Annotated in this window: 44 protein-coding genes and 1 tRNA gene (1 of these 45 only partly in view); 23 read left to right on the forward strand and 22 right to left on the reverse strand. The window is 66.3% G+C overall.

Annotation, left to right across the window (positions count from 1 at the left end):
• Both V7Q48_RS01130 and V7Q48_RS01135 read left to right on the forward strand, forming a co-directional pair.
• Nucleotides 1–617 (forward strand): fumarylacetoacetate hydrolase family protein (locus tag V7Q48_RS01130; RefSeq protein WP_333835754.1); only part of this gene is annotated, 617 nt, incomplete at its 5' end.
• Nucleotides 618–697: 80 nt separating this feature from the next.
• Nucleotides 698–2,938, forward strand: a complete 2,241-nt coding sequence (locus tag V7Q48_RS01135) for a TonB-dependent receptor (RefSeq protein WP_333835755.1) — start codon at nt 698–700, stop codon at nt 2,936–2,938.
• 66 nt (nt 2,939–3,004) lie between these two features.
• Here the strand turns inward: V7Q48_RS01135 and V7Q48_RS01140 are convergent, their stop codons facing one another.
• Together V7Q48_RS01140 and V7Q48_RS01145 are read right to left on the reverse strand one after the other, a co-directional pair.
• Nucleotides 3,005–6,475: a glycosyl hydrolase gene (locus V7Q48_RS01140; RefSeq protein WP_333835756.1), complete on the reverse strand. Its 3,471-nt coding sequence runs from the start codon at nt 6,473–6,475 to the stop codon at nt 3,005–3,007.
• Nucleotides 6,476–6,524: 49 nt separating this feature from the next.
• Entirely contained in the window at nt 6,525–7,379 is an 855-nt protein-coding gene (locus tag V7Q48_RS01145; protein ID WP_333835757.1) for an aldose 1-epimerase, read from the reverse strand.
• 336 nt (nt 7,380–7,715) lie between these two features.
• Between V7Q48_RS01145 and V7Q48_RS01150 the strand changes: the two genes are divergently transcribed.
• Genes V7Q48_RS01150 through dld form a run of 4 tightly spaced genes read left to right on the forward strand, consistent with a single transcriptional unit; the run spans nt 7,716 to nt 11,782 of the window.
• The gene (locus V7Q48_RS01150; protein WP_333835758.1) at nt 7,716–8,570 is read left to right on the forward strand and encodes a fumarylacetoacetate hydrolase family protein; all 855 of its coding nucleotides are present in this window, start codon (nt 7,716–7,718) and stop codon (nt 8,568–8,570) included.
• Complete coding sequence (locus V7Q48_RS01155) at nt 8,567–9,313, forward strand: SDR family oxidoreductase (RefSeq protein WP_333835759.1); 747 nt, start codon at nt 8,567–8,569, stop codon at nt 9,311–9,313. Before V7Q48_RS01150 ends, V7Q48_RS01155 begins: the two co-directional genes overlap by 4 nt.
• A complete protein-coding gene (locus V7Q48_RS01160) occupies nt 9,310–10,074 on the forward strand; it encodes an SDR family NAD(P)-dependent oxidoreductase (RefSeq protein ID WP_333835760.1) in 765 nt (254 codons plus the stop codon). Before V7Q48_RS01155 ends, V7Q48_RS01160 begins: the two co-directional genes overlap by 4 nt.
• Before the next feature lie 13 nt (nt 10,075–10,087).
• Nucleotides 10,088–11,782 carry a D-lactate dehydrogenase gene (gene dld / locus V7Q48_RS01165; RefSeq protein ID WP_333835761.1) on the forward strand — a complete coding sequence of 565 codons (1,695 nt, stop codon included), beginning with the start codon at nt 10,088–10,090 and terminating at the stop codon, nt 11,780–11,782.
• 28 nt (nt 11,783–11,810) lie between these two features.
• Here dld and V7Q48_RS01170 read toward each other — a convergent pair whose 3' ends face one another.
• Nucleotides 11,811–12,572 carry a 3-keto-disaccharide hydrolase gene (locus V7Q48_RS01170; protein WP_333835762.1) on the reverse strand — a complete coding sequence of 254 codons (762 nt, stop codon included), beginning with the start codon at nt 12,570–12,572 and terminating at the stop codon, nt 11,811–11,813.
• Between the two features lie 151 nt (nt 12,573–12,723).
• Nucleotides 12,724–13,332: a TetR/AcrR family transcriptional regulator gene (locus tag V7Q48_RS01175; RefSeq protein ID WP_333835763.1), complete on the reverse strand. Its 609-nt coding sequence runs from the start codon at nt 13,330–13,332 to the stop codon at nt 12,724–12,726.
• 286 nt (nt 13,333–13,618) lie between these two features.
• Here V7Q48_RS01175 and V7Q48_RS01180 point away from each other — a divergent pair, with 286 nt between their 5' ends.
• Nucleotides 13,619–14,467 (forward strand): 3-keto-disaccharide hydrolase, encoded by an 849-nt coding sequence (locus tag V7Q48_RS01180; RefSeq protein ID WP_333835764.1) that lies wholly within the window; start codon nt 13,619–13,621, stop codon nt 14,465–14,467.
• A 79-nt stretch (nt 14,468–14,546) separates the two neighbouring features.
• On the opposite strand, the gene V7Q48_RS01185 is transcribed toward V7Q48_RS01180, so the two are convergent.
• The 3 genes from V7Q48_RS01185 to V7Q48_RS01195 form a co-directional block, all read right to left on the reverse strand.
• Nucleotides 14,547–14,951: a C-glycoside deglycosidase beta subunit domain-containing protein gene (locus V7Q48_RS01185; RefSeq protein ID WP_333835765.1), complete on the reverse strand. Its 405-nt coding sequence runs from the start codon at nt 14,949–14,951 to the stop codon at nt 14,547–14,549.
• A gap of 41 nt (nt 14,952–14,992) precedes the next feature.
• On the reverse strand, nt 14,993–15,910 hold the full coding sequence (locus V7Q48_RS01190; protein ID WP_333835766.1) for a sugar phosphate isomerase/epimerase family protein: 918 nt from the start codon (nt 15,908–15,910) through the stop codon (nt 14,993–14,995).
• A 117-nt stretch (nt 15,911–16,027) separates the two neighbouring features.
• Nucleotides 16,028–16,399, reverse strand: coding sequence for a hypothetical protein (locus V7Q48_RS01195; RefSeq protein ID WP_333835767.1), 372 nt, complete (start codon nt 16,397–16,399; stop codon nt 16,028–16,030).
• 153 nt (nt 16,400–16,552) lie between these two features.
• On the opposite strand from V7Q48_RS01195, the gene V7Q48_RS01200 reads away from it, so the two are divergent.
• From V7Q48_RS01200 to V7Q48_RS01210, 3 genes are read left to right on the forward strand one after another with little or no spacing between them, the layout of a single operon-like run.
• A complete protein-coding gene (locus V7Q48_RS01200) occupies nt 16,553–18,736 on the forward strand; it encodes a TonB-dependent receptor (protein WP_333835768.1) in 2,184 nt (727 codons plus the stop codon).
• Nucleotides 18,737–18,738: 2 nt separating this feature from the next.
• Entirely contained in the window at nt 18,739–20,433 is a 1,695-nt protein-coding gene (locus V7Q48_RS01205; RefSeq protein ID WP_333835769.1) for an alpha/beta hydrolase family protein, read from the forward strand.
• 1 nt (nt 20,434) lies between these two features.
• Nucleotides 20,435–20,956, forward strand: coding sequence for a DUF3237 domain-containing protein (locus V7Q48_RS01210; RefSeq protein WP_333835770.1), 522 nt, complete (start codon nt 20,435–20,437; stop codon nt 20,954–20,956).
• Nucleotides 20,957–20,980: 24 nt separating this feature from the next.
• Here V7Q48_RS01210 and V7Q48_RS01215 read toward each other — a convergent pair whose 3' ends face one another.
• Nucleotides 20,981–22,147 carry a hypothetical protein gene (locus tag V7Q48_RS01215; protein WP_333835771.1) on the reverse strand — a complete coding sequence of 389 codons (1,167 nt, stop codon included), beginning with the start codon at nt 22,145–22,147 and terminating at the stop codon, nt 20,981–20,983.
• 284 nt (nt 22,148–22,431) lie between these two features.
• On the opposite strand from V7Q48_RS01215, the gene V7Q48_RS01220 reads away from it, so the two are divergent.
• The gene (locus V7Q48_RS01220) at nt 22,432–23,130 is read left to right on the forward strand and encodes a fumarylacetoacetate hydrolase family protein (RefSeq protein ID WP_333835772.1); all 699 of its coding nucleotides are present in this window, start codon (nt 22,432–22,434) and stop codon (nt 23,128–23,130) included.
• 67 nt (nt 23,131–23,197) lie between these two features.
• Here the strand turns inward: V7Q48_RS01220 and V7Q48_RS01225 are convergent, their stop codons facing one another.
• The 4 genes from V7Q48_RS01225 to V7Q48_RS01240 are packed head-to-tail and all read right to left on the reverse strand — an operon-like array spanning nt 23,198 to nt 27,497.
• A complete protein-coding gene (locus V7Q48_RS01225) occupies nt 23,198–23,473 on the reverse strand; it encodes a hypothetical protein (RefSeq protein ID WP_333835773.1) in 276 nt (91 codons plus the stop codon).
• Nucleotides 23,470–25,020 carry a PepSY-associated TM helix domain-containing protein gene (locus V7Q48_RS01230; protein ID WP_333835774.1) on the reverse strand — a complete coding sequence of 517 codons (1,551 nt, stop codon included), beginning with the start codon at nt 25,018–25,020 and terminating at the stop codon, nt 23,470–23,472. The genes V7Q48_RS01225 and V7Q48_RS01230 overlap by 4 nt, the downstream gene beginning before the upstream one ends.
• Nucleotides 25,017–25,298, reverse strand: a complete 282-nt coding sequence (locus tag V7Q48_RS01235) for a hypothetical protein (RefSeq protein ID WP_333835775.1) — start codon at nt 25,296–25,298, stop codon at nt 25,017–25,019. Before V7Q48_RS01235 ends, V7Q48_RS01230 begins: the two co-directional genes overlap by 4 nt.
• Nucleotides 25,299–25,331: 33 nt before the next feature.
• Entirely contained in the window at nt 25,332–27,497 is a 2,166-nt protein-coding gene (locus tag V7Q48_RS01240) for a TonB-dependent siderophore receptor (RefSeq protein ID WP_333835776.1), read from the reverse strand.
• Between the two features lie 465 nt (nt 27,498–27,962).
• Between V7Q48_RS01240 and V7Q48_RS01245 the strand changes: the two genes are divergently transcribed.
• The 7 genes from V7Q48_RS01245 (at nt 27,963) to V7Q48_RS01275 (ending at nt 36,513) form a co-directional block, all read left to right on the forward strand.
• Nucleotides 27,963–28,856 carry an SDR family oxidoreductase gene (locus V7Q48_RS01245; protein ID WP_333835777.1) on the forward strand — a complete coding sequence of 298 codons (894 nt, stop codon included), beginning with the start codon at nt 27,963–27,965 and terminating at the stop codon, nt 28,854–28,856.
• Between the two features lie 171 nt (nt 28,857–29,027).
• Entirely contained in the window at nt 29,028–30,527 is a 1,500-nt protein-coding gene (locus V7Q48_RS01250) for an FAD-dependent oxidoreductase (protein WP_333835778.1), read from the forward strand.
• Complete coding sequence (locus tag V7Q48_RS01255; RefSeq protein WP_333835779.1) at nt 30,527–31,843, forward strand: alpha/beta fold hydrolase; 1,317 nt, start codon at nt 30,527–30,529, stop codon at nt 31,841–31,843. The genes V7Q48_RS01250 and V7Q48_RS01255 overlap by 1 nt, the downstream gene beginning before the upstream one ends.
• Nucleotides 31,840–33,384: a GMC family oxidoreductase gene (locus V7Q48_RS01260; RefSeq protein ID WP_333835780.1), complete on the forward strand. Its 1,545-nt coding sequence runs from the start codon at nt 31,840–31,842 to the stop codon at nt 33,382–33,384. The genes V7Q48_RS01255 and V7Q48_RS01260 overlap by 4 nt, the downstream gene beginning before the upstream one ends.
• Before the next feature lie 44 nt (nt 33,385–33,428).
• On the forward strand, nt 33,429–34,226 hold the full coding sequence (locus V7Q48_RS01265; protein ID WP_333835781.1) for an SDR family NAD(P)-dependent oxidoreductase: 798 nt from the start codon (nt 33,429–33,431) through the stop codon (nt 34,224–34,226).
• A 31-nt stretch (nt 34,227–34,257) separates the two neighbouring features.
• Nucleotides 34,258–36,087, forward strand: coding sequence for a glycoside hydrolase family 15 protein (locus V7Q48_RS01270; RefSeq protein ID WP_333835782.1), 1,830 nt, complete (start codon nt 34,258–34,260; stop codon nt 36,085–36,087).
• A 168-nt stretch (nt 36,088–36,255) separates the two neighbouring features.
• Nucleotides 36,256–36,513: a hypothetical protein gene (locus V7Q48_RS01275; protein WP_333835783.1), complete on the forward strand. Its 258-nt coding sequence runs from the start codon at nt 36,256–36,258 to the stop codon at nt 36,511–36,513.
• A 14-nt stretch (nt 36,514–36,527) separates the two neighbouring features.
• On the opposite strand, the gene V7Q48_RS01280 is transcribed toward V7Q48_RS01275, so the two are convergent.
• The 5 genes from V7Q48_RS01280 to aspS all read right to left on the reverse strand — a co-directional run bounded on the left by V7Q48_RS01280 (nt 36,528) and on the right by aspS (nt 41,795).
• Nucleotides 36,528–37,085, reverse strand: a complete 558-nt coding sequence (locus V7Q48_RS01280) for a 2'-5' RNA ligase family protein (protein WP_333835784.1) — start codon at nt 37,083–37,085, stop codon at nt 36,528–36,530.
• Between the two features lie 127 nt (nt 37,086–37,212).
• Nucleotides 37,213–38,196: an endolytic transglycosylase MltG gene (mltG, locus tag V7Q48_RS01285; protein ID WP_333835785.1), complete on the reverse strand. Its 984-nt coding sequence runs from the start codon at nt 38,194–38,196 to the stop codon at nt 37,213–37,215.
• Between the two features lie 62 nt (nt 38,197–38,258).
• Nucleotides 38,259–39,515 (reverse strand): beta-ketoacyl-ACP synthase II, encoded by a 1,257-nt coding sequence (gene fabF, locus V7Q48_RS01290; protein ID WP_333835786.1) that lies wholly within the window; start codon nt 39,513–39,515, stop codon nt 38,259–38,261.
• A gap of 121 nt (nt 39,516–39,636) precedes the next feature.
• Nucleotides 39,637–39,873, reverse strand: a complete 237-nt coding sequence (locus V7Q48_RS01295; protein WP_028657713.1) for an acyl carrier protein — start codon at nt 39,871–39,873, stop codon at nt 39,637–39,639.
• A gap of 140 nt (nt 39,874–40,013) precedes the next feature.
• A complete protein-coding gene (gene aspS / locus V7Q48_RS01300; RefSeq protein WP_333835787.1) occupies nt 40,014–41,795 on the reverse strand; it encodes an aspartate--tRNA ligase in 1,782 nt (593 codons plus the stop codon).
• Between the two features lie 177 nt (nt 41,796–41,972).
• Here aspS and rnd point away from each other — a divergent pair, with 177 nt between their 5' ends.
• Entirely contained in the window at nt 41,973–43,232 is a 1,260-nt protein-coding gene (gene rnd, locus V7Q48_RS01305; protein ID WP_333835788.1) for a ribonuclease D, read from the forward strand.
• Nucleotides 43,229–44,125 carry a hydrogen peroxide-inducible genes activator gene (locus V7Q48_RS01310; protein ID WP_333835789.1) on the forward strand — a complete coding sequence of 299 codons (897 nt, stop codon included), beginning with the start codon at nt 43,229–43,231 and terminating at the stop codon, nt 44,123–44,125. Before rnd ends, V7Q48_RS01310 begins: the two co-directional genes overlap by 4 nt.
• Before the next feature lie 125 nt (nt 44,126–44,250).
• Here V7Q48_RS01310 and pgsA read toward each other — a convergent pair whose 3' ends face one another.
• The gene (gene pgsA, locus V7Q48_RS01315; protein ID WP_333835790.1) at nt 44,251–44,844 is read right to left on the reverse strand and encodes a CDP-diacylglycerol--glycerol-3-phosphate 3-phosphatidyltransferase; all 594 of its coding nucleotides are present in this window, start codon (nt 44,842–44,844) and stop codon (nt 44,251–44,253) included.
• Between the two features lie 241 nt (nt 44,845–45,085).
• On the opposite strand from pgsA, the gene V7Q48_RS01320 reads away from it, so the two are divergent.
• The gene (locus V7Q48_RS01320) at nt 45,086–46,501 is read left to right on the forward strand and encodes an MFS transporter (protein ID WP_333835791.1); all 1,416 of its coding nucleotides are present in this window, start codon (nt 45,086–45,088) and stop codon (nt 46,499–46,501) included.
• Nucleotides 46,502–46,537: 36 nt separating this feature from the next.
• Here V7Q48_RS01320 and V7Q48_RS01325 read toward each other — a convergent pair whose 3' ends face one another.
• The 3 genes from V7Q48_RS01325 to V7Q48_RS01335 all read right to left on the reverse strand — a co-directional run bounded on the left by V7Q48_RS01325 (nt 46,538) and on the right by V7Q48_RS01335 (nt 47,701).
• Entirely contained in the window at nt 46,538–46,786 is a 249-nt protein-coding gene (locus tag V7Q48_RS01325; RefSeq protein WP_333835792.1) for a hypothetical protein, read from the reverse strand.
• Nucleotides 46,787–46,964: 178 nt separating this feature from the next.
• Nucleotides 46,965–47,147: a CsbD family protein gene (locus V7Q48_RS01330; RefSeq protein ID WP_333835793.1), complete on the reverse strand. Its 183-nt coding sequence runs from the start codon at nt 47,145–47,147 to the stop codon at nt 46,965–46,967.
• 119 nt (nt 47,148–47,266) lie between these two features.
• Nucleotides 47,267–47,701, reverse strand: coding sequence for an EVE domain-containing protein (locus tag V7Q48_RS01335; protein ID WP_333835794.1), 435 nt, complete (start codon nt 47,699–47,701; stop codon nt 47,267–47,269).
• Between the two features lie 64 nt (nt 47,702–47,765).
• On the opposite strand from V7Q48_RS01335, the gene V7Q48_RS01340 reads away from it, so the two are divergent.
• Nucleotides 47,766–48,701 carry an isopenicillin N synthase family dioxygenase gene (locus V7Q48_RS01340; RefSeq protein ID WP_333835795.1) on the forward strand — a complete coding sequence of 312 codons (936 nt, stop codon included), beginning with the start codon at nt 47,766–47,768 and terminating at the stop codon, nt 48,699–48,701.
• A 122-nt stretch (nt 48,702–48,823) separates the two neighbouring features.
• Entirely contained in the window at nt 48,824–49,390 is a 567-nt protein-coding gene (locus V7Q48_RS01345) for a carboxymuconolactone decarboxylase family protein (protein ID WP_333835796.1), read from the forward strand.
• Between the two features lie 49 nt (nt 49,391–49,439).
• On the opposite strand, the gene V7Q48_RS01350 is transcribed toward V7Q48_RS01345, so the two are convergent.
• Nucleotides 49,440–49,461: transfer RNA gene (locus tag V7Q48_RS01350), tRNA-Ala, on the reverse strand; it runs 154 nt beyond the window's last position.

Below are 49,461 nucleotides of genomic sequence, written 5' to 3' on the forward strand. Positions count from 1 at the left end.
GCCCTGCCCTGCCCGACCATCCGCCAGCCGGCTTCCACAAGTCGATCGGGGCGATCACCGGCCCATTCGATCCGATCGCGCTCCCCACGGCCGCGCCCGACCAGGTCGACTTCGAAGGGGAAATCTGCGTCGTCTTCGGCAGGCCGTGTCACAATGTCAGCGCCAAGGAGGCCATGGACTACGTCGCGGGATACACGATCCTCAACGACGTTTCGGCACGGGACTGGATTCCTGCCCTGCGCTCGAAAGAAAAGCCGCCGATCCCGCCACACTTTGCGCTTAACACCATGTACAAGAACTTCCCGACGTTCTGCCCGCTGGGGCCCAACGTCACCACCGTCGACGAGATCGCCGACTTCCATGCGCTGCGCATGGTCACCCGCCTCAACGGCGAGATCATGCAGGATGCAACGATCGCGGACCTGATCTGGGACATTCCCGAACTTATCGCGCGCTATTCGGTCGTGAACCGCTTCATGCCGGGCGACGTGATGAGCACCGGCACCCCCGGCGGCGTGGGTGCCGGACGCAATCCGCCTCGATTCCTGCGCGCCGGCGACATCGTCTCGGTCGCGGTCGGCGGCATCGGGGAGATTGCCAACCCCGTCGTCGCCTGAACCCAAACCTTCGCCAGAGACCGGCATTAAAGCCGGCGGCGGAGGCCAATTACAACCAACAATGGGAGGATGCCTTGAGAATGAAACCGATCCATATCGCACTGCTGGCAGGCAGTGCCTTCGTCCTGCCCGCCATGGCCCAGGCCCAGGAGCCGGCACCGCAAGCGGCCGATGCCAGCGGTCCGACCGGCCAGACCGGCATCGCCGACATCGTCGTCACGGCAAACCGCGTGCAGACTTCGGCACAGAAGACCGCGGTGGCCATCAACGTCTATTCGGGTGCGGACCTCGTCTCGCGCGGCATCAGCAACGTCACCGCGCTGACCGCCAATGACCCTAGCATCAACATCACCACCACCACCGATGGGTCCTACCTGGCGATCCGCGGCGTCGCCTCCACCGACACGACGCAGGTCGGCGACCCGTCGGTTCCGATCGCGCGGGACGGCTTCTACACCAACCGCCAGTTCGGCCTGCAGTCCTCGATGTACGACGTCGCGCGGATCGAAGTGCTCAAGGGGCCACAGGGCACGCTCAACGGTCGCAACTCGACCGGCGGCCTGGTCAGCATCATCACCACACGCCCCAAGTTCGAGAACAGCGGCTACATCAACGCCGAACTGGGCACCTACAGCACCTTCAACGGCGAGGCCGGACTCAACTATTCGCCGTCGGACAAGCTGGCCTTCCGCGCCTCGGGCATCTACCGCCGCCACGATGGCTATCGCCGCCTGTCCGGGATCAACGTGATCGGCGACGACGAGGACATGTACTCGGGCCGCTTCCAGATCGCGGCCCGGCCGACCGAGAATCTCAGCCTCAACCTGCTGTACCAGCACGACGATCTCGACAGCGTCGGCTCGATCTCGTGGAAGACGCCGATCGGACAGCGTCCCGACTTCGGGAAGGCGCGGATCTTCCCGGGCTTCTTCAAGCCCTACAACCGCCTCATCGTGAACCGCGTGCAATGGGAGGCACGGCTTGACGACGTCCTTGGCAATCTCTCGGTCATCTATGCCGGCGGGCGCGACAGCACGACATTCCGCCACGCCCTCGATGGCACCAGCGACATCTACCCGGCGGTGCGCACTTACATCAACAACGAGCGCCCGGTCACGTGGAACCACGAACTGCGCATCTCGAACGACCCGGCGCAGCGGTTGTTCGTTCAGGCCGGCTACTTTCACTTCTACGAAAAGAACGCGATCATCAACGGGCTCTACAATGTCTCGATGACCGGCCCGTTCGCACCGGGTGGCCCTTTCGCTGCTCTCAGCACCGCCGGTCGTTACGGCGTCTATTTCGACAACCTTATCGTGACGACGTCGGATGCCGCCTTTGCGCAAGGTGCCTTTGCGGCCACCGACCAGTTGAAACTGACGCTCGGCGCCCGCCTGACCTGGGACAAGAAGACCCGGACCGGCACCAACATCACCGACATCCAGGCCGTGGGCTCGCCGTTCGCGCCGCCAGTGGTCGTGACCGGCCCCGCTGACGGGATCTATCCCATCAACGGCAAGCGCAAGCCTCAGGCCAGCTTCCATGCCGGGATCGACTTTACGCCGAGCGACCAGATCCTGCTCTATGGCAAGTACGATCGCGGCTACAAGGCCGGTGGCTTCAACAGCCCCGACAATGGCCAACCGGTGCCGGGATACCAGCCCGAAACCGTCGATTCGTTCGAAGTCGGCGCCAAGACCAAGCTGATGGGAGGACGCCTCATTTTCAACGTCGACGGATTCTACTTCAACTATTCCAACTACCAGGGATCGCAGTACACCCAGACGGGCAGCGGTTCGGCCGGGACGTTCAACGTCGGCAGCGCGCGCGTCTATGGTGCCGAAGTGCAGGCGTCTGCCCTGTTCGGCGCCGGCGGGCGGTTCGACCTCAATGCCGCGCTGCTGAACACCAAGATGGGCGACAACATCATTATCGCCAACGGCGCCTCGCCGCCCGAGTTGATCAACGTCGGCGGCAACCGCCTGCCCAACGCACCCGCCGCGGTCATTACCGCCACGGTCGAATATGCGATCCCGATGATGGGCGGGCACGTCACGCCGCACGTCGACGCGAAGTACAGCTCGAAGTTCTACTACTCAGTCTTCAATTACGAGGACGAGACCAGCCGGTCCTACGTCATGGCCAATGCCAACGTCACGTTCGAGCCGGATTCCCGCAACTGGCAGATCTCGTTCTTCGTGCGCAACCTGACCGACCACGTCGTGCTGACCAGCGGCAAGCGCAACTACCTTGCCGGCATCAACGAGTACGTGTTCCAGCCGCCCCGGACTTACGGGGTGCGCACCAGCCTGAAGTTCTGATCGCAAGCACCATAGCGAAAGGGCCCGGGTGACCAACGTCGCCCGGGCCTTATTTCGTGCGTCGGGCTATCGACGCGCCGTGGCGCCCGGGATCACCGGGGTCAGCGTGACGGGGCCGATCAGGCCGGAGCGGCGCAGAGGCGCCGTGGCCTTGTACGTGTCGGTATCGGTCCACGTGATCTTCGCGGCGCCGGGCTGCTGGTCGCCGATCAGGCGATTGACCCACAAGTTGGCGACCCGCACCACCAGCCGGTTGGCGCCCGGCCGCACGGCGCCGCCGATGTCGAGCCGATAGGGTGCATGCCAGACCGACCCCACCGCCTTGCCGTTGACGGTGACTTCGGCGATCTCGCGCGCTTCGCCGAGGTCGAGCAGCAGGGGCTGTCCTGTCTTCCAGCCGCGCGGGGCGGTGAAGTTCTTCTGGTATGTAGCGATGCCCGAAAAATAGCGGATGCCGGGTGCCGCATTGGTGTCGAGCGGCGCGAGGGTCGGCAGCACCGCGTTGTCGGGCGCGCCACGTCCCGCTTGGAAGCGGACCGTCCACGGACCATCGAGTGCCGCCGCCGGGGCCAAGCGGGGTGCGGCAATGGTTTGTGCGGACGCGGTGGCCGGTCCGGCAAAGACGACATGCAGCGCCTCACCGCTCGCCAGCGTCAACGGCACGATCGTTTCACCACCGACGATACGATAGCTGACCGCCTCGCGCCCGCCCGTTTCGGCACGCCAGATCTCGGGCTTGAGACCCGATACGCGGAAATGGGCCTCGGCCGTGACGGGCGCGCTGCCCCGATTGACCAGGAACCAGCTGCGTCCGCCGTCGAACGCACGCTCGACGAAGGGCACATCGACCGCGCGCCCGGCCGCGCCCCCGCTCAACAGGAACGATGGCGCGACGCCGATCGTCGCAAGCGTCGCGTCCGCATCGCCCGAGGCGATCACCCGCCCCTTGCCCAGCTTCGTCTCGCGGTCGCCAGCCCACATCCTGTCGGCCAGCGTCACGAAGGCAGCGGCATCGCCCGCCAGCCCGAGCCGGTGCGTCGGGCGGCGGCCGATCAGCGTGGCGCCGCCTTCGACCAGCGTGGCCAGTCGCTGCAGCGTGGCGAGCGACATATGGTCGGACGAGCCGCCGAGGAAGATCGCGCGGTAGCGTGCGCCTCCCGGCGTGACCAACGCATCGCCCTCGTTGGCCAGCGCGTCCGACAGCGAGGCTGCGTCGAGGAAGTCGTAGGCATGCTCACGCGGGGCATCTGGAACCTGGCGGTCGCTGTAGAGCCCCGTCAGCGGGGCTTCCTCACCATAGAAATAGGCGAGATCGGCGACATTGCGGCCCTGCCGCAGCAGCACCGAATTGCGTGCGATGTAATCCATCCACGGACGGGCGAGCGGCGCCCAGCTGTCGTTCCGGTTGAAGTACTGGCCGATCCCGCCGAGGCTCAGCCCGGGCTGGCGATCGTCACGCGGGACGTGGACCGAGGTGTGGATGACCGGGCGCGTGACCCCCAGCACGAATTCGACGTCGACGATATGCTTGAGGTCGGCGGGGCCGAACCCCCAGGGCTTGAGCGCGGCGGTGAAGGATTCCGCAGCCACGTCCGTGCGCCCCTCGATATGCGCGATCGACGCGGCGCCGCGGATGTCCGCCAGCGCCGAATTTTCGGGCTTGGCATCGCGCGGATAGGCCCAGATCGCCGCCATCGGATAGTCGGCATGGGCACGCATCGCCATGTCGTCGCCCAGCGACGGGCGCCGCGATTCCAGCGCCTCGCCATAGACCTTGAGACCGGCGGCCTGGCTTGCATCGGCGACCGTTCCATAGTGCTCGCTGGCCATGAGGTCGGCCAAGGTCCGACGATAATCGAGCAGGAAGGCATCGGAGGCCGCGCGCGAGCCGATGATCTCGCCGGTCAGCGTGGGCAGCCAGGGCAGCGGATCGTAGCCGCGCAGGCGGCGGAACTGCTCGAGGATCGCCGGCGTCCAGTTTGCCGCGCCGACTTCGATCGAGTCCGTCACCAGCGCCCGCACGCCATGCGCGTCCACCATGTTCTCCCCCGCGGCATCACGATACATCGCGAGATAGTGATTCATATAGCGACGCACCGCGCCGCCGTCGAAGACGTCGGCCTCGAGGCCGGTCGCCTCCTCGGTGGCCGGGTGGTTGGTGGTGCCGACCAGCGAGTATCCCATCCGCAGGATCTTCCAGCGGCCAGCCGGTGGCGTCCAGGCCAGCGTTCCGTCGGGGCGCAGCCTGTCGGTCAGGTCGACAACGGCATCCGGCGCCGGCCCATTGGCGGCCTCATCCGGAGACGCGAGGGCCAGGTAATCGGGCACCAGCGCAAAGCCGGCCTTGGCCTCGAAGCGGTCGATACGCGGTGCCGAGGTGGGCGTGAACTGCGCGACGGTGACCGGCGATGACAGGATCTTGCCGATCATCGCTCCGAACGGGTCGTGCATCGCAATGCCGTTGTCAGTCGCAGGCGCTGCCCCGCCCCCGCCACCGGGCAAGGCGAAGCGGACCGCGAGCCGCAGGTATCGTGCAGTGACCTCGGGAAAACTGACCGTGGTGGGCACCGTCGCCAGCGGCACGTCGGCCACCGCAGCCCACGTCTTGCCATCGTTACTGACCTCGAGCGATGCCCCGAACATTCCGCCGACCAGTGGCACCGCAGCGCCGGGCAGGAAGACCGTCGCGGCGCGCAAAGGGACCGGGCGGCGGTAATCGAGCGTGACCATGCTCGGCGCCGCGGGCGATGGCGGCGCGATGCGCAGGGCCGGCGCAGCGCCGCTGCCGTCGATGGCACCCGGCGCGACCGCTTCACCCCTAGGGCCCGAGACTGCAGGAGGCGGCAGCACCGGCTGGTCGCCGAGCGGCACCGCCAGCACGACGGTGTCGCGATACAGCTGCTCGGTGCGCGGGTGCAGTGGCCGGTCGGCCAGCAAGTCCGACAGATCCGGCTGCTGCCCGATCGCCTGGAACGGACCGGTGATCGACGGTGGCATCGCCAGCCGCCCGGTGAACGGCTTGCCGCCGGCAACGACGGTCTCGCTCCAGACCAGCTTCTTCATCGCGTCCTGCGCTGGCACCCAGGGCCCGCCCGTCTCGCTCCAGCCCGGCGACGATGCGATCGCCAGTTCGAGCCCCAGCCGGTCGGCCTCGCTGGCCGCAAACCGGAAGGCGTCCTTCCACTCTGGGCTCATGTAGACCAGGCGCCGGTCGACGATCTGCGGTGTGGTCAGATTGATGTCGAAGGTCTGGGCGCCGCCGATGCCGACCGCCTTCATCCAGGCGAGGTCCTTGGCGATCCCGTCCTTGGAGATATTGCCGTTCATCCAATGCCACCAGACGCGGGGGCGCGCTTCGACCGGCGGCGCGGCGAATTGCCGGGCGAGCGCATCGCGCGCGGCATCGGTCGCCGGAGCTGCGGTCACGGCGGGCCGGTTCGGCGCTGAGCGGGCTGCGGGTGCCGGGTGAGCCCAGCCCTCGCCGTGAACGAGGATCGAGCCGGTCGCCAGCAAGAGCGCGATCAATTTTACCTGCAAGTTCGTCTCCCGGGTATTCTTTTGGCCGCAGCACGCAAAGCGGGCGGCGTCATGCACCGGCGGTGCGGAATGGTTCGAGCGTGAGGTGGACCTCGCGAGTTGCGCCCGGCGCCAGCGGCGCGGTTGCGCCCCGATTGAAGGCGTTGGTCATCAGCGTGGCCGGCTCGACACAGAGGAAGTCCGCGCCCGCGGGGGCGAAGACCGTGGTGAAGCCGAGCGTATCGTCGGGGCACAGCCGCACGCCGAGCGAGCGATCGGGCCAGACCACCGTCAGCGGGCCCTCGCGCCCGGCAAAGATATCGTCGACCGGCTGGGTCTGGACCGGCAGGGCGCGCCACCAGTCGATCGCCTCGTCCGAGACCGTATGGCGATCGGGCAGCCCTTGGGCGTCGGTGGTCCAGCGCTCGCGGTGCAAGCCATGATAGATCGTGCGGTCATTGCAGGGGAAATAGGGATGGAACCCGAGGCCGGCGGGCATGGCCGTGCCGGCACGATTGGTCACCGCCAGCGTCATCATCACGCGACCCGGCGTGATGCGGAAGGTCTGCCGCGCGGCGTAGTCCCACGGCCAGGCATCGCCGCTGCCGTCATAGTGCAGGGTCACGAGGTCGCTGCGCTGCTCCCCCACGGTCCATGGGCCGACCCAGCCGTAGCCGTGCAGCGGCAGCGGAAAGCTGTCGGCTGGCATGTTGGTGGGCAGCGCAATCGCTTCGCCGGCAAAGCGAAAGGCACCATTCGCGATCCGGTTGCAGAACGGCAGCATGGGAAACTGGCTGACGTCGAGGATATCGCCGGCATCGCCGCGCCGGAGCAGGTCTTCCCCCCGCCAGGTCAGCCCGACGATCGCCCCGCCCGTCCGGGGCGCAAGGTCCAGCCGGAAATCGCCGGAGACGAGAGACAGCATGAGGGATGACTTTCCACGGTGTTTCCGGCGAACGGCGGCCTGCACCTTCGGTGGCGCTACGGGTTTGCCGTTCGCCCGCTCCTAATCATTGATCAAACTTGAGGCAACGGCGAATTGCCGCGCCGCAACCTCGGCACGCCATTGCTCCAATGTCTTTACGCGCAGCCGATTGTCCGATAGGCGTATATTTGATCGTTGATCAAATTCTGAGTTTACCTTTGGCTGCCGGGCGCGCTGCCAACCCTTTGCCGCATAGGCCTGGCAAGAGCCCTTGGACGATTGCCCGCCCCGCGCGCCGGCCCTTATAGGTAGCGCTACAAGCGACAGGAGTATGCAATGAAACTGGTACGGTTCGGTCAGGCGGGGCAGGAAAAGCCGGGGCTCGTGGATGCGCAGGGCACGCTGCGCGACCTGTCGGCTCACCTCGCCGACATCGACGCAGCCGCGCTCGATCCGCAGGCCCTCGCGCGCCTGCGTGCGATCGACCCTGCGTCGCTGCCCGCGGTGGCCGAACCCGTCCGTTTCGGCGCCCCCGTCGCCGGAACCCGCCAGTTCATCGCCATCGGCCTCAACTATTCCGACCATGCCATCGAGGCGAACATGCCCATCCCGTCGGAGCCGATCGTCTTCACCAAGGCGGTCTCGTGCATCCAGGGGCCCGACGACGACGTGCGCCGCCCGCGCAACTCGGCCAAGATGGACTGGGAAGTCGAGCTCGGCATCGTCATCGGCTCGCGCACGGCCTATGTCTCGCCCGAGGACTCGCTGGCGCATGTTGCCGGCTACGTCGTCTGCGACGACCTGTCGGAGCGCGAGTTCCAGCTGGAACGGGGTGGATCGTGGGACAAGGGCAAGGGCTGCGACACCTTCGGCCCGATCGGCCCCTGGCTGGTGACCGCCGACGAGGTGGGCGACCCGCAGGCACTCGACATGTGGCTGGACGTCAACGGCCAGCGCATGCAGACCGGCAACACCCGTACGATGATCTTCGACTGCGCCGCGATCGTCAGCTATCTCAGCCAGTTCATGGTGCTCCTGCCCGGTGACGTCATCACCACGGGCACGCCGCCGGGCGTCGGCATGGGCATGAAGCCGCCGGTCTTCCTCAAGGAGGGCGACGTGATCGAACTGGGCATCGAGAAGCTGGGCTCGCAGCGCCACACGGTGATCGCCTGGGACGCCGCCCGGTGAACGCGGGCGCAGGCGGCCGCCTCGCCGGCAAGACGTGCTTCGTCACCGGCGGTGCCCAGGGCATCGGGCGCGCGGTGGCGATCGCCTTTGCGCACGAGAGTGCCCGCGTCATCGCGGCCGACCTGCGCTTTGCCGAACCGTTCGCCGACGGATCCGGAATCACGACCTGCACGCTCGACGTGACCGATGCCGACGCGGTGGCAATCGCCGCCGCAGCCCATCCCGAGGCATCGGTCCTGGTCAACTGCGTCGGCTATGTCGCCAACGGGTCGATCCTCGACGGGTCGATCGAGGATCTCGACCGCAGCATGACGCTCAACGTGCGGTCGATGGCGCTGACGATCCGCGCCTTCCTGCCCGCGATGCTGGTGCGGGGTGACGGCGCGATCATCAACATCGCCTCGGTAGTCTCCTCGGTCATGGCCGCCCCCAACCGCTTCGCCTATGCCACCAGCAAGGCCGCCGTGGTCGGGCTGACCATGTCGGTGGCGCGCGACTTCATCGCCAGCGGCATCCGCTGCAACGCGATCAGCCCCGGCACCGTCGAGTCCCCCTCGCTGCTCGACCGGTTCGCGGCCACCGGCGATGCCGCCGCCGCACGCGAGGCCTTCATCGCCCGCCAGCCGATGGGCCGGCTCGGCCAGCCCGAGGAAATCGCCGCCATCGCCGTGACGCTCGCCTCCGACGAGGCGCGCTTCATGTCGGGCACCAACGTGGTCATCGACGGGGGGATGAGCCTGTGAGCCAGCGCATCGCGGTCGTCACCGGCGGCAGCACGGGGATCGGCCGCCACCTCGTGGGCGCTCTGGCCGAAGCGGGCTACCGCGTGGCGTTCTCCTACCATGCCTCGGCAGAGCCGGCGCAGGCGCTCGTCACACACCTTGCGGCGCAAGGCCACGACGTCCTCGGCCTGGCCTGCGACGTCGGCGTCAAGAGCGAGGTCGAGGCCTTTGCCGCGGCCGTGATCGACTGGGCGGGCACGGCGCCTGATCTGCTCGTCAACAATGCCGGCATCCAGACTTGGGCGCCGCTGCTGGAGCTGTCGGAAGAACGCTGGGATGCGGTGCTGCGCACCAATCTCAAGGGATGCTTCCTCAACACCCAGGTCTTCGGCCGGGCGATGGCCGACCGCGGTGCCGGCGGCGCCATCGTCAACATCGGTTCGGGCTGCAACAAGCACGCCTTCCCCAACCTCGTGGACTACACCGCGTCGAAGGGCGGGATCGAGCAGTTCACCAAGTCCGCGGCCGTCGAACTGGGGGGCCATGGCATCCGCGTGAACTGCGTCGCGCCCGGGGCGATCGCGACCGAGCGCACGGCCGAGGAATCTCCCGACTACGAAGGCGAATGGTCCCCGATCACGCCGCTCGGCCGCGTCGGCACACCGGCGGATATCGCCGGCCCTGTGCTGTTCTTCGCCAGCGAAGCGGCCGCCTACGTCACCGGGCAGACGCTGTGGGTCGACGGCGGCGTCTTCACCCGCGCACCCTGGCCTTACCGGTGACGGGCCGCAGCGCATGAATGCGCCCGCGCCCGCCCTGCTCGACCAGTTGCGCACGATCGTCGGGGCGCGGCATGTCCTGACCGAAGCCGATGCCACGCGCGGCTATGCCACGGGCTATCGCTATGGCGGCGGCCCGGTTCTGGCGGTGGTGCGCCCCGGAACACCGCTCGAGCAGTACCGCGCGTTCTGCGCGTGCATGGCCGCCGACGTGATCGTGATCGCACAGGCCGCCAATACCGGCCTGACCGGCGGCTCCACCCCGGACGGCGACTACGACCGGCCGGTGGTGATCATCAACACCCTGCGGCTCAAGGGCGTGCACACCCTTGCCGGCGGCGCCGAGGTCGTGTGCCTCGCGGGCGCCACGCTATACGATCTCGAACGCGATCTGGCGCCGCTCGGCCGCGAGCCCCATTCGGTGATCGGCTCCTCGTGCATCGGCGCCTCGGTGATCGGCGGGGTCTGCAACAATTCGGGCGGCGCGCTGATCCGGCGCGGGCCGGCCTATACCGAGATGGCGTTGTTCGCCCGGGTGAACGCCGATGGAGCGGTCGAACTCGTCAATCACCTCGGCCTCGACCTCGGCACCACGCCCGAGGACATCCTGACCCGCATCGAAAGCGGCAACCTGCCCGCCGCCGACCCGGCCGGTGCGCCACGCCGCGCCGCCTCATGCCACGACTATGCCGCGCGCGTGCGCGACATCGCCGCCCCCTCGCCCGCGCGCTACAATGCCGACCCCGAGCGCCTGTTCGAAGCGTCGGGCAGCGCCGGCAAGGTCATGGTCTTCGCGGTCCGGCTCGACACCTTCCCGCGCGATGACGGGACCGCCACCTTCTACATCGGCACCAACGACACAGCCGAGCTGACCCGCGTGCGCCGCACGATCCTGTCGCAATTCAGCGAGCTGCCGATTTCGGGCGAATACATCCACCGCGATGCCTTCGACATCGCCGCGGTCTATGGCAAGGACGTGTTCGTGGCGATCGAGCGCTTCGGCACCGACCGGCTGCCGCGCCTCTTCGCGCTGAAGAACAGGGTCGATGCCCTCGCGCGGCGGCTGCGCATCCTGCCTGCAAACCTGTCGGACCGGATCATGCAGGCCGCGAGCCGCCTCTTGCCCCAGCACCTGCCCCCGCGCATGCGCGAGTGGCGCGACCGCTACGAGCATCACCTCATCCTCAAGATGCCGCGCGAGGGCGTCGAGGAAGCGCGTGCTTTGCTGGCGCGGACATTCCCCAGCGCCAGCGGCGCCATGTTCGAGTGCACCCCGCTTGAGGCGAAGAAGGCCTTCCTCCACCGCTTCGCCGTGGCCGGCGCGGCGATCCGCTATCGCGCCATGCACGCCGACCGGGTGGGCGAAATCATCGCGCTCGACATCGCGCTACGCCGCAACGACGAGGACTGGCTCGAAGTTCTCCCGCCCGAGATCGCAGAGGCAATCGAGGCGAGGCTCTACTACGGGCATTTCTTCTGCCACGTGTTCCACCAGGACTACATCCTGAAACAGGGCGTCGACCCGCTCGCACTCGAGCACCGCATGTGGGACCTGCTCGACCGCCGCGGTGCCGAATATCCGGCCGAGCATAACGTCGGCCACCTCTATCCGGCCAAGCCCGCGCTACAGGCGCACTACCGCGCGCTGGACCCCGGCAACCGCCTCAACCCCGGCATCGGCCAGACCAGCCGTCGCCGCGACTGGGCGTGACGCCAGGGCCGCAGTGCGATGCGGCGCGTCAGCCCTTGAGGATTTGCGCGATGTCGGCTGCGTCGAGCTGGCGGATCATCACGTTGCGATAGAGAACTTCAGCCCCCTCCATTTCGAGTGCGATGCGTCCGCCGGTCAGCGGCACGGGCTGCTTGCCCGGCGCCGGCTTTTCGATGAGCCCGAACAGCGTGGTGACGACGCGCCCGTTGACGATGTGAGCGGCGGTGTCGCCGAAGGCGATGATGTCGAGCGTGTTCCACTCGCCCAGACGCTCGAAGTTTCCGTTCTTGCGGTACCATTGCCTGGCTAACCCGCCGAAGACGAGCGGTTCGGCATAAGTACGCGGCAGGAACGGCGGCAGGGTCGGCCAGACCGGCGTTCCGCCCAGATCCGGCCCCTGGATACCCTGGACATTGACGAGGATCGCGTCTCCGACGTCTGTCTCTTCCATCTGGAACTCGATGCAGTCGGGATAGAGCACCCCCTCGGTAGGCGCCATGTGGTACAGGATGCCCGAATTGCGCTTGGCCAGGCTGCGCGGTGCAAACCGGCGATCACCGAAGCGGTAGTCGAGCCGCAGATGGTAATCGGCAAAACGGCGGGTGGTGGTCAATCGACCGAACCCGGCACCGTCCGGTGCACCGTAGCCGGGCCCAAGCAGCCGCAGCACCCCGTCTTCGATAGCCACGGCGTTGAAGCGGTCGGTGTCGCCAACGCCATCCTGGTAGAAGCTCCACCCGTCGAGGTCGACGCCATTGAACAACAGTTGCCAAGGGTTCTGTCGCCGCACGGGAGGCTTGATGGCAGCGCTGGCTGGACCACAATGCATAGCCAGACCGGGCAGAGCCGCCGCGACTGCTGTCAGGACTTCACGCCGCGCGAATGGCATCTTTCTCTCCTACCCAATTTTGATCACTGCATAAATTGATGCAGCGGGCAGGTCAATCTTCGGCGAGAACGGCGCGCAGGGTGATGGCGACGATCGTCTCGGCGATGTCCATGGTGGGGAGGACGCCGTCGTGCGTGGGGCGCAGGACGCCTTTCTTGCGCATCGTCGCAAAGCCGTAGATCGCCGACCAGAACGCGACGACGCGCACGTCGGCATCCGCTTCATCGAGCCCGGGCCTTGCGCCGATCACTTGCTTGCGCAGCGCATCGTGCCCTGCCCGCTGGAAGGCCAGCAGCGTGGGATCGAGCGTCGGCGTGGTCAATTCGCTCTCGTACATCAGGTCGAGCAGGTGCGGATTGTCCTCGGCGAAGCGGATGAACAGCAGGCCCATCCGGCGCAGCTTGTCGGCGGGATCCGCCTTGCCGGCGAGCACCTGCTCGGTTCCGGCGAGCATTTCGTTGAACCCTTCGGTGGCGAGCGCCAGCAGCAGCGAACGCCGGTCGGGAAAATGATAGTAGGGCGCGCCCGGAGAGACCCCGACTTCCTGCGCCAGAGTACGGATCGAGAGACCGGCGTGGCCGTGCTGCTTGAGATAGGCCCGCCCGGCATCGAGCAATGCATGCCGCAGTTTGTCCCGGTTGTACGGCTTCTTCTCGCTCATTCGTTCCTGCCTGATGGACCCGCAAACCGGGGATCGGATCGCGCGTCGTCACGACGCCACCCCGCCGCAGCTCTGAACCCCCGTCACCCCGGCCCGAGGGCCGCCCCCCGAGTGGACCTGGTATGCACCGGCGACCCTTGTGTACCGGCCGCCCGGCGATGTCAAAACGTCGCCGCCGCAGCGGGCGGCCACCTCGACAATCGCTGCTTGTGATAAATTTGATCGTTGATTAAATAGCGATCCGAGCCGCGCCATCTGTTCGACGTGGCGACCTAGGGAGACATGCATGAACACCACCCGACGCGGCGCGCTGACGCGCCTGGCCGCCACCGGGGTCGCCGCCGCGGCCCTGCCCCATGCCGCGTCGGCGGTGGCTGCGGGCAAGCCCGCCGGAGCCGCCACGTCTGCGCCCGACGCCGAGGGCTGGCGCCCGCTGTTCAACGGTCGCGACACATCCGGCTGGACGTTCTTCCAGGACGGCGTCGGCACGCAGGACCGCGACGGCGTGGTCGACATCCATGACGGCATGCTGCACCTGCTCGGCCCGCGCTATCGCGGCCCGGCCAAGGCCGGCATGGGCTACCTTGCCACCGATCGCGAGTACGAGAACTACCATCTCAGCCTCGAATACAAGTGGGGCACCCGCCGTTACGAACCGCGCACGATCTGGAAGCGCGACAGCGGCATCCTCTATCACACCCCACAGGGCAAGGAGCGCCTCTGGCCCGATTGCATCGAATACCAGATCATGGAACGCAACACCGGCGATGCGCTGCCGATCAACCATCGCGCGATCCAGGCGATCTCGCAGGGCGGCCTGCCCGCCTGGCCCGAAGACTTCCCCGGCAACACGCGATACGCACCGCAGGTCGATGCCGGCGGGTCGCTGCGCCAGTGGATCCGCGCGGACGGCAGCTTCGACACGCTCGAGGGATGGAACACGGTCGAACTGATCGCCCAGGGTGACAAGGCCGCGCATATCGTCAACGGGCGCCTCGTCACTGCGCTCTACGGCTTGCAGCAGCAGGACCCGGCAGACCGCACGCGCTACATCCCGCTGACCCGCGGACGCATCCTGCTGCAGATCGAGGCCGCCGAGATCCTCTATCGCAACGTGAAGATCCGCCCGCTCTGACGACCTGGCCCGCACAAGCGAAGGCCCCCGCCGCGGATGTGCTTCGGGGGCCTTCGTGTTTCCGAGGTCGCGTGGCGCCTCAGGGCAGAACGATCGTTGCCAGGCGCTCGCCATTGACCGGCAGCGGCTGCAGGTGCGGCGGGAAATAGGGCGAGCGCGTGCGCGCCGCGACCTTGACGTGGTGGATGCCCGGCGCGAGGCCCCCGGCCTTGGGCACCAGCACGCTGCCAAAGTCACCTACCGCCCAGCGCACGGTCGTGGCATCGCGCATGGCCTCCAGATCATAGACCTCGCCATGCAGGCGCAGCTTGTTGATCTCGTAGCTGAAGAATTCCCCGTCGATCGTCACGTCGACGCCGTCGAGCAGCGATAGGCGCATGCCGCGATAATTGGGCAGGCGCAGGCGCACCTCGACCCCCTCGCGCGCCTCGACCGGACCATAGTTGCGAAAGCCGGTGGCCTGGATCAGTTGATATTCGTACATGGCGTGTTCCTGTAGAAAGGGCTGGTTCGGTGTCGCGCGGTTCAGGCGCCAGCGGTGGCCGCATGCGCGGCGTCGTATTCCGCCTCGAGCCGGCGCATCATGACGTGCTGGCGGCGGACCTGGTCGATCGCCACCCACGGCTCGCGCGCGCCTTCGTATTCCGACGAGAGATAACCGTCGAAGCCGGCACGCTTGAGCACCGGGATGACCTTGTCCCAGGGGATGTTCTCGCACTGCAGGTCGTCGTTGATGTAATGGAACTTGGCCTGGATGAAGGCCACGTACTTGGCGATGTCGAGGAATTCCTCGGGGTCGACAGCAATGCCGTTGATCAGCTTGGCATGGTCGCTGTCACCTTCGGGCACTTCGTGCTGCCAGCCCTTGAGCGGGCGGTTCTGGAAGATGCCGGTGTCGATCAGCAGGCGGAAGTTGTGCGTGCCCGTGCGCTCGATGAAGTCGATGTAGCCCTCGACCGCAGGATGGCGGATCGGCGTGGGCGAGTGGATCTCGGGGCAGATCACGATGTCGAAGGTGTTGGCAAGGTCCAGCACCCGCTCGACCGCGCCCGACCAGATCGGGTCAGGGGTCAACTGCGCATCGATCACGCCGAACTTGGGGCGCAGGAACTTGAAGCCCAGCCGGTGCGCAAGGCGCAGGTCACGCTCGAGTTCGGCGGCGCCTTCCTCGACGGTCAGCTGCTGCCCGAGGCGCAGCTTGGTGTCGACCCACGAGCACATGTTGGTCGGCTCGAGCTTGTGCTGGTCGAGCAGGCCGAACCACCGGTCCAGCCACTGCGACGTCGGTTCGGGATAGCACTCGACATGCGTCTCGCCGAGGATCTCGATCCCGGTGGCGCCGGTGTCGGCGGCATGGTCGAACCCGTCTTCGAGGGTCATGATGCTGCCGAAGTCCTCGGTATAGCTGTAGAGCGATACCCCGTATTTGAATTGCCCGGCCATGCCCGACTCCCTGTTTCTCGTGATCCTGCGACAGCCCGGACCGAGCGGCCCGCACTGCATCCCGCACACGCCATCGGCGCATGCAGAACTAGTTTCGGATTATCATTTAATCGCCGATCAAATCGCTGGCAAGCAGCGTTTTGCGTAGACCCTGCAGTCGGCCAGACCAGCAAGGGTCGGTAGAATCATGCCGGCGCCCAATTGGTCGATGGCGCAGCCCACCAGGAAAGGCGTGCTGGCCGATGCATGCCACATCAAGAAGAATCCCCGCCCCATCAGCAGGAATTCCGCTGCGAGCAACCAGGCCACCGGCAGTCGTGAGGCACGCGAATAGACCAGCGTGTCGATCGGTACGCCGAGGCTGGCCAGCGAGGTGAGAAAGCCGATCTCCGCCGGGTTGCGTAGCCCAAGCCCTGCAAGGGCGGGCGCGGTCTGGATCTGGACGATGTAGAAGAGGATCGCGGCGAAGATCGTGATCGCCAGGATCACCCGCCATGCGGGCATAGGGAAACTGGACGGGGCCCTTTCCATCAAAATCAAATAGGCCGCTATTTTCGGGTCTGAAACACAGCGAAAACCTCGGGGACAAATCGGGCCATCGCCAGACGAACTGGACGAGGCCGTTTCCGGGAGGATATCACCTTGCGCACCAGTCGCCTTGCCATGCTCGCCTCGGCCAGCCTTGCCGCCGCGCTTGCCGCCACATCCGCATCAGCTCAGGACCAGTCCGAAGCCGACGCGACAGTGCGCGACCCCAACGAGATCATCGTGACGGCGCAAAAGCGTGCACAGAGCGCGCAGGGCGTGCCGATCGCGATCACCGCCGTGTCGGGCTCTTCATTGGGCGCGCTGCAGATGCGCAGTGGCACGGAGCTCGCCCGCCAGACCCCGAACCTTTCGGTCAGCGTGCTGGGCAACGAGGACCAGCCCAAGTTCTCGGTGCGCGGCATCGCGCAATCGGCGTTCGATCTCAATGCTTCCTCGCCGACCGGCATCTTCTACGACGAAGTCTTCGTGCGCTCGTCCTTCCTCGGCGGAGCGCAGCTGTTCGACATGGAGCGCGTCGAAGTGCTGCGCGGGCCGCAGGGCACGCTGTTCGGCAAGGAAACGGTGGGCGGCGCGGTCAGCTACGTCACCCGGGCGCCGCAGTTCGATACCTCGGGATACCTTTCGGGCGAACTGGGCAACTACAGCTATGTCGGCCTGCAAGGTGCGGCCAACACGCAGCTGGTCGACGATCGCCTGGCGATGCGCGTCTCGTTCAACACCAGCAACAGCGACGGATTCGTCAAGAACCTGCTTCCGGGCGGGCGCGACAAGTCGAACTTCAACAAGGTCGCGATCCGCGCCGCGATGAAATACAAGGACGACAACGGCTTCGACGCCACCTTGCGCTATAGCTTCACGCGCAGCGCACCCGAAGCGGTCGGTACCAACGTCACCGGCTATCTGCCCGGCAACGTCGATGCCTTCGGCTCCGATCCGCGCCGGGATCCGGTAACCGGCCGGCAGCTTGGCGCCCGTGAGGGCTACTACAACCGCGACGGACGCATCCGCGTCCGTGGTGACGCCGTCAGCCTCACACTGAACAAGGATCTGGGCAAAATCGCGCTGACGTCAATCTCGTCCTATCAGCGCGGCTACTTCCTCAACGAAGTCGATGGCGACGGTAGCGCTGCGAACCTGCTGGCCCTGGATTTCGAGGCGCACACCAACGAATACATGCAGGACCTGCGGCTGACCACGAAGCTGGCCGGCCCGTTCAACATGATCGCCGGCGTGTTCTACTTCCGCGACACGCTGGACAACCTGTTCCACGTCTCGCAGTTCGCCGGTGCGTTCGACGGCCGCCAGACCTATCGCCAGACCCGCACGTCCTATGCGGGATACATGGACGGTACCTTCGACTTCTCGCCGTCGTTCAGCCTCTATGGCGGTATCCGTCTGACTCACGACAAGGCGAACATGCGAAACTTCCGCTCGGTCGTGAATATCCCCGGCCTCGGCATTCCGAACACCAACCTCGACTACACCGAGACGCAACCTAGCGGGCGCTTCGGCCTGCGCTACAAGCCTTCGTCGAATTTCATGGCGTTCGCGCAATATGCCCGCGGGTATCGCAGCGGCGGCTTCAACGGCGGCGCGCTGGTGTTCCCGGGTGATCTCACCACGGCCAAGCCCGAATACCTCGATGCCTACGAGCTGGGCGTGAAAAGCCGCCTGTTCGACCGCCGGGTCACGCTGAACCTCTCAGCCTTCCACTATCAGTTCAAGGATCAGCAGTTCGTCAACTCGATCTCGGTGATCAACCAGGCCCTGGTGAACGCGGGCCGGTCGCGGATCAACGGCATCGAGGCCGAGATCAGCGCCAATCTCCTGTCCCGCCTACGGCTTTCGGCGGGCCTCGGCTTCCTCGATGCCAAGTATACCAGGCTCGTGCTCAACGGCATTGATCTTGCCGGCAACCGCATGATCGAGGCGCCCAAGTTCTCGTTCAGCGGAGCGGCGGACTACACCATCCCGCTGAACACCTCGACCGAACTGACCCTGCACGGCGACATGGTCCACAAGAGCTCCCAGTTCTTCACGGCTTATAACGACAAGGTCTTTCCCTTCAGCCTCGGTGCGACGCCGGGCTTCGAGGAATACAACGCCCGCATCGGGGTGTCGTTCAACGACGGCAAGTACGAGCTGGGTATCTGGGGCAAGAACCTGAGCGACAACAAGACATTGGCCGGTGTCGGCATCGAGACCAATACCAAGCTGCGCTTCGGCACCGTACCCTATCCCCGTCGCTACGGCGTCGACTTCCAGGCGAAGTTCTGATCATGCGCGGGGCAATCACGGGCGGATCGAAGACGGGGGCGCTCGTCGCCCTTGCCGCAATCCTCGTCGCCATCGTCGGCCTGGTGCTGGCGTCCCGAGTGCAGTCCGCCGGCAGGGTGGCCGTCTCGGAAGTCCATTTCACGGGCCGCAGCGGTGCGACCATGCGGGCATTGCTATACCGGCCGCCGGGCGTGACGCCCGACCGTCCGGCACCTGCGATCCTCGCCTTTCACGGCTATCTCAACAGTGCGGAAATGCAGGGCAATTTCGCAACCGAATATGCCCGTCGTGGCTACGTCGTGCTGGCTCCCGACCAGCGCGGGCATGGCGGCAGCGCCCCGGTGACCTTCGCCGACGGTTTCGGGGGACCGGACGCGCTGGCCTACCTGCGCGGTCTGCCGTTCGTGGACCGGAACAATATCGGCCTTGAGGGGCACAGCATGGGCGGCTGGGCGGTACTGAGTGCCGCGAAAGCCCATCCCGATGGCTATCGCTCGCTCATCCTTGAAGGGTCGAGCGTCGGTGCGCCTTTTGCGCCCGAGGGTAGCCGCACCTTCCCGCGCAACCTCCTCGTCGTCTATGGCACGCGCGACGAGTTCGGTGCTTTCATGTGGGGCGCACAAGCGCCGCTGGCGACAGGCTCGGTGCCAAAGCTGCGTGACCTGTTCGGCAGTGCTGCACCGGTGGTCCCGGGCCGTCTCTACGGACGCATCGGCGACGGCTCTGCGCGCATGCTGCTGACGCCCAATACGACGCATGCCTGGCTGCACGAATCCGCCGCCGGCATCACGCCCGCGATCGAATGGTTCGGCCGGACCTTGAAAGGCGGCGGTACACTGACGGCACAGGATCAGATCTGGCCATGGCGCGAAGCGGGCGACCTGGTGGCGTTGCTGGCCATCCCGGTGCTGATCGCGGCGGCGATGACGCTGATGGGCCGCCGGATGTATGAACCGGCGCCGGCAGGCGAACGCGTTCCTGCGCCTTCGGAAGCGGTGCAGCTGGCTGCAATTGCCATCGTACCCGCCGTGCTGTTCATACCAGCCTGCATGCTGACCGAGCTGGTGCTCGGCCAGAACGCGCTGTTCCGGCAGACCTTCACCAACCAGTTTGCCGGCTGGGCGCTCGTCAGCGCGGTGCTCGGCATATTGGCGCTGCGACGCAAGGGCGTGGGACTAGACCTGGCAATGGTGCCGCGCGCTGTGCCGTTTGCGTTGATTGCCCTGCTGCCGGCCTATGTGCTGGTTCTGGCCGCAGATCGTTGGCTACACGTCAATCCCTCGTGGTGGTTCATCACCATACGACCGCTGACGCTCGAACGGACGCGGGACTTCGTGCTTTACGCCCCCTTCTTCACTATCAACTGCCTGGCCTCGTTGCGCCTTGTCGACACCGTCTCGCCATTGGACCGGGGCAGCATGACTAGTGCCTTGATCCGCGCCGTGGCGGCCATGGCCGGAGGCTTCGTCCTTTTTCTTGCCGCACAATATGGCGTCCTGGCGCTGACCGGTCACTTGTTGCTGGCGGGCGAAGGTCTGCGGGTTATTTCCGCGATCGGCTTCGCGGTATTCCTGGCCTTCATCGGGATCTTCGGTACGGTTTCACAGCGCATGCTGGGCTCGGTGGTACCGGGGGCTGTCTTGTCGGGCCTGTTCGTGACCTGGGTACTCGTCGCCACGCAACCGATCGGAGCCTGACATGACCCGGCTATCCCATATGCTCGTGGCGACCTTGCTTGCCTCAATCACGACCGGCGCAGCCCCGGCGGCCGCCGCCGACATACAGCCTCCCGCGCTGCAGTTCGTGTTCGAGGAGCGCGTCGATCTCGAAACCCCCGAGCCGACGGGACCGGGGCCACGCGGCAATGGCAACCGGATCGGCATTGTCGGCGGTACGATCAGCGGGCCCATGCTGCAGGGCAAGGTCCTGCCCGGCGGCGCGGACTGGCAGCTGACCCGCGCCGACGGGTGCACCGACATCGTCGCCGACTACTTCATCCGCGCCGAGGACAAGGCCCTGATCCATGTCCGCAATGTCGGTCTGGCCTGTCCGCCGGGTTCGGGGCGCGGTGCCTATGCGCGGGCCATACCGGTCTTTACCGCCCCGATCGGCAAGCACGACTGGCTCAACAAGTCGGTCTTCGTGTCGACGATCGATCCGGTGGTCGATGCGCAAGGCAACCTGCGCCAGGTCGTGCTGCGCTTTTACGCGGTGCCGTGATCGAGGTTTCCTTCTTCGCCGGCCTTACCAGTAATTCTCCAGCGCCTTCTGGCAGCGCGATTGCGCTGCGACGACCGGAGCCTGCCGCGCATCGTCGAGGTGCGCGAGAATTTGCGAGCTGGCCGCGAGCAATTCGCGCGCTGCGGAATCGGGCAGTTCGGCGCTGCGCGTCCGACGCATGAGGATCGAGGATGCCATCGATCGGGCGAGGAAGTGCAGCACGGGGTTGGATGCCAGATCCGCAATATCGCGGATGAAGCCATACCAGGCGCGGCCAAGATCGGTCCCATTGGCTGCATGCTGCATCAGGCTGAATGAGTGCCGGATGCGGTCGAGACCATCAGCCGTGCGTCTTTGACGCGCGATTTCGATCATTGCGGTGTTGATACGGTCGAGTACCTCGCGGCAATCCTCGGTGGAGACGTTGCTTGCGGCCAGATAGGCATTGGCGAGATGCAGCCCCCGGCCCGGTCCGGTGTCGCATGCGAAAAGCCCCCCGCCCCTGCCGCGCTTGACCTCGACTTTCTGTGCGTCGACGAGAACCCGCGCGGCTTCCACCGCGACCTCGATGCTGACACCGTAGTCGCTGGCGATTTGTGCCAGAGGGCCAAGGGCGGCACGCCCTTGCGACAACGCGAGTTCCTCGAGCAGTCGGCCCGCAAGCCAATCGGCCAGGCTCTCCCGCCCCGCCGTCTTGTCCTGTCCGTTCGGCAGGGCGTCCGGCCGGGCAAGGATCGACCCGATGAATTCGGCCAGCGGGTCATGACGATTGTGCAAAGCGGGCAGGAGCCATTGCCCCGCTTCGCCCAGCAGATCCCTGTCCGCGCGCGCCTCCACGGCAAGTTCACCGCGGATGGCGCTTACGGCATCCGGCAGGTCTGGCGGTAACGCGCACAATCCTCCCAGGCCATTGCCACCCCGCCGGGGCGTCAGCACGCCGCGCTGGCGCAGGATGCGGCTGGTCTGGCGCACGATGCGCCGCCCCACGCCAAACTGTTCGCAGATCATGCCCTCGGTGATAGGCGGTGTCGCGAAGCCGGCGTTGCAGACCTGCTGTTCCAGCCTGTCGGCGATCATGGCCGAGGTGGAGACCACTTCGCTATGCTCGTTTATCACGCGTCGATAGAGCTCGCGCGCCCTGGCAAGCTGCGGATTGTCGAACGCCAAAGCCAAAGAGATCGCCGGCGCCATCGATCGATCGTTTCCTCACCCCGCTGAAGGCGCGGATTGCCCGCTGCCGTGGGAACCCTACACGCTGGAACTGACGCTGCGCAATGAGCACGAAGAGGCACTCGCGACGCCTTGCGGGCGTTTTGGCACGCTGGCCCGCCGAGCGAACTCTCCCCAGCCATACCGCGGTGGATACCCGTGGATTGGGTGCGCCACCAAATCCGGGCGTCGACGGAACTGCTCCTGTTCGCCTATTCCGACAAGGCCGCCCAGATGAAGCTCGATCTCTTTCGTGAGGTAAACCTGTGACCCAGTTGTTCGAAACCCCCGCTCCCGTCCTGGCGAAGACCAGCGATGGCCACGATTTCCCTGTGCGCCACATCTTCTGCATCGGCCGCAACTATGCCGATCACGCCAAGGAAATGGGCGCCGAGGTCGATCGCGAGGCACCCTTCTACTTCACCAAGTGGGCCGAGACGGTGATCCCGAGCGGGTCGGTCATGGCCTACCCGTCGATGACTGCCAACTTCCATTACGAAGCCGAACTGGTCGTCGCGATCGGCAAGGGCGGGCGCAACATCGCGGCGGCGGACGCCCTGGGCCATGTCTATGGCTATGCCACCGGGCTCGACATGACCCGCCGCGATCTGCAGCTGGAAGCGCGTGGCAAGGGCCGCCCCTGGGACGCAGGCAAGAACGTGGAGCAGTCCTCGCCGCTGGGCCTGATCCACCCGCTGTCCGAAACCGGCGAGATGACCACCGGCGCCATCAGCCTGACATTGAACGGCGAGGTGCGGCAGCAGGCCGACTTGGCCGACCTGATCCACCCGATCCCGGCATTGATCGCCTACTTGTCGCGCGCTTTCAAGCTCGAGGCGGGCGACCTGATCTATACCGGGACCCCGGCAGGCGTGGGCGCAGTGGTGCCCGGCGACACCATCGTCGTATCGATCGACGGTCTCAGCGACACGGTCATCACGGTCGGACAACCCGCCGATGACTGACGCTTTTTGGATCGGCTCAGCGATACTTCTCGACCGCTCCGCGTGGCCATGATGCGCCTTTTGTGGCTTAGCGCGGGTCGAGCCAACCCCGGGCCAGCACCAGCGTCACCAGCCAGCCGGCCATGGCGCAGCCGCCGAACCAGATGAGGAAGGCCGCGGCATCCCCGCTGGCGATCCAGGCAGCGCCGGGCGACAGGCTCGCCCCGACCAGAAGGCGCCGCACGGCGGTGCCCTGCGCGCCGCTCTTCACGGCGGCTGTCCTGCGTCGTTTGGGATCGCCCAGCGCCAGCAGCAGGAGGAGGCCGCCGGAAATGGCAATGGTCGCGATGAGGAGCAGGCTCATCGGGACGCCTGCAGGCGCCGTCCGCGCCACATCATCGCGCCGCCCGCCGCGAGCAGGGCCATGTCGAGCGCGACGATGATTGGCTGCTCGGCCATGATTGCAGTCGCCCAGCCCGGCCCGCCGGTCAGCAGGCGCAGCGGCGGGAGCAGCAGCATCGCCATGCCCGTTGCCCGCTGAACGGCATGGCCAAGGCCCGCCGCGGTCGGCCAGAGCATGCCTGCCACGATGACCGCTGCCGACGCGATCAGGAAGCCGCCCGTCGTCCAGGTGACGGCCGTCCCGAGTGGCATGGCGATCAGGAAGGCGGCGGCGGCGCAGACCAGCGCGAAGGGCAGGCCCAGTCCCACCACCGTAACCGTGCGGTCCAGCCACTCCAGCGACCGCATGGCCTCCTCGCGCCGGACCAGCCAGAGACGCAGGCCCGTGAAGGTGACGTAGCACATGGCGAACCCGAGCCCGAACCAGATCGCCTTCGACAGGAGGCCCGCGAAATTGCCGAAATGCAGCGGCGACATGATCGCGACCAGCGTTCCACCGGCGGACGGAGCCTTGCCGATCAGCGGCTTGGTCTGCTCGAAGCGTGCGGTCGCGCCATTGTAGAGCAGGCTGACCGGCGCGATGTCGCCGCTGGGTGGGGCATGGTACGTGGTCACCTTGGCATCGGCACGGCCGAAATTCTCGATCGTCACGAAAGTCGGGGGTGTGCCCGCACGGCGGATCGCGTCGGAGGTGATCCGGTCGATGTTGCCGATGGCGACGGGACGCGGGTCGGGCTTGCCGGGATTGCCGAACACCTCCTCGGTCATGGCCTGCATGTCGCCGCCGAATGCCGCCATGACGACGATGGGCATGCCGACGGTGCCATAGAAGGAGAAGAAGCTGCCGGTGAAGGCGAGGATGAAGGCAAAGGGCAGGCTCCAGGTGCCGGCGACGCTGTGGCGGTCGCGGTTGAGCAGGATCGGCTTCGCCTTGCGCCGCAGGGTGAAGATATCCTTGAACAGGTGGCGATGGATCAACAGCCCCGAAATCGCCGCAACCAGCATGCCGAGGCCGAGGATCCCGGTGAGCAGCAGCCCCCAGGGGTTGGGCACGTGCAGACGGACATGCGTGTCGACGAGGAAGCTGCTCAGCGCATTGTCGTTGCGCGCGCCATAGACGTCCTCGTTGGTTCCGGCCTGCGTGTGGATCACGCGGCCGTCCTTGCCCAGTTCGTAGAACATGCCCCGACTGATGAGCGTGCCGCCAGCATCGGTCTCGTGCCGGTGAAAGAAGACGCCGAGGTCGTGATCACCCACCTCGAACAGGTCGACACCGTCATGATATTTGGGCGGTGTCCGTTCGCCCAGCGCCCGCAGCGCGCTGCCGAAAGGCCGCTCGAAGGCAGAGCGCGTCTCGATGTGGCCGGCCGACCACGCGCCGATTTCGTCGGCGAAGACGGCGGCCATGCCGGTGATGACCACGGCATAGAGCAGCAAGCCGAGCAGGATGCCCGACCAGCCGTGCACCGCGATCATCAGCTTGGTCTGGTTCTTGGCCAATTGGATCATGGGCGCGCCTCCGCCACGACCGGTTTTCGCTCGAGAAACCGGTGTGCGACGAGGGCGCCGTGTACGAGAAGCAGCCCGGTTGCGACCACGGCGACCCGCCACAGCTTCGCGTCGAGGCAGGCATGGAAGAACAGCCCGGCCCAGATCAGCGGCACGAGGACCAGCGGCACGACCAGATTGTCGATGCCGGCCGCACCGCGGGGCAGCCACAGGCTCATCCCCGCCATCACCACCACGGCCACGATCACCGCGCCGGGGCCGGCGAAAGCGATGCGCATCCACTTATGAGCCGTTCCTGACATCGGCCTGCCTCAATACTTCAGGCTGATCGTGCCGAGGACCGTGCGCGGCGCGCCGTAATAGCCCTGGTCATAGTTGAGCGCGGTCAGGTATTTGACGTTGGTGACGTTGCGCAGGTTGGCGCTGACCGAGAGGTTGGGCGTCAGCTTGTACGCCGCCAGCAGGTCGAGCAGCGCATAGCCCGGTTGATCGATCCGCACCTGCGTGCCTGCGGTGGTGAGAATACCCTTGGGCTCCAGATAGATCTTGCTTTGATACTGGACCGCCGCGCCCAGCTTGAGTGCGGCGAGCGTCGGCGGCGAATAGGTCAGGTTCAGGCGGACGGTGTGACGCGGCACGAAAGTCCGCACCGGTCGGTCGTCGTTGTCGCGAATGCGCATGGCGGTATAGCCGCCCGTCGCCTGCAGGCCCGGCGCGACCTGCCCGCCGAACTCCAGCTCGACGCCCTGCGACGTGGCGTCGATGGGGGTGTAGACCGTCTGGCCGATGGTCGCATCGAACCCGGCGGAATCGGCGAGATGTTTTTGCCGGGCCTGGAAGACGGCGACGCTGGCGTTCATCCGCCCTTCGAACCACTCGGCCTTCAGCCCCGCCTCGAGATTGTCACCGGTCACGGGTTCGATCAGCGTCCGTTCGGTCGTCGTCTGGGTCTGCGGGTTGAAGATGGTCGCGTAGCTGGCATAGGCGCTGACGTTCGACCCCAGATCGTACGTCGCGCCGACGAAGGGCAGCACCCGCGTCGTGTCGTAGTTCATGTTGGCGCCGTACGAGAAACCCTTGCTCGTCGCGTGCGTGACGTTCGCGCCGATCATGACTTTCAGCGGGTCTGCAAGGTTGAGCCGGACAAGGCCATAGGCCGTCTCGCGCTTCGTCGTGGTGTTGCTGCTTGCGGCAAAGCTGGTGTCGAAGGTCGTCGGGAAATTGGGGCGCGGGAAGCTGCCGTCGAAAATCTGGGTAAGCGATAGCGGGACGGCGCCGATGGCGCTGCTATCGTAGCTGGACAGCTGGATGTAGTTTTGCGCGCTGCGGTTCACGCCCAGCATCACGTCGTGGTCCCGCCCGAAAGCGGACAGCTTGCCCGCGACATAGGCATCCACCGTCAGGCTGCGCGTTTCGGCCCTGAACGCGCCGGGATAGGCGCGCACGTTGCCGCCATTGGCATTCAGCGACGGGTCGATGCCGTTGGCGAAGGCGCGGCTGGGATTGTTGTAGACGTAGAACAATGCATCATCTTCGCTCACCGCGCGCCGATTGACGATCACGCGCGCCACCCAGTCGGCGTTGAAGTGTTGCGTGAGGTCACCGAAAATCTGCCGGTCGATCACATGCCATCCGGCCCAGTCGGGCCCGGTATTGGCCGAACGCGGTAAGTCGATGCGCGTGCCGTCGGTGTAATAGATCGGCAGCGCCCCCCACATGGCGCCGCGGCTGCGATGGTCCTGGTGGCCATAGCCCGCACTCACCACGGTGTCGGGACCCAGGTCGGCCTCGAGGATGCCATAGCCGGTCCAGCGGCGCAGGTGATAGCGGTCGAGGTAGGAATCGCTGTCGTCGAAGACGCCAACGGCGCGGGCGCGCATGCTGCCGTCCTTCACCAGCGGCACGCTGACGTCGCCGTCGAGGCGAAGGTCGTTGTACGAGCCGTATTGCGCGCCGGCGGAGGCCTGGAAGGTCTTGAGCGGTCGCTTGCGGATGAAGTTGATGACGGCCGACGGATTGCCGGTGGACGAAAGCAGGCCAGGCGCGCCCTTCAACACCTCGATATGGTCGTAGATGGCCGTGTCGATGGAGCCGGTCTGCACCTCGAACGCGAACGGCAGGCCGATGCCGTCGATCTGGAACGTCTGGATATCGAAACCGCGCGCCGAGTAATAGACGCGGTCCGTCTCCGCCGCCTGCACGTTGAGGCCGGGCACGGTCGCGAGCAGGGCGTTGACGTCGTTCAGCTTGAAATCATCGATTTGCGCCCGGGTCACGATGCTGACCGACTGCGGCGTCTCGCGCTGAGAGATCGGGAAGCGCGTCGTCGTCGTCTGGCTGGCGGTCGTATAGTCGTCGCTCTGCTCGGTGCGTGCGCCCGTGACGACGATCCCATCGTTCGAACCCGGCGTGGATGCATCGGCGGCCAGCGGCGATGCCGTGGCGGCTGCGGCCATGAGAGCGAAAGTCACAGACATGATTGGTTGGTCCCCGTTTGCTTGCGAGGGACCCATACCGACAAAACATCGTTATGCAAATCATTATCATTAGCGTCGTAAGTAACTGATCCTGCGCGATGGAAGTGATGCGGGCTGCACGTGAAGCGGCAACCGGTGCGAACAGATACGAGCTAGGCCAGAGCACGCGAAGCGAGCGATTTGCCACAGCGGTTCAAAATTTCACGGGGCAAGCACGACATTGTGGATGGCGGGGAAGATCGTGACCGACCATCGCGCCTCCAACACCGTTCGACGCAGAGCTAGGCAAAATCACTGTGTCCTTCGGGCAAGTCCGGCGATCCGATCGGATCGTTGGACGCCTTGAGGCATTCACCACAGGACATGGCACAACGATGTCACCATTTCAGCCGCCGGGTCAGCGGTTTGGCCATGCCGAACTGCCGAGATACCCGCCGGTTTACCCCCGTACCTGGAGACGTTTCGATGCCCGACCGCCTGACCATGCAGGATCCGCGCACCCAGTATCCCGGTCCGCCGTTTCCCCGCCAGCCGCAGCCTGTACCGGGATCGACCACCAAGATGGATCCCGTCCCCGACCACGGTGAAACGAGCTACAAGGGTTCAGGCAAGCTCGCCGGCCGCAAGGCGCTGATCACCGGTGGTGACAGCGGCATCGGCCGCGCCGCCGCGATCGCGTTTGCCCGCGAAGGTGCCGATGTGGCGATTTCATACCTGCCGGCCGAGCGTGCCGACGCCCGCGATGTGCTCGACCTGATCGGAGCCGACGGGCGCGTGGCGGTGGACCTGCCGGGCGACATCACCGACGAGGCATGGTCGCGGCAGATGGTGGCCGAGGCCGTGGAAAAGCTCGGCGGATTGGACATCCTGGTGATCAACGCCGGTCGCCAGCAGAACCGTGAAGACATCTCCAAGGTCACGTCGGAAGACTTCGACAAGACCATGAAGACCAACCTCTACGCGATGCACTGGATCACCCAGGCCGCCGTTCCGCACCTGCCGGCCGGCGCTTCCGTGATCACCACGGCCTCGGTCCAGGCCTATGATCCGTCGGCAATCCTGCTCGACTACGCGACGACCAAGGCCGGCATCGTCGCCTATACCAAGGCTTTGGCCAAGCAACTGCTGGAAAAGGGCATCAGGGCCAATGTCGTGGCACCCGGCCCGTTCTGGACTCCGCTGCAGTCCTCGGGCGGGCAGCCGCCCGAAGCGGTGATGCAGTTCGGCGAAGAAAGCCAGTTCGGACGTCCGGGCCAGCCGGTGGAGATCGCCCCGGTCTATGTCCTTCTCGCCAGCCAGGAAGCCAGCTTCATTTCCGGCGAAGTCTACGGCGTGACGGGCGGGGCAGGCGTCGCCTGACCTGTGCGGCGGGGGCGCGAAACCCGCGCGTCCTCGCCCCTCAAAACCCACGCCCAGCCCAGCAGGGCATGAACTACCGAACCGTTCGCAGCCCTTTCGCTGCGAATGCCTTCCGTCGCGCCCGGCCATGGCGGCCCAGGCGTATCCACACATCCTTTTCGTGAGGCACCGATGAGCAAGCCGGATTTCGCCGAGGGCGTCGATAGCAGCCTTGTCAACGAGGGCGGGATCGGAGCCGGCACCTTTGACGGCCAGGATGTCGTCGTCGTTCGCCGCAATGGTTCGCTCTGCGCGCTCTCGGGCGTGTGCACCCACCTCAAGGGATCGCTCGCCGACGGTATTCTGGTCGGTGACACGCTGCGGTGCCCTCTGCACCACGCCCGGTTCGATATCACCACGGGCGAGGCGGTCGATGCGCCCGCGTTCGAGCCGCTGCAGCTCTATGCCGTAGCCGAAGAGGACGGCAAGATCCGCATCACCGGGGAACTTGCCCCCGGTGAGCGCACGGCGCCGTCGAATAGCGTGTCCGAACGGATCGTCGTGATCGGTGGTGGCGCCGCTGCCCATGCCCTGGCCGAGATGATGGCGCGGCATGGCGCCGCAGGCAGCCTGGTGCTGTTCAGCGATGACAGCGACGCGCCTTACGATCGCACCGCCTGCTCCAAGGCCTACCTTGCCGGCGACAGCAGCCGCGAGGATGCGGCCCTGCCCCTGCCCGGTACGCGCGTAAACATTCGTCACGAGGTAATCCGCGCGATCCGGGTCGCCGAACGCGAAATCGAAACTGCGGCGGGGGAGCGCTTAGGCTATGACAAGCTCGTTATTGCGACGGGGGCAGAACCGATCGTCGCGGAATTTGCGGGAAGTGCGCGTGATGACGTCTTTACCTTACGTACGCTGGCGGATGCCGATCGCCTGATCGCTGCCTGCAAGACCGGGCGCCATGCCATCGTGCTCGGCGCCAGCTATATCGCACTCGAAGCTGCCTCCTCGCTGCGCAAGCGCGGGCTGCAGGTGACCGTGGTTGCGCCGGACGAGATTCCGCTGGCGAAGACCGTCGGCCCGGAGATGGGCGCTGTCGTCCACGACCTGCATCGCGACAACGGCGTGTCGTTTCATCTGGGGCGCGAGGTCACGTCGTGGGATGGCGGCCATGCGACGCTGGATGATGGCACGCGCATCGCCGGCGACATGATCATCGCCGGAACCGGGGTCAGGCCGCGCGTCGGCCTTGCCGAAAAGGCAGGGCTGGAGATGGCATCGGACGAAGATGGCGGTGGCATTCTGGTCGACGCTTACCTGCGCACGAGCGATCCGCATATCCACGCTATCGGGGATGTCGCCTCATATCCTGATCCGCGCCTGGGCCACCGCATCCGCGTCGAACACTGGGTCGTGGCGCAACGCATGGGTCAATGGCTGGCGCGCACCTGGCTGGGCCTTGAGACGGATGCGTACGACGCCATACCCTTCTTCTGGTCGGGACAGTTCGACCTCAACCTTCGCTATGTCGGCCATGCCAGCGACACCGACGACAGGATCATCGACGGGGAGCCCGCCGCCCAGGATGTCGCCATCGTCTTCCGCGAAGACGGGGCCGACCAGGCGCTGCTGACGTGCGGGCGTGATCGCCAGAGCCTGCAAACCGAAGCCGGATGGGAAGCGCGTTGATGCGCCCCACCCTGTTCCTGCTCCACGCCCTGGGGTCGAGCGCCGCCGAGTGGGGCGACGTCCAACAGGCGCTGGGCGATAGATATAGCTGCGTGGCGCTCGACTTGCCCGGCTTCGGCACGCGCCGCGGAGATGACGATTTCGCGGTCGAGCAGATGGCAGACGACATTTGCGATGCGATCAGGGCGGATGGCGCGACGGCATGGATGATCGTTGGCCACAGCATGGGCGGCAAGCTGGCGACGATCGTCGCGGCGCGCGCCATGAGCGGCGAGCAGGGATTGTCCGGGCTGGCCGGGGTGGTCCTGGTCGCCGCCTCGCCGCCCTCGCCCGAGCCGATGGACGAGGCGCGCCGTACCAAGATGCTGCAATGGTGGAAAACCGGCACCATTGCGCCGCAGCATGCCGTCGAGTTCATCGAGGCGAATACGGCATCCGCGCTCGAGTCCCTCGCCTTCGACCAAGCTCTTTCCGACGTGCGCCGGTCCAATGGCGACGCATGGCGCGCATGGATGCAGCGGGGCAGCCTTGAAGACTGGTCGGGCTTCGTCGGCACATTGGAGCTCCCCGCGCTGCTGCTGGCCGGTGCGTGCGATGGCGATCTCGGCGCGGATGCGCAGCGCCAGCTCAACCTGCCCCATTTCGGCAATGGCAGGCTCGATGTCGTCGATGGAGCGGCGCACCTCATCCCCTATGAGCAGCCCCACGTGTTGGCGGACCATATCGCGCGGCACTGGCAGGCGTGTCGGCAATTCGCGTTACCGCCCGGGTTCGCAAGCCTTCTGGCATCGACGCGCACGTCGCGTCGCACGCGCCGTGTCCTCATGGCACGCCGTTTTCCGCTGGGTGCGCATAGCCCCGGCTTTCTCGACGAAACCCAGCGCCGCACGCTGTGTGCCCTGGTCGACCTCGTGGTGCCCGGCGTCGATCACCCCGAACTGCTTGCCCGCAGAGTGGAAGCAGCCATTGCGCAAGGCCCTGGCGATGGCTGGCGCTTTGCCGACCTGCCGGCCGACCGCGATGCCTGGAGCCTGGCGCTCGATGGGCTTGCCGGTATGGCGAATGGGCCGACGATCACGGCGGCCGATCTGGAGGGTCTGGACGCAGGCGACTTCTCGCATCCCTCGCTCACCACCCGGCAATGGCGCCTCTGGTTCGCCGATGCGCGCGCGCAGATCGCGCAGACCTGGATGTCGCTGCCGATGACCATGGCGCGGATCGGCTACGATGGCGTGGCAACGGGGGGTGACGGGGCCCGACCGGGCATCGACATGCTGGCACCAAGGACGAACGATCGCGTGGGAGTGGCGGCATGACCCGGCGCCATGCCAACGACGACGTGGTCGATGCCGTGATCGTGGGTACGGGCGCCGGCGGCGCGCCACTGGCCGCGCGCCTTGCCGCAGCGGGTCTGTCGGTCGTGGAGCTCGAAGCCGGGCGCGGCTTCACGCCCGCCGAGCATACGCCCGACGAAACCGATGCCGACATTTACTGGATGGAGGAACGCCTGAGCGGCGGCGATACGCCGACGGCGTTCGGTGCCAACAACTCCGGGATGGGCGTCGGCGGGTCGACGCTGCACTGGGGCGCCTTCTGCCCGCGCCCCGATCCGCGCGACCTCCAGCTTCGGACCATGACCGGTCAGGGCGAGGACTGGCCGATCGCGCACAACGCGCTGATCAGCTATGTCGAGGAGGTCGAACAGTTCATCCAGGTGTCCGGCCCGGCCGACTATCCGTGGGACCTGGCCCGCCGTTACCCCCAGCCGGCTTGCGCGCGCAACGCGCCGGCCCATGCCATGGCAAGGGGCTGCGCGGCGCTGGGCATCACCGCCACCGATGCACCGGCGGCGCTCGTCACCCGCGACACCGTCGCCCCCGCGTGGGGCCAGCGGCAGGCCTGCGTCAATTGCGGGGCCTGCCACCAAGGTTGCCGCGTTGCGTCCAAGGCGACCACCAGCGTGACCTACCTTCCGCTCGCCGTCGCCCATGGCGCGGAAATCCGTGCTCGATGCCGCGTGATCGACGTGGAGCGCGACGGACGGGGGCGCGTGACGGCGGTGATCTACCGGGAAGACGGCGTTGATCGCCGGCAGCGCTGCCGCGCGCTGTTCCTATGCGCCGGTGGCATCGAGACGCCCAGGCTACTGCTGCATCTCGACCTCGCCAACTCGAGCGGCCAGGTCGGGCGCAATTTCATGGCGCATGTCGCGACGCAGGTCTGGGGCCGCTTCGACGAGGCGATGACCATGAACCACGGCTACCCCTCCTCGCTGATCACCGAGGACATGGTGCGACCCGCAGGCGCGGATTTCGTTGGAGGATACCTGGTGCAGAGCCTGGGCGTGCAACCCGGGACGATCGCCAACACCCTGGCCCGCAGCGGCATCTGGGGACCGCGCCTAGTGCAGTTGATGGATAGCTACAACCATCTGGCCGGCATCGGCATCAACGGCGAGTGCCTCCCGTCGGAGCGCAACCGGCTGACCTTGTCCGATGAAACGGACGCGTTCGGCATCGCCAAGGCACGCATCGATTTCTCCTACGGTGAGAACGAGACCCGCATCGACCGCCATGCCATTTCAGTCATGTCGCAAGTGTGGGAAGCCGCTGGCGCGAGGGATATCTTCGCAGCGCAACGCTCGGCGCACACCATCGGCACATGCCGGATGGGCACTGCCGGCGATACGGCCGTGGTCGATCACGCGGGCCGCAGCTTCGACGTCGACAACCTCTACATCTGCGACAACTCGATCTTTCCCAGCGCGCTGGCGGCCAACCCCGCACTGACGATCATGGCGCTGTCCCTGCGCACCGCAGACCTGTTCCTGAACCACGGGGCCGAGCGGGCGGCATGAGCCACCCCTGCCCCGCGGCCCGATTTTGAAAAGGAGTTCGAACGATGGATTTCCAGCTGGACGGCAAGATCGCCCTCGTCAGCGGCGCAGACAGCGGCATGGGCCGTGAGACGGCGCGCATGCTGCTGGCCGAAGGGGCCCGCGTCGCCATCACCGACCAGTCTCGCCAAAGCCTGGACGAAGCGCTGCACGAGCTGGAACACCTGGGGCAAGTCGCCGGGTTCGTGGCCGACGTCACCAAAGATGACGACGTGAGCGCGATGTATGCCAAGGTCGAGGCCTCGCTCGGTTCGCCCGACATCCTCGTCAATGCCGCCGGGATCACCGGCGCCCAGGCCGACTTCCTCGACATCGGCGACGATGGCTGGCTCGAGACGCTGAACATCGACCTCATGGGGGCGGTGCGCATGGCGCGCGTGGCCATCCCGGCGATGCGTGCGCGCAAGTGGGGCCGCGTCGTGCTCTTCGCATCCGAAGATGCGGTCCAGCCCTATATCGACGAGCTGCCCTATTGCGCGGCGAAGGCCGGGGTCCTCGCACTCGCGAAGGGTCTGTCGAAGGCCTATGGCGGCGACAACGTGCTGGTCAATTGCGTGTCGCCCGCTTTCATCGCGACGCCGATGACCGACAAGATGATGGCCAAGCGCGCCGATGAGCGCGGCACCAGCGTCGACGAGGCGATCGCCAGCTTCCTCGATGAAGAGCGCCCCGGCATGGTGCTCAAGCGTCGCGGCCGGCCCGAGGAAGTCGCCGCCATGGTGGTGTTCCTGTGCTCGGAACGGGCCAGCTTCATCAATGGCGCCAACATGCGGGTCGATTCCGGATCGGTCCAGACGCTGTGAGGGCGCCCGGTCACGCCATGGCCGTTCCGGCATGAAGAGCCCGCTCCGCTGGCTGTCGACCGAGCGCGACCATGCCCCGCACATCGACCGGACCGATGGCTACCTGCCGCTGGCCCGGTACGGCGCGCTGGGTGACGGCCGGTCGATCGCCCTGTCCGGGGCGGATGGATCGATCGACTGGTGGTGCGTGCCCAACATGGATTCGCTGCCGCTGTTCGATCGCCTGCTCGATGCGCAATGCGGCGGCAGTTTCGTCATCCAGCCGGTGGATGCCTTCGAGATCGAGCGCCATTACCTGCCCGACAGCAACGTGCTGGAGACCGTCTTCACCACCCAGGCCGGGCGGGCCAAGGTGACGGAATCGCTGAACAGCGGGACGGCCGGCCGACTGCCATGGGCAGAGCTTGCCCGCCGCGTCGACGGTCTGGAAGGAACGCTGGAATTCCACGTCACGATGAAGCCGGGTCGACGGGGCGGGACGGTCAATCCCTATCACTCGACCATCGGCGCACACACCGTGTTCCATGTCCATGACGTGCTGGGCCTGTTCCTGCACAGCCCCGGCGTCGAATGCCGCTGGTCGGACGAGGGCGTCACCGGCACGTTCCGCATCTCCGCGGGCGAGCGCAAGACGCTGGCGATCGTGGCGGGGAGCGACGAACCGCTGGTGGCCCCCGCGATCGAGGAGATCGACCAGCGCATCGACGTGTCGCACCGGGAATGGACCGCCTGGGCGAACCAGGTCACGTACACCGGCCATAACCGCGATACCTTCCTGCGCAGTGCGCTGGCGCTCAAGCTGCTGGTCTATTCGCCGACGGGGGCCATCGCGGCGGCCGGCACCACATCGGTTCCCGAAAAGATCGGCGGCAACAAGAACTACGACTATCGCTACGCCTGGGTGCGTGACGCGGGATATACCATCAAGGCGTTTCTCACCGCCGGCCTCGAGGCCGAGGCCAAGGCGGCGTTCACATGGCTGCTCAAGCAGTTGCGCAGGCACGGCAGCCGCGTGGTCTATAGCCTGAAAGGCGAGATCGTGCCCCAGACCTCGGAATGGCAGATGCCCGGATACCGCGGCTCGGCCCCGGTGATCACGGGCAACGTCGCCTCGTTCCAGCACCAGCACGGCATCTATGGCGACATCTTCGAGACGGCTTCGTGCTTCGTCGGCAAGGGCAACATCCTCGACAGCCAGAGCGCCCGGCTGCTGTCGGACATCGCCGACGAATGCGCGGACCGGTGGCGCATGCCCGACGCCGGGATGTGGGAGCTGGAAGAGAGCCAGCATTACACGATGTCCAAGATCAGCTGCTGGCAGGCCCTGGCGCGCGCGGTCGACCTTGCCGAGCAGGGGCAACTGCCCACCACCTGCAGCGAACGCTGGGCGCGCGAGCGCGATCGGATCAAGCAGTGGATCGAGGACGAATGCTGGTCGGAGAGCGAGCAGGCCTTCGTCATGTACCCGGGCAGCGACAAGCTGGATGCCTCGATCGCGCTGGCGGTACGGTTCGGCTTCGATGGCCGCGAGAAGCTGGAAAAGACCATCGCCGCGCTCGACCGCAAGCTGGGCGCCGGGGACTTTCATTATCGCTACACCGGCATGGACAAGGAAGAGGGCTGCTTTCTCGCCTGCTCGTTCTGGATCATCGAGGCGCTGGTCGATTTCGGTCGCCGCGAGGAAGCGCAGGCCCGGTTCGATCGCATCACGCAAGGCTTGGCGCATGGCCATGGCATCCTGGCCGAGATGGTGGACCCGCGGGACTGCTCGTTCCTGGGCAACCTGCCGCAGGGCCTCAGCCATCTCGCGCAGCTAATGACGATCGCCGTGCTGGATGACCAGAGCGCCTGCGAGGGATGAGGCCGCTCGCAGGCCGTGAGGTCCGGTTACGTCTTGCCTGGGATTTCCGAGGCGATGTAATGCCGGTCGTCATGACGCGATCCGCTTCACCCGACAGGCTCACCGCCCCACGCGCAGCGCGGCGGTGGGCTGTGGGCGCCGTGACGCAGTAAGCGACGGACATCCGCCATGGCCAGGAAACGCCGCTATCTCACCGCGACGATGCCCGATGGCTACGTCAAGACGATCGGGCCGACCGCCGATCCGCTGACGCATTACTGGCGAATCGTCGCCATTCTGGAGAACGGCAAGACCGAGGTCTTCTGGGGTCACAGGCGCTCGCTGGCGGAAGCGCAGCGCAAGAAGGCTCCGGCGGCGGATGCGGCGCGGCAGCGCGGCTGGCGCAGTTTTACATTCGAGATTGCCGAGTTGACCGAGACGACCTGAACCGACGCCGGGGCTCAGCTGCGCCCGCGGAATGTCCAGCTGCCCGCCGGCTCCCATGCCGCCCCGCCCTCCCCGGCCCCTGCGCCACCGGCGATAGCAACCGGCACCAGACGGTGCAGATCCAGGCCGGCGAAGGCGAAGTGCGTATCGAGGACACGGCCCTTGAGCGTGGCCTGCAGCCCACGCGCCTCGGCCCTGGTCACCTTGTTCTGGATGGTGATGTGGAAGCGCGGCGTGCCTGCATCCTGCATCCCCAGCAGGCCATGCAGCGTCACCGACAGATCGCGATGCAGCGCGGACAGGGCCGGACTGGCGATAGCGATCGCGGTTCCGCTGCCAAGATCGGTCAGTCCGCAGGTGCAGCCCGGGGGCGCTGCCGTCGACTGGGCGACGCTCGCCAGCAGGCGGCGGACTTCCGGCTCTGCCGAGGGCGGCAGGGCATGGAACAGCGTGACGTGGGCAGGAACGTGGTTACGCTCGATCGGGTAGTGCGCCCGGCGGAGACCTTCGACCACCGAAAACAGCGTGCCGGGCAACCTTGCGGTGACGACCAGAGGGCGCCGAACCATCATGGCTTCCCGAACACGCCGTTCGTTGACGGGGAAATCGGAACAGTCGGAGAGAGACGCAAGGTCCCCTTCGGCAAATCCGTAAAACACCCTATTCGGTTTTTACTAGGTTCGATCGGTTAATTCCAGCCTAAAGGTCACCGCGGGCACGCCGCAGTGCGAACCATTTTGCCACGTTGGCATTATGCTCCTGAAGCGTATCGGCAAAAACGTGGCCGCCGGTGCCGTCGGCCACCATGTAGAGCGCTTGGGTCTTGGCCGGGTGGAGCACGGCCTCGATCGAGTCGCGACCCGGATTGGTGATCGGCGCCTTCGGCAGGCCGGTCATCGTATAGGTGTTGTAGTCGTTGACCGCCTGGATCTCGCTCTGGCGGATACGACGGCCCAGCGGCTTGCCCCGGGTGATCGGGTAGATGATCGTGGGGTCCGCCTGAAGCAGCATGTGCTGGCGCAGCCGGTTGGAATAGAGCCCGGCGACCATGCGCCGCTCCGACGGCTTGCCGGTTTCCTTCTCGACGATGGAGGCAAGGATCACGGCCTCTTCGGGCGTGGTGGCGACGGTGTCGGGCCCGCGCTTGGCCCACAGCGCGGCAAGCGTCTTGCGCATCGCCGCCTGCATCCGGCCAAGCACGGCCTTGCGGGTATCGCCGCGCTGGATGTCGTAGGTATCGGGCAGGACGCTGCCCTCTTCAGGCACGTCGACCGGGCCAGTCAGCAGCGGCTGCGCCATCAGGCGTTCCTGCACCATGATCGAGGGCATCCCCTCGGGCACGGTGACCAGGCGACGGACGGTGCCTTCCTCGCCCTGCAGGATCTTGAGGACGGCCGATCCGCTGGCCCCGGCCGGAAGCTGGAATTCGCCGGCCTTGATCGGGGCGTCGCTTCCCAGCAGCCGCGCGCGGGCGCGGAACGTGCTGGCCGATGCCACGACGCCCTCGGCCTCGAGCTTTGGCGCGATTGAGCCGATGCTCGCCCCGGCGGGAACGACGAAGGCCTTGTCCTTGGCCAGGGGCCCCGGGCCGTACCACCCCCACAGGAAGTGCCCGCCCCATGCGAGCACGAGGAGCAGCACCCCCAGGATGGCCAGGCGGACGGTTCCGGTGCGGCGTTTCATGGGGGTGCGTTTCCGATTGCGGGGGCGCCCAAGAGCGCGATTGCGGCGGGCGGCCTTGCGGCTCAAACCGCCTTCATGACCAGGCTGGCATTGGTGCCGCCAAAGCCGAACGAGTTGTTCAGCACGGCGCGCACTTCACGCTTCTTGGCGACATGCGGCACGAGATCGACGCCCTCGGTCCCCTCGTCGGGGTTGTCGAGGTTGAGCGTGGGCGGCACGATCTGGTCGCGGATCGCGAGGATGCAGAAGATCGCCTCCACTGCGCCGGCGCCGCCGAGCAGGTGTCCGATCGCCGACTTGGTGCTGCTCATCGACGCCCCGCTGAGATCGGCCCCCAGCACGCGCTTGACCGCGCCGAGTTCGATGGTGTCGGCCATGGTCGAGGTGCCGTGGGCGTTGACGTAGTCGATGTCGCCCGGCTCGAGCCCGGCCTTGCGCAGCGCCATGCGCATGGCAAGTTCCGCGCCCTTGCCCTCGGGATGCGGGGCGGTGACGTGGTAGGCATCGCCCGACAGACCGTAGCCGACGACTTCGGCGTAGATCTTGGCGCCGCGCGCCTTGGCATGCTCGTATTCCTCGAGCACGACGACGCCGGCACCCTCGCCCATGACGAAGCCGTCACGGTCCTTGTCGTAGGGGCGGCTGGCCTGTTCGGGGCGGTCGTTGTAGCTGCAGTTGAGCGCGCGGGCCTGCGCGAAGCCGGCGACGCCCAGCGGGTTGATCGTGCTTTCCGCACCGCCCGCCAGCATCACGTCGGCATCGCCGTCCTTGATCATGCGCGCGGCATCGCCGATCGAGTGCGCGCCGGTCGAGCAGGCGGTGACGACCGCGTGGTTCGGCCCCATCAGGCCGTACTTGATCGACACCTGGCCCGAGATCAGGTTGATCAGGCGGCCGTGGACGAAGTGCGGCGAGACGCGGCCGGGACCCTTTTCGTGCAGGACGATCGATTCGCTCTCGATGCCCGGCAGACCGCCGATGCCCGAGCCGATCGAGCAGCCGGTGCGCATCTTGAGATCGTCGTCCATGTCGACGAGACCTGCGTCCTCGAGCGCCTGGCCGGCGGCATCGATGCCGTAGACGATGAAGGGATCGACCTGGCGCTGGATCTTGTGATCGACGCGCTTGCCGGCATCGAAACCATAAGGATGATCGGCGGGCTTCACCTCGCAGGCGATCTGGCACTTCTGGTTGCTGGCATCGAACCGGGTGATCGGGCCGGCGCCGGACTTGCCGGCAAGCAGATTGGCCCAGGTGGTTTCCACATCGGCCCCGAGCGGTGTGACGAGGCCAAGGCCGGTTACGACGACACGACGCATTCTTTTCTCCGGAAATTACAAACGAACAGGCCCAGCCCCGCTGATATGGGGGCTGAGCCTGCCGAATCCATCCCTTGCCATCAGCCCTTCAAGGGCAGACGGATGCCGGGAAGCCGGGCGATCAGCCCTTGTTTTCGTCGATGTACTTGATCGCGTCCGAAACGGTCGAGATCTTCTCGGCCGCGTCGTCGGGGATCTCGACGCCGAATTCTTCTTCGAAAGCCATGACCAGCTCGACAATGTCGAGCGAGTCGGCGCCGAGATCGTCGATGAAGCTGGCGTCTTCGGTGACCTTGTCGGCCTCGACGCCGAGATGCTCGACGACGATCTTCTTAACGCGGTCGGCGGTATCGCTCATTATATGCCCCTTCGCAGGAAACAGGTTGGTGGTCGCGGGTCAGCCATCGCCCTAATAGGGTGTTGAACCGCTGGCAAGAGGCGCCCGCACCACGCTCTTCCAAGCGTTGGGCACGAGCGCCGGTCGGAGCGCGTTTCCGCTCAGCCCTTGGGCTGTTCGGCCACGCGAATATTGAGCTCTCGCAACTGCTTGTGCTCGGCCGGCGAGGGCGCACCCATCAGCAGGTCCTCGGCGCGCTGGTTCATCGGGAACAGCGAGATCTCGCGCAGGTTCTGCGCCCCGCAGAGCAGCATGACGATGCGGTCGACACCCGCGGCCATGCCGCCGTGCGGCGGTGCCCCGTACTGGAACGCACGATAGAGGCCACCGAAGCGCTCCTCGACGTCGGCCTTGGTCAGGCCGACCAGCTCGAAGGCCTTGACCATGGTCTCGGGCGACTGGTTGCGGATCGAGCCCGAGGCGATCTCGAAGCCGTTGCACACCAGATCGTACTGGAACGCCTTGATCGTCAGCGGATCCTGGCCGGTCAGCGCGTCCATTCCGCCCTGCGGCATCGAGAACGGGTTGTGGCTGAACTCGACCTTCTTGGCGTCCTCGTCCCATTCGTAGAACGGGAAGTCGACGATCCAGCACAGCTTGTAGGTGCCTTCCTCGACGAGGCCGAGCTGTGCACCGACACGGTTGCGCGCCGCGCCTGCCAGCTTGGCCGCCTGCTCGGGCTTGCCGGCCGCGAAGAACAGGCCGTCGTTCTCACCCAGGCCCAGCTCGGCATAGAGCGCTTCCATGCCCTCGGCGCCGTGGTTCTTGGCGATCGGGCCACCGAACTCGCCTCCCTTGCGGGTGACGTAGCCCAGGCCTGCATGGCCTTCGGCGCGCGCCCAGTCGTTCATCTCGTCGAAGAACTTGCGGCTCTTCTCGTGCGTGCCCGGTGCCGGGATCGCGCGGACCACACCGCCGGTGCCGACGATCTTCTCGAACAGGCCGAAGCCCGACTGCGTGAAGTGGTGCGACACGTCGGAGATCAGCAGCGGGTTGCGCAGGTCGGGCTTGTCCGAGCCGTACTTGAGCATCGCCTCGTCATAGGCGATCCGTGGGAACTGGCCGATCGGGGTGACGGGCTTGCCTTGCGCAAACGCCTCGAACACGCCGCCGATCACCGGCTCCATGGTTTCCCAGACTTCTTCTTGGGTCACGAAGCTCATCTCGAGGTCGAGCTGGTAGAACTCGCCCGGCAGGCGGTCGGCGCGCGGATCCTCGTCGCGGAAGCAGGGCGCGATCTGGAAGTAGCGGTCGAAGCCGGCGACCATCAGCAGCTGCTTGTACTGCTGCGGCGCCTGCGGCAGCGCATAGAACTTGCCGGGATGGATGCGGCTGGGCACGAGAAAGTCGCGCGCGCCTTCGGGGCTCGAGGCGGTGAGGATCGGCGTCGAATATTCGGTGAAGCCGGCAGCTTCCATGCGGCGGCGCATGTCCGAGATGATCCTGGTGCGCGTCACGATGTTGGCGTGGAGCGTCTCGCGGCGCAGGTCGAGGAAGCGATAGCGCAGGCGGATGTCCTCGGGATACTCCTGCTCGCCAGCGACGGGGAGCGGCAGTTCCTCGGCGGCCGACAGCACGCTCGCGCCCTTGGCGAAGACCTCGATCGCGCCGGTGGCGAGGCCGGCGTTCACCGTCGCGTCGTTGCGCGCCTTCACCAGGCCCTCGATCGTCACCACGCTTTCGACGCGGGTTGATTCGAGAAGGGCCAGCGCCGGGCTGTCGCTGTCGGCGACGATCTGGGTGATGCCGTAGTGATCGCGCAAGTCGACGAACAGCACGCCGCCATGGTCGCGCTTGCGATGCACCCAGCCCGAGAGACGGACAGTCTCGCCGACATGCTCGCGCGAGAGGGCGCCGCAGGTGTGGGAACGATAAGGATGCATCGAAACTCTTTCCAATCGGTCTGCAATAAGGCAGGTGAGACAGGCTTAAATGTCAGGCGCGGCCAAGAGGCGATGCCCGCGTGTTTGTCAAGCCGCCGCTCCCGGACGGGGGCACCACCGGCCCCAGCCACCGACAGGCGGATGCCTGCGGCCGGATCGGGCATACAGAAAAGAACGATGAAGATACATCCGCTGATTACCACGACCGCCGCGCTTGCAGACCTGTGCGAGCGGCTTGCCAAGTCGGACTTCGTCACGGTCGACACCGAGTTCATGCGCGAGAACACCTTCTGGCCCGAGCTGTGCCTGGTGCAGATCGCCAACGAGGAAGAAGCCGCCGCGATCGACCCGCTGGCCAAGGACATCGACCTCTCGCCGCTGCTCGACCTGCTGGTCGACAACGAGGACGTGCTCAAGGTCTTCCATGCCGGCGGCCAGGACGTGGAGATCATCTTCAACCTGACCGGGCGCACCCCGCACCCGATCTTCGACACCCAGATCGCGATGATGGCGCTCTCGCAGAGCGAGCAAATCGGCTATTCGAACCTCGTCGAGGCATGGCTGGGCCTGTCGATCGACAAGGGCGCGCGTTTTACCGACTGGTCGCGCCGCCCGCTGACCGAGCGGCAGATCGAATACGCGATCGGCGACGTCACGCACCTGTCGAAGATCTTCCCGCGCATGCTCAAGCGACTGATCAAGACCGGGCGCGGCGAATGGCTCGACATCGAGATGGAAAAGCTCGCCGATCCCGAGAACTATCGCAGCGATCCGGGCAAGGTCTGGGAAAAGATCCGTCCGCCCAGCCGCAACCCCGCCGTGCTCGGCCGGCTGCGCGCGCTGGCCGCGTGGCGCGAGTCCGAGGCGATGGACAAGAACATTCCGCGCGGGCGCATCATGCGCGACGAGACGCTGGCCGACATCGCCAGCCATCCGCCGCGCGAACAGGCCGACCTCACCAAGGTGCGCGGCCTCTCCTCGGGCTGGAAGGACAACGACATCGGACGCCGCCTCATGCAGACGCTGGCTGATGCCAAGCCGCTGACCGAAGCCGAGATGCCCCCGCGCGCGCCGCGCGGCGCTCCGCTCGGCAAGGAAGGCGCGCTCGTCGCCGACCTGCTCAAGCTGCTGCTCAAGATCCGCAGCCGCGAGATCGACGTCGCCGCCCGCCTGCTGGCACGCAGCGACGATCTCGAGGAGCTGGCGGCCGGGCAGCGCAAGGGTCTCGCCCTGCTCGACACCTGGCGGTACGACCAGTTCGGGCGCGATGCGCTGGAACTGGTCGAGGGACGCATGGCCTTCGCGGTGGTGAACGGCCGCCTCAAGATGACGCGCATCGATGCCATTTCGGATGCGGGTGAGCCTGAGGGCACGGGCGGCGATGCGCCGGCCCTGACCGATGACGACACGACCGGGGCGCCCGGCGACGGCGAATGAGCACTTACCTGCCCACGCTGAAGCAGCTGCAATACCTGGTGGCGCTGCACGAGCATGGCCACTTCGGCAAGGCGGCGGATTCGTGCTTCGTCTCGCAGTCGACGCTGTCGGCGGGCCTGCGCGAACTCGAATCGCTGCTCGGCGTGACGCTGGTGGAGCGCACCCGCCGCGTGGTGCGTTTTACGCCGCTGGGCAACCAGGTCGTGGCCAAGGCGCATCGCCTGCTGCGCGAGGCGGAGGAGCTGTCCGAACTGGTGCAGTCGCACGGCGCGCCGCTGTCGGGCGAGTTGCGCATGAGCGTGATCCCGACGATCGCGCCGTTCCTGCTGCCGCGCATGCTGCCCCGGCTGCGCCGTGATCGCCCGCAGCTCAAGCTGTTCCTGCGCGAGGAGCCGAGTGCGGCGGCGATCGAATCGCTGCACCACGGCCGCGCCGACTGCGTGCTGCTGGCCCTGCCCTTCGCCACGGGCGAGGTCGAAGTCGCCCACCTGTTCAACGATCCGCTCTACGTCGCCTTTCCCGAGGACGACCCGCGCAATCCGCCCGAGCTGATCCAGCCCGAGCTGATCGACGAGCACCGGCTGCTGCTGCTCGAGGACGGGCACTGCCTCAAGGAACATGCGCTCGCGGCGTGCAACCGCCCCGAACTGCGCGCCAGCGCGACGATGATCGGCACCAGCCTGCATACGCTGGTGCAGATGGTCGACAATGGGCTGGGCCTGACGATGCTCCCTGAGATGGCGGTCGAGGCGGGGATCCTCAACGGCACGCACATCATCGCGCGGCCGCTCAACTCGGATCACGCCTATCGCGAGATCGCGCTGGTCTGGCGCAAGAACTCGCCCCGCGCCGAGGAATTCCGGCTGCTGGCCGACGAACTGCGGGTGGAATGAGAGCGGCGGGCCTAGAGCTCGATGACGTTTCTATGAAACGCCATCATGCTCTAGATCTTTGTGATCGTGCGATTTTTGACAAAAACCGGTTCCCACTTTTTGTCATCGCACTCTAGTGCCCGCCATCAATCCATGTGCTTGAGGCCGACGCGCAGGTAGTCCCAGCCAGTGACTACGGTCAGTACCGCCGCGCCCCACAGCGTGGTCAGGCCGACGGTGTGCGGCACGTTGCAGACGATGCCGCCCAGCCGCAGCGTCCACCACGGCATCGCCCCACCCAGGATCAGCGCGCCGAGCGCGATCATCTGCAGCGTGGTCTTCCACTTGGCGAGGCGCGAGACCGGCACCGAGACCTGGATGCCGCCGAGAAACTCTCGCAGGCCCGATACCGCGATCTCGCGCAGCAGGATCACGAGGCCGGCGATGACGTGCATGTCGCCCACATAGGGACCGGTCAGCACGCCCTGTGCCGTCAGCACGAGAATCACCGCTGCCACCATGATCTTGTCGGCGATGGGATCGAGGAACACGCCCAGCTTGGAGACCGTGCCCTGCGCGCGGGCGAGGTAGCCGTCGAAATAGTCGGTCACGCCCATCAGGCAGTACATGGCAAAGCCGAGGGCATAGCCCAGCGGCCAGGTCGGCCACCACAGCAACGCGGCGAGCAGCGGAACCGCGAAGATGCGCGACAGCGTGAGGATGTTGGGCAACGTGAGCATGTCGCGGCCAGCATTACGCGCTGGGGCGGCAAGTGGAAACGGTTTGTGCATTCATCGCGTGCGACACGACATTGCAGGTTAGCTGGGGGCTCCCCACGTTCGCAGTGAGGAAAGTTCGACTTCCGAAGCGGATGGCCGGACAATTCGCCTTTTCGCGCCGCCCGGCCGCTTGCCCCTTGCCCCTGCGGTCCGGGGCGTTAAGGCGGAAGGGCAATAATCGGGACGCCTGGCAAACACGCGAATGACGACAACCACGCATCTCCTTCGTGCCCGCCGCTTCCTGCCCTTGTTCGTGACGCAGCTGCTCGGCGCCTTCAACGACAACCTGTTTAAGAACTCCATGGTGCTGTTCGTGGTGTACAGCGTCTACAACTCGGAAAAGGCCGAAGCGCACTTTTCCGGGCTGGCGACGACACTGTTCATCCTGCCGTTCGTGGCGCTGTCGGCCCTGTCGGGGCAGCTGGCGGACATGCGCGACAAGGCCCGTATCATCCGCATCGTCAAGACCTGCGAGATCGGTATTATGGCGGTGGGCGCCGCCGGGCTGCTGCTGGCCTGGAAGGGCATCGAGGTCGAGGCTCTGGCGATCCCGCTGATGCTGCTGGCCCTGTTCGCGATGGGTATCCATTCGACCTTCTTTGGCCCGATCAAGTACGCGATCCTGCCGCAGCATCTGCGCGCCGACGAAGTGCTGGCCGGCACCGGGCTGGTCGAGGCGGGGACATATCTGGCCATTCTCGCCGGCACGATCGTCGCGGGCTACATCTCGGCGCCGGCCGCTGCCGCCACGGTCGTCGTGGTCGCGCTGATCGGCTTCGTTGCGGGCAAGAGCGTGCCCCCCGCCCCGCCCGAAGTGCCTGACGAGGCACTCGCGCTGCCGCTGCTGCGCCCCTACATGCGCCGCCCCAAATCGGCGCGCAATCCGGTAGGCGTGGCCTGCGTGGCGGTCGCCGACCAGGCGGTCTCGCTCTATCGCCTGGTGCATTCGACCACGCGGCATCCGCGCGTGTTCCTCGCCATTGCCGCGATCAGCTTCTTCTGGGCGGTGGGTGCCATCCTCTTCGTGCAGTTCCCGCCGCTCGCCAAGAACGTGCTGGGTTGCAGCAAGGAAGTCGCCAGCCTGTTCCTGGTGATCTTCTCGGTCGGCATCGCGATCGGTTCGATCTCGATCAACCGCATGCTGAAGGGCGCGGTCTCGGCCCGCTTCGCGCCGGCCTGCGTCGTCGGCACCGGCCTGTTCGTGGCCGCCTTCCACTTCGTCTGCGCGGCATGGCCCGTCCCCGAACAGCGCGGGCTGCTCGACCTGTCGGCGTTCCTCGCCATGCCGTTGGCCGTGCCGCTGATCGGCACGCTGCTGGGCATCTCGATCACCGGCGGCATGTTCGTGGTGCCGCTCTACGCGTTCCTCACCACCGTCGTCGAAAAGTGCGAAGCGGCGCGGACGATCGCGGCGAACAACGTGGTCAATTCGGCCGCGATGCTCGCCGGCTCGATCCTGGCCATGGGCCTGACTGCAGCGGGCGTGTCGATCGTCGACCAGTTGCTGCTGACCGGCATTCTCTGCTTCGTTTCGGCGTGGCTGGGCTGGCGCCTGTACAAAGCGGAAGTCGCCCACGGCAGCGCCCACGAGGCGCATACCTTCGACGAGATGGCCTGAGCGAATCAGGCGCTGGCGGGCCTGCGGCCGCTGGTCTCAGCTGATGAAGGCCAGTGCGGCGACAAAGCACGCACAGTAGGCGAGCAGGAAATCTTTCACGTCCTGCACGCTGATCCGCTTCCAGTCGACCGGCGCCGAACGCAGGGCAGCACGTTCCATCGCGGCGACCACTTCGGGCTCATGCACCGGCAGAGGCATGAGCACGCGGGCCGGCAGGCTGCGCCGGAATGGATGCCCGGAATGGGGCGATCTGACGGGTTCGGGAAAGGCGGCGGCGTTCATCATGGTGCATAGCGCTTAACGCTTTATTTACCATAATGGCACTCACCAGCCGGGGCGATCTTGGCGCCGTGCCGCGCCGGGACAGTTCTTGCGCACGCGGCGATTACGCAAAAGAAAACGGGCCGCCCCGGGAAAAGGGCGGCCCGCTGTCATTCACTCCAGGGACGTGACGGTGGGACCGTCAGATATCGTCGCCCAGCGCGCCCTTGACCTTGCCGGCGGCGTCCTGGGTCTTGCCCTTGGCCTGCTGCGCCAGGCCTTCGGCCTCGAGCTTGTGGTTGTCGGTCGCCTTGCCGATGGCTTCCTTGGCGTTGCCGATGGCGTCGTTGGCCATGCCCTTCGCGCGGTCGGTAAGTTCACCCATCGTGGTTCTCCTGTGCTGTTTGGGCGGGCGCGGCGGTGAGAGGGGGGTGCCGCCGCGCCCTTCGAAACAACTACGCCCAACCCGCCGGAATGGTTCCAGCGGTTCGGCGCAAGCGACGGTCAGATCGTTCCGCCGGCCATGCCCATGATATGGTCCCACTCGGGCCGGCGCACGGCCGAGACGGACAGACGCGAGAGACGCAGCAGCTCCATATCGGCGAGATCGGGCGTGGCCTTGATGGTCTTGAGCGAGACGGGGTGCGCCAGCTTGGCGACCGGCTTGACCTTGACTGCGGCCCACTTCGCGTCCGGGTCGGTGGGATCGGTGAGGCCGGGCACGCTGATCGTTGCAACGCCTACTATTTCCTTGCCGATGTTGGAGTGATAGAAGAACGCCAGATCGCCCTCCTTCATCGTTCGCAAGTTCCGCGCCGCCAGATGGTTGCGCACGCCGTCCCACGTCCCCTCGCCTTCGGCCACGAGATCGTCCCAGCTGTACACATCGGGTTCGGACTTCATCAGCCAGAGTTGCGTGTCGGCACTGATCCTGATCATGGAAACCTTGTGGCTAAAGGGGGATGGAGCGGCGCCCTTATCGCATTTCCTTCCGGGGAGCCAAATGAACCTCGATACCCTGCCTGTGCTTTCGCTTGCGACCGATCCTGCCGTGCTCTCGCGCGAGATCGGCGCCAGTTTCCAACAGTTCGGCTTCGCCCTCGTCAAAGACCACGGCCTCGATCCGGCGCTCGTCGATCGTGCCTGGGACATGACCGCGCAGTTCTTCGCCCGGCCCGACGCCGAGAAGCGCGAATATGCCATTTCCGGAATCAGCGGCGCGCGGGGCTACACGCCATTCCGCACCGAGATCGCCAAGGGCGCCAAGATCAGCGACCTCAAGGAATTCTGGCACGTCGGCCGCGACCTGCCCGCCGGCCACCCGCTTGGCCACAGCATGCCGCCCAACGTATGGCCCGACGCGCCGGAGGGCTTCCGCGAGACCTTCACCGAACTCTATGCCGCGTTCGATAGGGTCGGCGCGACGATCCTGTCGCGCATCGCGGTCTGGCTCGGCCTTGACGAACACTGGTTCGATCCGGCCATCGCCGACGGCAATTCGGTGCTGCGCCTGCTGCACTACCCGCCGGTGCCGGACGCCGAAGATGGTGCGATCCGCGCCGGCGCGCACGAGGACATCAACCTCATCACGCTGCTGCTGGGCGCCGAGGAAGCCGGCCTCGAACTGCAGGCCAAGGATGGCCGCTGGATCGAGGTGGCGCCGCCGCCGGGTGCGCTGGTGGTCAACATCGGCGACATGCTGCAGCGCCTGACCAACCACGTCCTGCCCTCGACCACGCACCGGGTGCGCAACCCCGATGGCGCACGGGCCGGATTCAGCCGCTACTCGATGCCGTTCTTCCTCCACCTGCGTAGCGACTTTGCCTTCCACACGCTGCCGCAGTGCATCAGTGCCGAGAACCCGGACCGCTATCCGGTCTCGATCACGGCGGACGACTACCTGCAGGAGCGTCTGCGCGAGATCGGCCTCAAGGCCTGAATCGGTCTTCCCGGCGCGACGGTCGCGCCGGGATACCGGGAACCGGCAAACGGGGGCGACGGTTGCCTGCTCGGGGACATGCTGCACCGCACAAGGTGCGACACCAAGCAAAGGACCGTCCGATGCGCCTGCCACTGATTGCGCCCGAAAACCTGACGCCCGAACAGAAGCCGCTCTACGACGAGATGCGCAAGGGCATCGCCAGCAACTTCAACGCCTTCAAGGTGGAAGCCGAGAACGGCGCGCTGATGGGGCCGTGGAATCCCTGGCTGCACTCGCCGCGCATCGGCAAGGCGATCTGGGACCTGACGCTGGCCCTGACGGCCGAGGCGACCGTGCCCGACCGCGTGCGCCAGATCGTGATCCTGGCCGTCGGCGCGCGGTTCGACGCGGCCTACGAGATCTATGCCCACGTCGCCGTGGCCGAGAAGGAAGGCATGAGCCCCGAGCGGCTGGCGAGCCTGACCGCCGACCTCAAGCCGGTCGACCTTGCCGCCGACGAAAGCATCGCCTTCGACCTTGCTTATGCCCTTGCGCGCGGCGGCGTGCTGCCCGAGCCGGTCTATCGCCTCGCGGTCGACACGTTCGGCCAGGACGGGGTCAACGAGCTGATCTTTCTGGTCGGGCTCTACGCGATGGTCTCGGTGACGCTCAACGGCTTCAACGTGCCGGTGCCCGAACGCGAGTGATTGTCCCGAAACGCAAAAAGCCCCGCTGCGGCGGGGCTTTTTCGTGAACTGGTGGAGCCGAGGGGGATCGA

The organism is Novosphingobium sp., assembly GCF_036803765.1.
Lineage (GTDB): Bacteria > Pseudomonadota > Alphaproteobacteria > Sphingomonadales > Sphingomonadaceae > Novosphingobium.

Coding starts and splice junctions, on each gene's coding strand:
- V7Q48_RS01225 (WP_333835773.1), bottom strand. CDS start 23,473: ATGAGCCTGCTCCTCATCGCGACCATTGCCATTTCCGGCGGCCTCCTC.
- rnd (WP_333835788.1), top strand. CDS start 41,973: ATGAAGATACATCCGCTGATTACCACGACCGCCGCGCTTGCAGACCTG.
- dld (WP_333835761.1), top strand. CDS start 10,088: ATGAATGCGCCCGCGCCCGCCCTGCTCGACCAGTTGCGCACGATCGTC.
- aspS (WP_333835787.1), bottom strand. CDS start 41,795: ATGCATCCTTATCGTTCCCACACCTGCGGCGCCCTCTCGCGCGAGCAT.
- V7Q48_RS01335 (WP_333835794.1), bottom strand. CDS start 47,701: ATGATCAGGATCAGTGCCGACACGCAACTCTGGCTGATGAAGTCCGAA.
- V7Q48_RS01180 (WP_333835764.1), top strand. CDS start 13,619: ATGAACACCACCCGACGCGGCGCGCTGACGCGCCTGGCCGCCACCGGG.
- V7Q48_RS01345 (WP_333835796.1), top strand. CDS start 48,824: ATGCGCCTGCCACTGATTGCGCCCGAAAACCTGACGCCCGAACAGAAG.
- V7Q48_RS01135 (WP_333835755.1), top strand. CDS start 698: ATGAAACCGATCCATATCGCACTGCTGGCAGGCAGTGCCTTCGTCCTG.
- fabF (WP_333835786.1), bottom strand. CDS start 39,515: ATGCGTCGTGTCGTCGTAACCGGCCTTGGCCTCGTCACACCGCTCGGG.
- V7Q48_RS01235 (WP_333835775.1), bottom strand. CDS start 25,298: ATGCGCATCGCTTTCGCCGGCCCCGGCGCGGTGATCGTGGCCGTGGTG.
- V7Q48_RS01270 (WP_333835782.1), top strand. CDS start 34,258: ATGAAGAGCCCGCTCCGCTGGCTGTCGACCGAGCGCGACCATGCCCCG.
- V7Q48_RS01255 (WP_333835779.1), top strand. CDS start 30,527: ATGCGCCCCACCCTGTTCCTGCTCCACGCCCTGGGGTCGAGCGCCGCC.
- V7Q48_RS01340 (WP_333835795.1), top strand. CDS start 47,766: ATGAACCTCGATACCCTGCCTGTGCTTTCGCTTGCGACCGATCCTGCC.
- V7Q48_RS01320 (WP_333835791.1), top strand. CDS start 45,086: ATGACGACAACCACGCATCTCCTTCGTGCCCGCCGCTTCCTGCCCTTG.
- V7Q48_RS01330 (WP_333835793.1), bottom strand. CDS start 47,147: ATGGGTGAACTTACCGACCGCGCGAAGGGCATGGCCAACGACGCCATC.
- V7Q48_RS01185 (WP_333835765.1), bottom strand. CDS start 14,951: ATGTACGAATATCAACTGATCCAGGCCACCGGCTTTCGCAACTATGGT.
- V7Q48_RS01175 (WP_333835763.1), bottom strand. CDS start 13,332: ATGAGCGAGAAGAAGCCGTACAACCGGGACAAACTGCGGCATGCATTG.
- V7Q48_RS01190 (WP_333835766.1), bottom strand. CDS start 15,910: ATGGCCGGGCAATTCAAATACGGGGTATCGCTCTACAGCTATACCGAG.
- pgsA (WP_333835790.1), bottom strand. CDS start 44,844: ATGCTCACGTTGCCCAACATCCTCACGCTGTCGCGCATCTTCGCGGTT.
- V7Q48_RS01145 (WP_333835757.1), bottom strand. CDS start 7,379: ATGCTGTCTCTCGTCTCCGGCGATTTCCGGCTGGACCTTGCGCCCCGG.
- V7Q48_RS01280 (WP_333835784.1), bottom strand. CDS start 37,085: ATGATGGTTCGGCGCCCTCTGGTCGTCACCGCAAGGTTGCCCGGCACG.
- V7Q48_RS01210 (WP_333835770.1), top strand. CDS start 20,435: ATGACCCGGCTATCCCATATGCTCGTGGCGACCTTGCTTGCCTCAATC.
- V7Q48_RS01240 (WP_333835776.1), bottom strand. CDS start 27,497: ATGTCTGTGACTTTCGCTCTCATGGCCGCAGCCGCCACGGCATCGCCG.
- V7Q48_RS01325 (WP_333835792.1), bottom strand. CDS start 46,786: ATGATGAACGCCGCCGCCTTTCCCGAACCCGTCAGATCGCCCCATTCC.
- V7Q48_RS01250 (WP_333835778.1), top strand. CDS start 29,028: ATGAGCAAGCCGGATTTCGCCGAGGGCGTCGATAGCAGCCTTGTCAAC.
- V7Q48_RS01215 (WP_333835771.1), bottom strand. CDS start 22,147: ATGGCGCCGGCGATCTCTTTGGCTTTGGCGTTCGACAATCCGCAGCTT.
- V7Q48_RS01150 (WP_333835758.1), top strand. CDS start 7,716: ATGAAACTGGTACGGTTCGGTCAGGCGGGGCAGGAAAAGCCGGGGCTC.
- V7Q48_RS01230 (WP_333835774.1), bottom strand. CDS start 25,020: ATGATCCAATTGGCCAAGAACCAGACCAAGCTGATGATCGCGGTGCAC.
- V7Q48_RS01245 (WP_333835777.1), top strand. CDS start 27,963: ATGCCCGACCGCCTGACCATGCAGGATCCGCGCACCCAGTATCCCGGT.
- V7Q48_RS01260 (WP_333835780.1), top strand. CDS start 31,840: ATGACCCGGCGCCATGCCAACGACGACGTGGTCGATGCCGTGATCGTG.
- V7Q48_RS01295 (WP_028657713.1), bottom strand. CDS start 39,873: ATGAGCGATACCGCCGACCGCGTTAAGAAGATCGTCGTCGAGCATCTC.
- V7Q48_RS01310 (WP_333835789.1), top strand. CDS start 43,229: ATGAGCACTTACCTGCCCACGCTGAAGCAGCTGCAATACCTGGTGGCG.
- V7Q48_RS01265 (WP_333835781.1), top strand. CDS start 33,429: ATGGATTTCCAGCTGGACGGCAAGATCGCCCTCGTCAGCGGCGCAGAC.
- mltG (WP_333835785.1), bottom strand. CDS start 38,196: ATGAAACGCCGCACCGGAACCGTCCGCCTGGCCATCCTGGGGGTGCTG.
- V7Q48_RS01275 (WP_333835783.1), top strand. CDS start 36,256: ATGGCCAGGAAACGCCGCTATCTCACCGCGACGATGCCCGATGGCTAC.
- V7Q48_RS01205 (WP_333835769.1), top strand. CDS start 18,739: ATGCGCGGGGCAATCACGGGCGGATCGAAGACGGGGGCGCTCGTCGCC.